Source organism: Corynebacterium sp. HMSC068H04, assembly GCF_001811255.1.
Classification (GTDB): Bacteria; Actinomycetota; Actinomycetes; order Mycobacteriales; family Mycobacteriaceae; genus Corynebacterium; species Corynebacterium hesseae.
In genome coordinates this window covers 1-57090 of the sequence record NZ_KV803985.1, presented here as the reverse complement: position 1 = coordinate 57090, position 57090 = coordinate 1, and the positions used below count along the sequence as shown (strand labels likewise).

At 60.0% G+C, this 57090-nt stretch carries 50 protein-coding genes and 7 tRNA genes (1 of these 57 only partly in view); 29 read left to right on the top strand and 28 right to left on the bottom strand.

Annotation, left to right across the window (positions count from 1 at the left end; genetic code table 11):
• Positions 1-1418, top strand: partial view of a GTPase HflX gene (hflX, locus tag HMPREF2792_RS04995; RefSeq protein WP_070524488.1) — the 3' portion only. Its footprint begins 61 nt before the window's first position; only the last 1418 of its 1479 coding nucleotides appear in the window; its start codon lies beyond the left edge, outside the window; its stop codon occupies positions 1416-1418.
• 34 nt (positions 1419-1452) lie between these two features.
• Positions 1453-2733, top strand: coding sequence for a uracil-xanthine permease family protein (locus HMPREF2792_RS04990; protein ID WP_070531384.1), 1281 nt, complete (start codon positions 1453-1455; stop codon positions 2731-2733).
• Positions 2734-3095: 362 nt separating this feature from the next.
• On the opposite strand, the gene HMPREF2792_RS04985 is transcribed toward HMPREF2792_RS04990, so the two are convergent.
• From HMPREF2792_RS04985 to HMPREF2792_RS04975, 3 genes are read right to left on the bottom strand one after another with little or no spacing between them, the layout of a single operon-like run.
• Positions 3096-3365, bottom strand: coding sequence for an HPr family phosphocarrier protein (locus HMPREF2792_RS04985; protein WP_010190265.1), 270 nt, complete (start codon positions 3363-3365; stop codon positions 3096-3098).
• A 58-nt stretch (positions 3366-3423) separates the two neighbouring features.
• A complete protein-coding gene (locus HMPREF2792_RS04980) occupies positions 3424-5520 on the bottom strand; it encodes a PTS fructose transporter subunit IIABC (protein ID WP_070531381.1) in 2097 nt (698 codons plus the stop codon).
• Positions 5521-5542: 22 nt separating this feature from the next.
• A complete protein-coding gene (locus HMPREF2792_RS04975; protein ID WP_070531378.1) occupies positions 5543-6514 on the bottom strand; it encodes a 1-phosphofructokinase family hexose kinase in 972 nt (323 codons plus the stop codon).
• Between the two features lie 237 nt (positions 6515-6751).
• On the opposite strand from HMPREF2792_RS04975, the gene ptsP reads away from it, so the two are divergent.
• Positions 6752-8446, top strand: coding sequence for a phosphoenolpyruvate--protein phosphotransferase (ptsP, locus tag HMPREF2792_RS04970; RefSeq protein ID WP_070524477.1), 1695 nt, complete (start codon positions 6752-6754; stop codon positions 8444-8446).
• A gap of 98 nt (positions 8447-8544) precedes the next feature.
• Here ptsP and HMPREF2792_RS04965 read toward each other — a convergent pair whose 3' ends face one another.
• Together HMPREF2792_RS04965 and lexA are read right to left on the bottom strand one after the other, a co-directional pair.
• Positions 8545-9327, bottom strand: coding sequence for a DeoR/GlpR family DNA-binding transcription regulator (locus HMPREF2792_RS04965; protein WP_070524475.1), 783 nt, complete (start codon positions 9325-9327; stop codon positions 8545-8547).
• Positions 9328-9693: 366 nt separating this feature from the next.
• A complete protein-coding gene (gene lexA / locus HMPREF2792_RS04960; protein ID WP_070531375.1) occupies positions 9694-10416 on the bottom strand; it encodes a transcriptional repressor LexA in 723 nt (240 codons plus the stop codon).
• Between the two features lie 756 nt (positions 10417-11172).
• Here lexA and nrdR point away from each other — a divergent pair.
• The gene (gene nrdR / locus HMPREF2792_RS04955) at positions 11173-11631 is read left to right on the top strand and encodes a transcriptional regulator NrdR (RefSeq protein ID WP_010190258.1); all 459 of its coding nucleotides are present in this window, start codon (positions 11173-11175) and stop codon (positions 11629-11631) included.
• On the opposite strand, the gene hrpA is transcribed toward nrdR, so the two are convergent.
• A complete protein-coding gene (gene hrpA, locus HMPREF2792_RS04950; RefSeq protein ID WP_070531371.1) occupies positions 11628-15503 on the bottom strand; it encodes an ATP-dependent RNA helicase HrpA in 3876 nt (1291 codons plus the stop codon). The genes nrdR and hrpA overlap by 4 nt on opposite strands.
• 108 nt (positions 15504-15611) lie before the next feature.
• Between hrpA and HMPREF2792_RS04945 the strand changes: the two genes are divergently transcribed.
• A complete protein-coding gene (locus tag HMPREF2792_RS04945) occupies positions 15612-16688 on the top strand; it encodes a hypothetical protein (RefSeq protein WP_070531368.1) in 1077 nt (358 codons plus the stop codon).
• A gap of 140 nt (positions 16689-16828) precedes the next feature.
• Here HMPREF2792_RS04945 and HMPREF2792_RS04940 read toward each other — a convergent pair whose 3' ends face one another.
• Positions 16829-17788: a hydrogen peroxide-inducible genes activator gene (locus tag HMPREF2792_RS04940; protein WP_070531365.1), complete on the bottom strand. Its 960-nt coding sequence runs from the start codon at positions 17786-17788 to the stop codon at positions 16829-16831.
• Between the two features lie 173 nt (positions 17789-17961).
• Between HMPREF2792_RS04940 and HMPREF2792_RS04935 the strand changes: the two genes are divergently transcribed.
• Positions 17962-18555: a peroxiredoxin gene (locus HMPREF2792_RS04935; RefSeq protein WP_070531362.1), complete on the top strand. Its 594-nt coding sequence runs from the start codon at positions 17962-17964 to the stop codon at positions 18553-18555.
• A 43-nt stretch (positions 18556-18598) separates the two neighbouring features.
• Positions 18599-19132, top strand: coding sequence for an alkylhydroperoxidase, AhpD family (locus tag HMPREF2792_RS04930; protein ID WP_070524463.1), 534 nt, complete (start codon positions 18599-18601; stop codon positions 19130-19132).
• Between the two features lie 109 nt (positions 19133-19241).
• Here the strand turns inward: HMPREF2792_RS04930 and HMPREF2792_RS04925 are convergent, their stop codons facing one another.
• From HMPREF2792_RS04925 to HMPREF2792_RS04905, 5 genes are all read right to left on the bottom strand, one after another.
• Positions 19242-19952: a VIT1/CCC1 transporter family protein gene (locus HMPREF2792_RS04925; RefSeq protein ID WP_070531358.1), complete on the bottom strand. Its 711-nt coding sequence runs from the start codon at positions 19950-19952 to the stop codon at positions 19242-19244.
• Positions 19953-20056: 104 nt separating this feature from the next.
• Positions 20057-20434 carry a hypothetical protein gene (locus HMPREF2792_RS04920; RefSeq protein WP_070531451.1) on the bottom strand — a complete coding sequence of 126 codons (378 nt, stop codon included), beginning with the start codon at positions 20432-20434 and terminating at the stop codon, positions 20057-20059.
• Positions 20435-20462: 28 nt separating this feature from the next.
• A complete protein-coding gene (locus tag HMPREF2792_RS04915; protein ID WP_232748462.1) occupies positions 20463-21488 on the bottom strand; it encodes a PTS sugar transporter subunit IIC in 1026 nt (341 codons plus the stop codon).
• A 167-nt stretch (positions 21489-21655) separates the two neighbouring features.
• A complete protein-coding gene (locus tag HMPREF2792_RS04910; RefSeq protein ID WP_070531351.1) occupies positions 21656-24229 on the bottom strand; it encodes a DEAD/DEAH box helicase in 2574 nt (857 codons plus the stop codon).
• Positions 24230-24330: 101 nt separating this feature from the next.
• Positions 24331-25350: a PAC2 family protein gene (locus HMPREF2792_RS04905; protein ID WP_070521987.1), complete on the bottom strand. Its 1020-nt coding sequence runs from the start codon at positions 25348-25350 to the stop codon at positions 24331-24333.
• 350 nt (positions 25351-25700) lie between these two features.
• Here HMPREF2792_RS04905 and HMPREF2792_RS04900 point away from each other — a divergent pair, with 350 nt between their 5' ends.
• Positions 25701-26855, top strand: a complete 1155-nt coding sequence (locus tag HMPREF2792_RS04900) for a DUF4192 domain-containing protein (protein WP_070531347.1) — start codon at positions 25701-25703, stop codon at positions 26853-26855.
• Here the strand turns inward: HMPREF2792_RS04900 and galE are convergent.
• The 6 genes from galE to HMPREF2792_RS04870 form a co-directional block, all read right to left on the bottom strand.
• A complete protein-coding gene (galE, locus tag HMPREF2792_RS04895; RefSeq protein WP_070531344.1) occupies positions 26812-27795 on the bottom strand; it encodes a UDP-glucose 4-epimerase GalE in 984 nt (327 codons plus the stop codon). The two genes, HMPREF2792_RS04900 and galE, sit on opposite strands and share 44 nt — an antisense overlap.
• A 4-nt stretch (positions 27796-27799) precedes the next feature.
• Positions 27800-28480, bottom strand: a complete 681-nt coding sequence (locus tag HMPREF2792_RS04890; protein WP_070521996.1) for a metal-dependent transcriptional regulator — start codon at positions 28478-28480, stop codon at positions 27800-27802.
• Between the two features lie 284 nt (positions 28481-28764).
• Complete coding sequence (locus HMPREF2792_RS04885) at positions 28765-29760, bottom strand: sigma-70 family RNA polymerase sigma factor (RefSeq protein ID WP_010190233.1); 996 nt, start codon at positions 29758-29760, stop codon at positions 28765-28767.
• 138 nt (positions 29761-29898) lie between these two features.
• Positions 29899-30375, bottom strand: a complete 477-nt coding sequence (gene dtd, locus HMPREF2792_RS04880; RefSeq protein ID WP_070531341.1) for a D-aminoacyl-tRNA deacylase — start codon at positions 30373-30375, stop codon at positions 29899-29901.
• A gap of 79 nt (positions 30376-30454) precedes the next feature.
• Positions 30455-31996 carry a DUF7782 domain-containing protein gene (locus HMPREF2792_RS04875; RefSeq protein ID WP_198530298.1) on the bottom strand — a complete coding sequence of 514 codons (1542 nt, stop codon included), beginning with the start codon at positions 31994-31996 and terminating at the stop codon, positions 30455-30457.
• Between the two features lie 78 nt (positions 31997-32074).
• A complete protein-coding gene (locus HMPREF2792_RS04870) occupies positions 32075-32557 on the bottom strand; it encodes a DUF3099 domain-containing protein (protein ID WP_070531334.1) in 483 nt (160 codons plus the stop codon).
• A gap of 48 nt (positions 32558-32605) precedes the next feature.
• Between HMPREF2792_RS04870 and HMPREF2792_RS04865 the strand changes: the two genes are divergently transcribed.
• From HMPREF2792_RS04865 to HMPREF2792_RS04830, 8 genes are all read left to right on the top strand, one after another.
• Entirely contained in the window at positions 32606-32857 is a 252-nt protein-coding gene (locus tag HMPREF2792_RS04865; protein ID WP_012715089.1) for a DUF3039 domain-containing protein, read from the top strand.
• Positions 32858-32951: 94 nt separating this feature from the next.
• Positions 32952-34742: a DEAD/DEAH box helicase gene (locus HMPREF2792_RS04860; RefSeq protein WP_070522009.1), complete on the top strand. Its 1791-nt coding sequence runs from the start codon at positions 32952-32954 to the stop codon at positions 34740-34742.
• Positions 34743-34944: 202 nt separating this feature from the next.
• Complete coding sequence (locus HMPREF2792_RS04855; RefSeq protein WP_070531330.1) at positions 34945-35391, top strand: DUF2871 domain-containing protein; 447 nt, start codon at positions 34945-34947, stop codon at positions 35389-35391.
• A 2-nt stretch (positions 35392-35393) separates the two neighbouring features.
• Positions 35394-37022 carry an MFS transporter gene (locus HMPREF2792_RS04850; protein ID WP_070531327.1) on the top strand — a complete coding sequence of 543 codons (1629 nt, stop codon included), beginning with the start codon at positions 35394-35396 and terminating at the stop codon, positions 37020-37022.
• A 119-nt stretch (positions 37023-37141) separates the two neighbouring features.
• On the top strand, positions 37142-38143 hold the full coding sequence (gene dhaK, locus HMPREF2792_RS04845; RefSeq protein ID WP_070531323.1) for a dihydroxyacetone kinase subunit DhaK: 1002 nt from the start codon (positions 37142-37144) through the stop codon (positions 38141-38143).
• 2 nt (positions 38144-38145) lie between these two features.
• On the top strand, positions 38146-38811 hold the full coding sequence (gene dhaL, locus HMPREF2792_RS04840) for a dihydroxyacetone kinase subunit DhaL (RefSeq protein ID WP_070531320.1): 666 nt from the start codon (positions 38146-38148) through the stop codon (positions 38809-38811).
• 3 nt (positions 38812-38814) lie between these two features.
• Positions 38815-39525: a dihydroxyacetone kinase phosphoryl donor subunit DhaM gene (dhaM, locus tag HMPREF2792_RS04835; RefSeq protein WP_070531316.1), complete on the top strand. Its 711-nt coding sequence runs from the start codon at positions 38815-38817 to the stop codon at positions 39523-39525.
• 145 nt (positions 39526-39670) lie between these two features.
• Positions 39671-40093 (top strand): hypothetical protein, encoded by a 423-nt coding sequence (locus tag HMPREF2792_RS04830; RefSeq protein ID WP_070531312.1) that lies wholly within the window; start codon positions 39671-39673, stop codon positions 40091-40093.
• Positions 40094-40181: 88 nt separating this feature from the next.
• Here HMPREF2792_RS04830 and HMPREF2792_RS04825 read toward each other — a convergent pair whose 3' ends face one another.
• The gene (locus tag HMPREF2792_RS04825; protein WP_070531308.1) at positions 40182-41642 is read right to left on the bottom strand and encodes an RNA polymerase sigma factor; all 1461 of its coding nucleotides are present in this window, start codon (positions 41640-41642) and stop codon (positions 40182-40184) included.
• Positions 41643-41843: 201 nt separating this feature from the next.
• On the bottom strand, positions 41844-42641 hold the full coding sequence (gene ppgK / locus HMPREF2792_RS04820; RefSeq protein WP_070531305.1) for a polyphosphate--glucose phosphotransferase: 798 nt from the start codon (positions 42639-42641) through the stop codon (positions 41844-41846).
• A 343-nt stretch (positions 42642-42984) separates the two neighbouring features.
• On the opposite strand from ppgK, the gene HMPREF2792_RS04815 reads away from it, so the two are divergent.
• Entirely contained in the window at positions 42985-43275 is a 291-nt protein-coding gene (locus HMPREF2792_RS04815) for a DUF4193 domain-containing protein (protein ID WP_070531301.1), read from the top strand.
• Between the two features lie 27 nt (positions 43276-43302).
• Here HMPREF2792_RS04815 and HMPREF2792_RS04810 read toward each other — a convergent pair whose 3' ends face one another.
• Entirely contained in the window at positions 43303-43830 is a 528-nt protein-coding gene (locus HMPREF2792_RS04810; RefSeq protein ID WP_070531297.1) for a DUF3093 domain-containing protein, read from the bottom strand.
• A gap of 121 nt (positions 43831-43951) precedes the next feature.
• Here HMPREF2792_RS04810 and dut point away from each other — a divergent pair, with 121 nt between their 5' ends.
• From dut to dxs, 5 genes are all read left to right on the top strand, one after another.
• A complete protein-coding gene (gene dut / locus HMPREF2792_RS04805) occupies positions 43952-44428 on the top strand; it encodes a dUTP diphosphatase (protein WP_070522035.1) in 477 nt (158 codons plus the stop codon).
• A 111-nt stretch (positions 44429-44539) separates the two neighbouring features.
• Entirely contained in the window at positions 44540-45496 is a 957-nt protein-coding gene (locus HMPREF2792_RS04800; protein ID WP_070531294.1) for a DUF3710 domain-containing protein, read from the top strand.
• A 205-nt stretch (positions 45497-45701) separates the two neighbouring features.
• Positions 45702-46328, top strand: coding sequence for a DUF3159 domain-containing protein (locus tag HMPREF2792_RS04795; protein ID WP_198530297.1), 627 nt, complete (start codon positions 45702-45704; stop codon positions 46326-46328).
• Complete coding sequence (locus HMPREF2792_RS04790) at positions 46321-47616, top strand: class I SAM-dependent RNA methyltransferase (RefSeq protein ID WP_070531289.1); 1296 nt, start codon at positions 46321-46323, stop codon at positions 47614-47616. The genes HMPREF2792_RS04795 and HMPREF2792_RS04790 overlap by 8 nt, the downstream gene beginning before the upstream one ends.
• A gap of 105 nt (positions 47617-47721) precedes the next feature.
• Positions 47722-49620 (top strand): 1-deoxy-D-xylulose-5-phosphate synthase, encoded by a 1899-nt coding sequence (dxs, locus tag HMPREF2792_RS04785; protein WP_070531286.1) that lies wholly within the window; start codon positions 47722-47724, stop codon positions 49618-49620.
• A gap of 19 nt (positions 49621-49639) precedes the next feature.
• On the opposite strand, the gene HMPREF2792_RS04780 is transcribed toward dxs, so the two are convergent.
• Complete coding sequence (locus tag HMPREF2792_RS04780) at positions 49640-50863, bottom strand: HRDC domain-containing protein (RefSeq protein ID WP_070531282.1); 1224 nt, start codon at positions 50861-50863, stop codon at positions 49640-49642.
• Position 50864: 1 nt separating this feature from the next.
• Positions 50865-51530, bottom strand: coding sequence for a DUF3000 domain-containing protein (locus HMPREF2792_RS04775; RefSeq protein WP_070531279.1), 666 nt, complete (start codon positions 51528-51530; stop codon positions 50865-50867).
• A 125-nt stretch (positions 51531-51655) separates the two neighbouring features.
• Between HMPREF2792_RS04775 and hemQ the strand changes: the two genes are divergently transcribed.
• The gene (gene hemQ / locus HMPREF2792_RS04770) at positions 51656-52357 is read left to right on the top strand and encodes a hydrogen peroxide-dependent heme synthase (protein WP_070531276.1); all 702 of its coding nucleotides are present in this window, start codon (positions 51656-51658) and stop codon (positions 52355-52357) included.
• A 56-nt stretch (positions 52358-52413) separates the two neighbouring features.
• Here hemQ and msrB read toward each other — a convergent pair whose 3' ends face one another.
• The 5 genes from msrB to HMPREF2792_RS04745 all read right to left on the bottom strand — a co-directional run bounded on the left by msrB (position 52414) and on the right by HMPREF2792_RS04745 (position 55980).
• On the bottom strand, positions 52414-52827 hold the full coding sequence (msrB, locus tag HMPREF2792_RS04765) for a peptide-methionine (R)-S-oxide reductase MsrB (protein WP_070522057.1): 414 nt from the start codon (positions 52825-52827) through the stop codon (positions 52414-52416).
• Positions 52824-54020 carry a glycosyltransferase family 87 protein gene (locus HMPREF2792_RS04760; RefSeq protein WP_070531274.1) on the bottom strand — a complete coding sequence of 399 codons (1197 nt, stop codon included), beginning with the start codon at positions 54018-54020 and terminating at the stop codon, positions 52824-52826. Before HMPREF2792_RS04760 ends, msrB begins: the two co-directional genes overlap by 4 nt.
• Positions 54021-54031: 11 nt before the next feature.
• Positions 54032-54682 carry a dihydrofolate reductase family protein gene (locus tag HMPREF2792_RS04755; protein WP_070531270.1) on the bottom strand — a complete coding sequence of 217 codons (651 nt, stop codon included), beginning with the start codon at positions 54680-54682 and terminating at the stop codon, positions 54032-54034.
• Between the two features lie 66 nt (positions 54683-54748).
• A complete protein-coding gene (locus tag HMPREF2792_RS04750; protein ID WP_083306386.1) occupies positions 54749-55636 on the bottom strand; it encodes a TDT family transporter in 888 nt (295 codons plus the stop codon).
• Positions 55637-55905: 269 nt separating this feature from the next.
• A tRNA-Val gene (locus tag HMPREF2792_RS04745) sits at positions 55906-55980 on the bottom strand.
• Between the two features lie 356 nt (positions 55981-56336).
• Here HMPREF2792_RS04745 and HMPREF2792_RS04740 point away from each other — a divergent pair.
• The 6 genes from HMPREF2792_RS04740 to HMPREF2792_RS04715 all read left to right on the top strand — a co-directional run bounded on the left by HMPREF2792_RS04740 (position 56337) and on the right by HMPREF2792_RS04715 (position 56979).
• Positions 56337-56412, top strand: a tRNA-Gly gene (locus HMPREF2792_RS04740).
• A 31-nt stretch (positions 56413-56443) separates the two neighbouring features.
• A tRNA-Cys gene (locus tag HMPREF2792_RS04735) sits at positions 56444-56514 on the top strand.
• 32 nt (positions 56515-56546) lie between these two features.
• Positions 56547-56618: transfer RNA gene (locus HMPREF2792_RS04730), tRNA-Val, on the top strand.
• 38 nt (positions 56619-56656) lie between these two features.
• Positions 56657-56732 (top strand) — tRNA-Gly (locus tag HMPREF2792_RS04725).
• A gap of 55 nt (positions 56733-56787) precedes the next feature.
• Positions 56788-56859 (top strand) — tRNA-Val (locus tag HMPREF2792_RS04720).
• A 44-nt stretch (positions 56860-56903) separates the two neighbouring features.
• Positions 56904-56979 (top strand) — tRNA-Gly (locus tag HMPREF2792_RS04715).
• Positions 56980-57090: the final 111 nt, after the last annotated feature.

Sequence of the window (57090 nt, the reverse complement as noted above, 5' to 3'; positions counted from 1 at the left end):
CACAGGAGCCAACTACCGGTGATCTCGACCTTGCGGAGCGCAACGCCTTCCGGCGAGTAAACCGTGAGACCACCATCCGCGCGGAAGACACCACCGATGGCTACGAGGTGGAGTATCGAAAGCTGCGCCTTGAGCAAGTGGTGCTCGTGGGAGTGTGGACCGAAGGTACCGTGGCCGAGGTTGAGGCCACGATGGCGGAGTTAGCCGCTCTGACGGAAACCGCGGGAGCCGAAGTCGTCGAAGCCTTGTACCAGAAGCGAGATAAACCGGATCCGGGCACCTATATCGGTTCGGGCAAAGTGAACGAGCTCAAGGACATCGTGGCTGCTACTGGCGCGGATACCGTGGTGTGCGATGGCGAGCTAACCCCAGGCCAGCTCTCTGCCTTGGAGCGTGCGCTCAACACCAAGGTCATTGACCGCACCATGCTCATCCTGGATATCTTTGCGCAGCACGCCAAGTCCAAGGAAGGCAAGGCCCAGGTCTCGCTCGCGCAGCTGGAATACCTCTATACCCATACCCGTGGTTGGGGTGGAAACCTCTCGCGCCAGGCGGGCGGCCGCGCCGGCTCCAACGGTGGCGTGGGCCTGCGTGGTCCGGGTGAGACCAAGATTGAGACGGACCGCCGCCGCATCCGCACGCAGATGGCCCTGCTTCGCAAGGAGCTTAAGGCGATGAAAACGGCACGTGAGATTAAGCGTTCGCGCCGTGCGTCATCGACGATCCCTCAGATCGCCATCGCCGGCTACACCAACGCTGGCAAGTCCTCCCTCATTAATGCAATGACGGGTGCCGGCGTGCTGGTGGAGGACGCGCTCTTCGCGACCTTGGATCCCACCACTCGCCGCGCCGAGCTTGCCGATGGCCGCCAGGTCGTCTTCACCGATACCGTTGGGTTCGTGCGCCATCTACCCACGCAGTTGGTGGAAGCCTTCAAGTCCACCTTGGAGGAGGTCCTCGCAGCAGACCTGATGCTGCACGTGGTGGACGGGTCGGATCCCTTCCCGCTGAAGCAGATTGAGGCCGTCAACCAGGTCATTTATGACATCGTGAAGGAGACCGGTGAGGAGGCACCGCCGGAGATCGTCGTGATCAATAAGATTGACCAGGCCGATCCGCTGGTGCTGGCGGAACTGCGTCACGTCCTCGACCGCGACAACGTTGTGTATGTCTCCGCCAAGACGGGGGAGGGCATTGATGAGCTCACCACGCGCGTGGAGCTGTTCCTCAACTCTCAGGATGAACACGTGCGGCTTCTCGTGCCGTTTACCCGCGGGGACGTGATCGATCGCATCCACACCCAAGGCACCGTGCGCGGCGAGGACTACACGGGGGAGGGCACGCTTGTCGACGTCCGCCTGCCAGCTTCCGTCGCCGCCGAGCTCAAAGAATTTCGAGTTTCTGACCAAGACGCTTAGGTTTCGGTGCTCGCGTGAGCCATAATTAAGGCTCGTGAGTAGTTTTGGCTGGGCCGTCCACGGGGACGGAAAGACGATTAAGCCGGGCGCGGTTGTCGCACCCGAAGAACGATTGAGCTGGGGCCGCACCATCGGCATCGGCATGCAGCACGTGGTGGCCATGTTTGGTGCGACGTTGCTCGTGCCCACCCTGACCGGATTCCCGGTCAACACGACGCTGCTGTTTTCGGGTTTGGGAACGATTCTGTTCCTCCTGATTACCCGCAACCGCTTGCCTTCCTACCTGGGCTCCTCATTCGCGTTCATTGCGCCGCTGAGCGCCTCCCAGCAGTACGGCATTGGCGCGCAGGCAGGTTCCGTCCTCGTGACTGGCCTGGTCTTGGTGGCCATTGGTCTCGCGGTGAAGGCGGCGGGCCGAAAGGTCCTCGACGCTGTCATGCCGCCGGCCGTCACCGGTGCCATTGTTGCGCTGATCGGCCTCAACTTGGCTCCCAATGCAGCCACCAACTATTCGAGCCAGCCGCTGGTTGCCACGGTGACGCTGGCGGTCATCATCCTCGCCACTGTCGCTGGGCGGGGCATGGTTTCGCGTCTGTCGATTCTGATTGGTGTCGTCGTCGGCTGGGCTTTCGCGGCCGCCACGGGCAACCTCGGTGAGGGCGCGGTGGAGTCTATCCGCGAGGCGGCTTGGATTGGCTTCCCGCAGTTCCATGCGCCGGAGTTCCACGTTTCAGCCATCGCGGCAGCACTTCCGGTGTTGGTCGTTCTGATTGCTGAAAATGTCGGCCACGTTAAGGCGGTCTCTGAGATGACCAAGCGCGACCTCGATGATCTCGCTGGCGATGCTCTCATCGCGGACGGCCTGGCTACCTCCCTGGCCGGTGGTTTCGGTGGTTCCGGCACCACAACCTACGCGGAGAACATTGGCGTTATGGCCGCCACCCGCGTCTACTCGACGGCCGCCTACTGGGTGGCTGCTGTTACCGCTATCGCGCTGGCCTTCATCCCGAAGTTTGGCGCGCTTATCTTCACCATCCCCACCGGCGTGCTGGGCGGTGCTTGCATCGTCCTCTACGGCCTCATCGGCATGCTTGGCGTGCGCATCTGGATGGACAACAAGGTCAACTTCAACAACCCGGTGAACCTTACTGCGGCGGCAGTGGCGCTCATCGCGGGCATTGGCAATCTCACGCTCGACGTCTTCGGTGTGACGCTCGAAGGTATTGCCTGGGGCTCGGTTGGCATCATCGTGCTCTACCCGGTGATGAAGAAGCTCTACGGCACCATTGGTGAGGGACGCGGCGCGAAGTACTAGAGGCGCTTCCGCCGATTAGCGAGGATAAGGGACCGGAGTAAAGGCACCTTCTGGACGCTTATTTACGCAAAACCCCAGGTGAATGTGTGCAGAAATCTGCATAAGGTGCTTGTACTTCGGTCCCTCTGCGGTATGAGGCAGCGCATCCACATGGTTCTACTCACATGGTTCGGGTCAGAAGGTTTTCTTGGGGTCAAGTGAACCTTCTAGGCACCTCTATATGGTTTCCTTGCCCCCAACAAAACCGTTTGAGTAGAGCCCGATGACTAGAACCATTTGCTAGACAACCAAGCAACGAAAAGCTCCCGCCACCCTCATCAAAGAGGGAAGCGGGAGCTGCCGTTCTATAAACGGAAAGTGCTTTAGGAAGCGTCGAGGTCCTGCTCGATAAGGCCAGCGATCTTCTCGACAGCTGCCTCGTTCTCGGAGGTCACGGTGACTTCGTCGCCCTGCTCGGCGCCGAGAGCCATGATCATGAGGGAGGAAGCAGCATCGGTCTCATCCTCATCCTCATCGCCAACAAGGGTGAGGAAGATGTCCTCATCGAACTCAGCGGCAGCGTCTGCGATGATGGAGGCCGGACGTGCGTGCAGTCCGACGGAGGAACCAACCTTGACGGTCTTAGAAGCCATGATGATAATCCTTTCGAATTACGGTATTTCGTGCTTACAAGTGTACGCGGGTTAAGGGTTAGGCGGCAGCCTTGGCCATGTCGGCCTTCGCTGCAGCCTCTTCAGCAGCCTTGTTGGGCCAGAATCGCTTCATCGCGATGACCGCGATGGTGGACACGATGACGCCGGCAAGGATGGCCACGAAGTACGCCCACGCAGGTTCGATGGCGAAGATAACGAAGATTCCGCCGTGCGGGGCGCGAGACATGACGTCAAGGGACATCGACAGCGCACCAGTGACCGCGCCACCGAGCATCATCGAAGGGATGACACGCAGCGGGTCGGCGGCAGCGAACGGAATGGCGCCCTCGGAGACGAAGGACAGGCCCAGCAGCCACGCGGACTTACCATTCTCCTGCTCCGCAGGCGTGAACAGGTTCTTGCGTACGAAGGTAGCGATCGACAGCGCAATCGGCGGAACCATGCCGGAGGCCATGACGGCGGCCATGATTTTCATGGAGGCCTCGTCGCCCGTGGACAGGCCAGCGGTGGCGAAGAGGTAGGCAGCCTTGTTGACCGGGCCACCCAGGTCGGAGCACATCATCAGGCCGAGGATGATGCCCAGAAGGACAGCGGAGGAACCAGACATCGAGGACAGCCAGTTCTGCAGGCCCTCCATGATGGCGGCCAGCGGGGCACCGAGAAGCAGGTACATGAGCAGGCCAGTGATCATCGTGGCGAGCAGCGGGATGATAACGACAGGCATGAGGGAGCCGATCCAACGCGGTACCTTCCACTTGCCAATCCACAGCGCAACAAAGCCAGCAATGAGACCTGTGACGAGACCGCCGATGAAGCCAGCGCCGAGAGTCACGGCAATGGCACCACCCGCGAAGCCCGGCGCGATGCCTGGGCGGCCTGCCAGCGCGAAGGCGATGTAGCCGGAGAGCGCCGCGACGATGAATCCCATCGATGCTTGACCGATGGCGAAGAGCACGGCGCCGATGTACAGGGCGAACCCTGCCTTCTTGAAGGTCATCATTTCGCCGTCGACCATGACGTCATGGCCCGGCAAGTTGGTCAGCGAGTAGTCGGTGGTGATGGCCTGCCACCCATTAGCCATGTCATATCCGCCGAAGAGGAATCCCAGTGCCAGGAGGAGGCCGCCCGCGGCAACAAACGGAACCATGTAAGAAACGCCGGTCATGATGGCTTGCTGAATACGCTTGCCCCAGCCCAGACCCTGGCCATCTTCCTCAGCGCTAGAGGAGGAAGCGCCGGCAGTTCCTGCCACCTTGTGCGCGTTGGGGTTCTTCGAGGCGGCGATGGCCTCATCGATCATCACGCCCGGTTCGTTGATGGCGCGCTTGACGCCAGATTCGATGACCGGCTTGCCGGCGAAGCGCTCACGGTCACGAACGCCCACGTCGGTAGCGAAAATCACGGCGTCGGCAGCCGCAATCGTGTCTGCCGAAACAGAGGTGTTGTTGGAGGACCCCTGGGTCTCCACGGTGAGCTCGACGTCGTCGCGTTCCTCGGCGGTTTGAGTGAGGGCGTCGGCAGCCATGTACGTGTGAGCAATGCCGGTCGGGCATGCGGTGACGGCCACAATGCGCGTCTTCTTCGACTCTGCAGCCTTGCTCGAAGCAGAAGCCGCTGCCGCTGCACTCGCACCTGCAGTGGATGCTGATTCGGTGGCCGCAGCCTTCTTCTTCGGCTTTTCTGCGTTGACAACGTCGAGGACGAGGGAGACGATCTCTTCTTTGGTCTTCGCAGTTCGAAGGGCTTCCAGGAAGTCCTTCTTCACCAGCGCGCGAGCGAGCTTCGAGAGAATCTTCAGATGGGCCTTGCCACCGCCTTCCGGAGCAGCGATGAGGAACACCAAGTGGGCGTCACCGTCGGGGCCGGAGAAGTCGACCCCGCGCGAGAGACGGGCGAAGGCTAGGGTGGGTTCAGACACGGCAGCAGAGCGGCAGTGCGGGATGGCAACGCCGCCGGGGACACCGGTGCCGGCTTTGGCTTCACGCGCGATGGCCGGGCCTGCCAGCTCGTCCACGGAGGTAGCGCGGCCGGTGTCGTGAACAAGCGAGGCCAGATTGGTAATGACTGATTCGATGCTGTCACCGAAGTCGGCGTCGAGCGCCACGAGGTCGGTGGTGATGAGTCGTGATGACATCGGTAGGTACTCCTCAGTACTACTAAAGGTCGGTGACGGCAGAAACCGTCGTGTGTTCGATATCTAGTTCTTCGGGGGTTGGAATCTGGGTTCCCGGGAGTGCTGCGGCTGCTGAACCGTAGGCCACAGCCTGGCGCAGGGCATCGGGGTACGAGGCGCCGGAGCGGCGGGCGAGGATATAGCCGGAGAGCGAAGAATCGCCGGCACCCACGGTGGAGCGCAGGGCAATCGGCGGGGGAGTAGCAGCCCATGCTTCATTGGCCGTGACCAGCACCGCGCCAGCGCCGCCCAGGGTGACAAGAACCTCGGGGATGCCGCGCTTGACGACGACCCTCGCGGCCTCAACCACTCCGCTGAAGTCGCCGTCTTCGGCGGCGGCCTCAAGGGCCTGACCATCGACACCTGCAAGCTGGCCTAGCTCGAGGCCGTTTGGCTTGATGAGGTCGGGGCTGGCTACTTCGAGGTTGTCACCGAGAGCCACCATGGGCGCATCAGAGGTATCGACGGCTATGCGGAGGTCAGGGTTGGCTTCGCGGGCTACCCGGATGAGCTGCGTGTACCAGTCGGTGGGAACGCCTTGGGGGAGAGAACCTGCCATGACTAACCACTCGGCGTCGGCGCAGTGTTCTGCGAGTGCCTGTGCAACGGCTTGCTGCACGTCCGTATCGAGCGTGGCGCCGGGGCCGTTGAGCTTGGTCGTGCGGCCATTCGGCTCGGTCAGAGTGGTGTTGGTGCGCACCGCGCTGTGAGTGGGCACGGCCTGCACGGGAATCGATGCCTCGGCCGCGAGGGCCAAGAAAGGATCGGAGGCAACGGCGGGGAGCAGCGCCAGGCTGTCGACGTTGGCGAGCGTTACCGCGTGCGTAACGTTGACGCCTTTACCACCGGCAACGCTGGAGACGGATCCGGCGCGGTGAACAGCACCAGGTTCGAGTTCCTCGTTCAAGCGCACGGTGGCGTCGATGCTCGGGTTGGGGGTCAAAGTAAGGATCATCGTGGAGAATGTCCCCTTTCGCGGAGTGCGTATATTTGGGGCAAACGCGCCTCAGCGGTGTGAACAAGAGCTTCGGTGCGGATTGCCCGTTGTCAGCGTGAAATTAATGTTGCTTAATGTTGATTATTGCCCGTATGTGTCCGAATGTCAATGGAATCACTGTGGGTTTCGTTGCATTTTTGGCCGACTTGTGATGATCTGGAAAGAGAAAACATCGTCTCCGTAAGGAAATGTGTCATGGAAAACGCATCCCCATCCATCATTAAAGGCACCGGCGTCGTCGCTGGCGTTGCATACGCTGAGGCGGTGTGGGTCCGCCCACGCCCAGAACTGCCCACGGCTGGAGAAACCGTGGCGGAAGAGCAACGTGATGCCGAATACGATCGCTTCCTCGAAGCGGTAGATATGGTTGCTAGCCGGTTGGAACAGCGTGCAGCTGGGGCCGAAGGCCAAGCGGCTGAAGTTCTTGGCGCAACCGCCGGAATGGTCAAGGACCGAGGCTGGCACAAGGCAGTGCGCAAGGGTATTCGCGGCGGTAAGAACGCCGAGTATGCAGTTGTGGGGGCCACGGACAGGTTTGTCACCATGTTTGAGGCCGCCGGCGGCGTCATGGCTGAGCGCACGACGGACCTCAAGGACGTGCGCGATCGAGTGATTGCTCAGCTGCGCGGTGAGCAAGAGCCGGGTCTGCCCATGGTCGAAGGGGAGGCTGTACTGCTGGCTGACGATCTAGCCCCGGCGGATACTGCTACCTTGGACACCACCCACATCAAGGCGCTCGTGACCGAGCTTGGCGGGCCAACCAGCCACACCGCGATTATTGCTCGCCAGCTTGATCTTCCCTGCATCGTGGCAGTGGGCGCTAAGCTGCGAACGATTGAGGCAGGCACCCAGCTCTTCGTTGATGGCTCCGTAGGATCGGTGTCCCTCGGTGCAGATCGTGCCTCCGCGCTGAAGGCCGTGGAGGAATACCGTGAGAAGGCGGCACGAGTTGCCCAGTGGCGGGGACCAGCCCAGACCAAGGATGGCCATCGCGTGCAGTTGCTGGCCAACGTTGCCGACGGAAACGCAGCCCGCATCGCCTCTGACTCGCAGGCAGAAGGCATTGGCCTATACCGCACGGAGTTGTCCTTCCTCTCTGCCAGCGAGGAACCGACCGTCGAGGAGCAAGCGCGCATCTACGGCAAGGTTTTCAACGCTTTCCCGGAGTCCAAGGTCGTCGTTCGCACGCTCGACGCCGGTTCGGATAAGCCGATTTCCTATGCCACCTTGGACTCGGAAGAAAACCCCGCATTGGGCGTTCGTGGTTTGCGCATCGCCCGCGACAACGAGGCGCTGTTGACTCGTCAGCTCGACGCTATCGCCCAGGCCGCGGAAAAGCGCGGAGATGGGGCTACGACGTGGGTTATGGCGCCGATGGTGGCTACAGCAGTGGAAGCGAAATGGTTCGCTGGTCTGTGCCGCGAGCGCGGTTTGACCGCCGGCGCGATGATTGAGGTTCCCGCCGCAGCCTTGATGGCGGATACCATCATGCCGCACCTCGATTTCGTGTCCATTGGTACCAATGATCTGACGCAGTACACCATGGCCGCGGACCGTCTGTCGCCGCAGCTGGCCTACTTGACCGATCCGTGGCAGCCTGCTGTCCTTCGCCTGATTCAGCACACCTGCGTGGTGGGGCGCGATAACAACGTTCCGGTTGGCGTCTGCGGCGAAGCCGCAGCTGATCCCATGCTTGCCTGCGTGTTGACTGGCCTCGGCGTGACTTCGCTGTCGGCGGCGTCGACTGCGGTGGCTGGCGTCGGTGCGCAGCTGGCTGAGCTCAGCCTTGAGCAGTGCCAGAAGATGGCAGAGGCGGCTGTCAACGCCGAAAGCCCAGCGGACGCTCGTGCCGCAGTGATTGCGCTGCTGGAGGAATACCAGTCCGCTTAGAGCGCTGAATTGCACAGGAGGTGTGCGCCCTCATCATGCGGGGTGCACACCTCCTGAATTGATCTATGGGTGCTGGATTGATCTATTGGTGAAACCGCCTACTTGTCCGCGGCGACAATCACTTCGATGCCGTGCTCGCGCAGAGCCTCAACGTAGGAATCGGGGGCGGCGGCGTCGGTAATGACGACATCAATCTCATCGAGTGATGCAAAGCTGACCAAGTAGTCATTGCCCAACTTCGATGAATCACACAGCACGACAACGCGGTGTGCATTGGTGACGAATGCTGACTTGATAGCCGCCTCTTGCGAATCGGCCGTAGAGAGCCCGTGGTCAATGGTTAGCGCATTGGTTCCGATGAAGGCGACGTCGGCACGCATCAGGGCCATGGTGCGAAGCGCAGTGTCACCGACGACGGCCTGGGTAATCGCGCGCACGGTGCCACCCAGCAGCTGGACGTCAGATACCCCGTTGCTGGCTAGTGAAAGAGCGATCGGGAGACTATTCGACACAATGCTGAATTGCCCGGCCGAGTAGCGCTGGCCTATGAGATCGGCAAGCGCATTCGTGGTGGTTCCGGCATCGAGAAAGATGCTGCCGCCGTCGGGAAGCTGCTCCAGTGCGGCGCGTGCGATTGCCATTTTGGCGCCCGTGGCCGAACGTTGGCGAGTATCAAGGGTGAATTCGGCGGTCTGGAAGGATTGGGAGGCGACTGCACCGCCATGAACTCGGTGCACAACTCCCTCTCGGTCCAAGACTGCGAGATCGCGGCGAATCGTCTCAGCGGTGACATCGAAGCGCTCGGAGAGCTCGGTGACATTGACTCGTCCTTCTACAGCGGTCAATGACGCAATTTGTCGGCGACGCTCTTCTGCGTACATGGTTCCTCCAAATGAAGTCTGCCTGTGGTGGTCACTGCGCCCGCCGGTGAAGGAAAACGGGGCTGGGGCATGTGAACGAAAAGAACAACGGATGTTGTGGCGATACTTCTATTGTCCCACTGAATGCGAACAAAACGGAACTAAACAAAGAAAAGCTCACATCGAACGCGTGCCTTAGTCACTAAAACCTACGGTTGTACTGCAAGTATCCGAATGTGTGATCTCGGACGCTAAAACGGTCGAAATCGGGCATGTACACACACAAGGGGGTAAAAAGAAACAATCCCCCAGTCCGGTTCGCCCGCACCGAGTGGGTGATTGGTGTGGAGCGGGGAAGGCCTGAGGGAGCGCTGAGGTGGATGGTTTCTAGAGTTTGCGGAACACGGATACTACTTTGCCCATGATTTCGGCTTCATCGCCCTTGATGGGTGAGTAAGCGTCATTGTGGGGGAGGAGCCATACACCGGAGGAATCTCGGTGAAATTCCTTCACGGTCGCTTCTTCGCCATCCAAAAGTGCGGCTACGAACTCGCCTTCTTCTGCAACAGACTGCGAGCGAATAATAACCCAATCCCCGTTGAGGATTCCTGCATCCTGCATTGAATCTCCCACGACTTGCAGCATATATAGTTCGCCGCTGCCTAGGATTTCACCCGGCATGGGGAAGTAGGCGTCGATGTTCTCCTCGGCGGTGATGGGGGAACCAGCAGCAATGCGGCCCACAACAGGAATGTAGTTTGGGGTGGCGGCGTCTTCGGGTGCGTCAGGGGTGGAGGTTCCCGATGGTGCGATTGCCTGCCCGGTCTTTCGTCCGGGCTTTTTGGGGTCGTCGGCGCCGGGGAAATGGCGCACATCAACAGCTCGTGGCTTGTTTGGATCGCGGCGAAGGAAGCCCTTCTCTTCCAGCTGCTTTAACTGATAGGCCACGGACGAGGTGGACTGGAGGCCTGTTGCGTCACCGATTTCGCGGATGCTTGGCGGATAGCCGCGCAACATTACGGCGTCATGGATTACTTCCAAGATGCGGCGTTGGCGAGGGGAAAGTGAATCGAGGGAAGGGTGGTCGCTTCGCTTCGGATTGCGGGCCATTCTTGCTCCTAGGAACTGTCGGGGTGTGCAGAGTTGATGTGCGCGGCTTTGGCGTGCCGGACATAAGTGGGAGTGGGCTGCTGGTGATACTTCCGCTTCCCTTTTTAGCACGGAAAGAAAAAATGTTCGACTAACGCCGCCCGAGTGTGGACAAATTTTCGAAGGCCTGCTATAAATCGAACATGCACACCAAATCGAACGGTTGATCGAAGGTGATGTTCGAAGATGTCGGGCTTGGTTCGTACACTTCGGGCATTGTCTCAATGAATAAGGAAGACCTAGAAAGGAACCGTCATGGCTATCGCATTAAACAATGCCTCTGTACTGCGCGGGGTGTCCCTCGAGAAGTCTAGCAATCGGGCTGTGCTAGTGCCGCCAGCGGCGGTCTGGGATCCCGCTCAGTCTCGGTCGCTCTCGTCTGATGTCCCGCGCAACCTTCCATATGGGCCGTCTCGTGTTCGAACTCTTGCCGTAAACGATAGAACACAGTGCCGTCCGGAAATTCCGGTGAATTCCCGGGTTTCGGCCGCCGAGGCAACAGCGGGCAGCCGTCGTAGTCGGTCGAACGTAGGTAATTATGTGCTCGGAGCGGTCTTTGGCGCCGCGGTATTCATCGGCACAGTATGGGGTGGCCTCAGTATCGATAGTGGGGTTGACAGTGCGAGCACCTCTTCGACCACGACGGTCGTGTCTTCGCGCTAGAATTCCTTGGGCCAGCAGCATGTGCGCATTGGTCGAAAGGAAGGATACGGCACTGTGTATTGCCCGTTCTGTCACAACGAACAATCACGCGTTATTGACTCGCGCGTAATCGACAGCGGAACCTCGATCCGGCGGCGTCGCGAATGCGCCGCGTGCAAAGGTCGCTTCACCACCATCGAGAAGGCAGTCTTGTCAGTAGTCAAGCGAAATGGCTTGGCTGAGCCTTTCAGTCGCGACAAGCTGATCCGAGGCGTCAAACGCGCATGCCAGGGGCGCGACGTTAGCGATGATGCTTTGAAGAAGCTCGCTCAAGAAGTTGAAGAGACCGTGCGCAGTCACGGCTCCTCGCAAGTCAACGCCAATGACATCGGCCTTGCCATCCTGGAACCTCTGCGAGATCTCGATGAAGTGGCCTACCTGCGCTTTGCGTCCGTGTATAAGTCTTTTGAAAGCGCCGACGACTTTGAATCAGAAATCCGCCTCATGCGTCGGCGCGACCGCGATAGCTTTTAACGCAATTTATCCACTGCCTTTTGGATTCTCCTCAAAGACACCGCGTGGGCAGTGCCCAGGCGTTGTGCGAAGAGCGATACGCGCAGTTCCTCAATCATCCAGTAGATGTCTTTAACCTCACGCGTCTTTTCACGGCCAGGAGGCAGGGAACGCAACCGATTGGCCACATAGGCTTTGGCCTCGTCGACGTCTGCCTGCCGGTCAGCATCGCGGTCCGGGTCCACGTTCATTTCCTCAAGCCTGATGCGCGAGGCCTGGATATAGCGCGGTAGATGGCGCAGATGTTGGATCCCGTGGACGGTGATGGCGTGCGCGGGCAACAGGAAATTGAGCTGGGCCCGAATATCATCGATGGCCAGCCCCTCCCAGTGCTTCAGCTCAGCATTCAGATTGGAATACTCTGCCAGGCCCGGCGCAATTGCAACGACTGCCTGGCGCACTCTGCCCGGGACCTCCGGTTTGACCGCGTTGAGCAATGCATTGAAGTCACCGGGGGTGCGCACCGGGCCGCCCTTTTCCATCATGATGTCGCGTACTGCGGCTACCCGGGCATCGCTGACAAGTCCTTCCGCCCCGCCGTGGGGGTAGGAGTCGACGGCTACCCGCTGCTGTAGAGGAAGCCCTTTGACCATCTGCTGCGTATTCACCGTAATTTCTCGGAGCAGCAAGGTTAGGGTGGTGGTGATCATGGAGGCGTCGGCAGCCGCCTTGGTGGGATGGACCTTGAGCGCCACGCCGTCCTTGGTCGCTACGAGCGCGGGGTAGGCGGTGACCTCATGCCCATCGACGACGGTTACCACTTCCTCATCGATGGCGCCGAGCGTATCCTCCGTCCATTCCTTGACCGCAGTGGATTCGGCGGCGCGGCCAACGCGCGAGACCGAGGAGGAAATGTGGCCGGCTTGGCGTTGGACTAGAGCCTGCAGGTTGCGGTCTGAGTCGATGACCTTGCCCCGCTTGTCCACTGCGGCATAGTTCATGCGCAGATGCGGAGGGAGCTGGTCGGGGCGGAAATCGCCGGCATTGATGCCTTGGCCGCCCATCTCTTGCAAAACCGCAGCGAGTTGCTCGGTGAGCGCGCCCTCATAGGGCAAGAGCTTGGGCAGCGCGCGTTCAGCGAACTCGGGTGCCGGAACCACGGTGCGTCGAAGAGCCTTCGGCAGCGAGCGAATGAGCTCAGTTACGAGCTCTAGACGTAGGCCCGGTACCAGCCAATCGAAGCCTTCTGTGTCCAACCCCGCGAGGAGCGGGACGGGAACCATGAGTGTGACACCGTCGAGCGGGTCTCCCGGCTCGAACTTGTAGGACAAGTCGTAGTCGATGCTTCCCTTCAACCAGCGGTCGGGGAAGGCATCCTCGGTGACATCGTGGTCCTCCTCAAGGAGTGCTTCTGGGTCGAAGTCCAAGGAATGCTTGTTCTTCTGCTTTTTCCACCAGGAATCGAAATGCCGAGCGGTAGTGACAGACGCAGGGATGCGCTGATCGTAGAAATCGAAGAGAGTGTCTTCGTCCACGACGAGTCCGCGCCGGCGGGCCTTGTCCTCATATTCGGAGGCCTCGGCGAGTTTGCGCTTGTTGTCGTGGAAGAAGTGGTGGTGGGTGGTCCAGTCGCCGTCGACTAGCGCGTTACGGATGAACATATCGCGCGCTGCCTCAGGATCCACGCGGTGATAGGGCACGGTCCGGTCGGCGACAACAGTGACGCCATAAAGCGTCGAGCGTTGGGTGACGACCGCAGAGCCGCGCTTTCGCGACCACGTCGGGTCAGAATAGTTGTGCTTCAGCAAATCCTTCGCCAGCTTTTCAACCCATGCTGGGTCGATGGCAGCAACGTCGCGCGCCCACAGGCGCGACGTTTCCACCAACTCAGCCGCCATGACGAACTCGGGCGGTTTCTTTGCCAGTGCCGATCCGGGGAAGACGAGGAAGCGGGTATTGCGTGCACCAATGAACTCCTTAGAGTTGCCATCACGCGCGCCGATATTAGACAACAGTCCAGAAAGCAAGGCCATATGGATGTCATCGGGGCGACGCTCTGTGCTTTCCTGGGCTTTCCACCCGAGCTGCTTGGCGACGTCCCGCAGCTGCCGCACCAGATCGAACCACTCGCGGATGCGCATATAGTGCAGGAAGTCGGCCTTCATCCGTTTGCGGAAAGCATTGCCGCTCATCTCATCGCGAGCTTCCTGGACAAAGTCCCACAGGTTGAGCATGGCCACAAAGTCGGAGGTTTTATCCTTGAAGCGGGCATGTGCCTGGTCGGCTTGAGCTTGCTTGTCGCTCGGCCGCTCGCGCACATCTTGGATCGTCATGGCAGCAACGATGACCATGACGTCGTGGAGACACCCGGAAGTCTTGGCCTCGACCAGCATGCGGGCCATGCGTGGATCTACGGGGATGCGGGCAAGATCGCGGCCTATTCGGGTCAGGACAGGTAGTCCGTCTTTTTCTTTGCCCTCGAGGGCGCCCAGTTCGTGCAGAAGAAGTAGGCCGTCTCGTACGGCCTTCGGCTCAGGGGGTTGGACGAAGGGGAAGTCAGCAATGTCACCAAGGCGCAGCGAAATCATCTGTAGGATGACGCTGGCCAGGTTGGTGCGCAGAATCTCGGGATCCGTAAACTCCGGGCGGGATAGGAAGTCCTGCTCGCTGTACAGCCGGATGGCGATGCCATCCGCAACGCGGCCACAGCGGCCCGAGCGCTGGTTGGCGCTTGCCTGGGAGATCGGCTCGATGGGGAGGCGCTGCACCTTGGTGCGCGTGGAATAGCGCGATATACGCGCCGTTCCCGTATCCACGACGTAGCGAATGCCTGGCACCGTCAATGAGGTCTCAGCAATGTTGGTGGAGAGCACGATGCGCCGTCCGCGGTGCGAGCGGAAGACGCGATGTTGTTCCTGGTTGGACAGGCGTCCGAAGAGCGGAGTGACCTCCACGTTGCGCCAGTGGCGCCCCTCGATGGCCTCCATGGCGTCGCGGATATCGCGCTCTCCGGGGAAGAAGCACAGAATATCTCCTTCGCCTTCGGCCATGAGCTCCTCGATGGCTTCACAGAGGGCGTCGAGAGGATCGAGGTCGATGGTCTTGCCGCCCGATTCGACCTCGAGCGGGCGGTAGCGGATCTCCACGGGGTAGGTTCGCCCGGAGACCTCGATGATGGGTGCAGGTTTGCCCTCAGCGTCCGCGAAGTGTTCGGCGAAGCGCTCGGGATCAATCGTTGCTGAGGTGATGATGACCTTCAGATCCGGACGCTTGGGAAGCAGCCGCTTGAGGTAGCCCAAGAGGAAGTCGATGTTGAGCGAGCGCTCGTGTGCCTCATCGATGATGATCGTGTCGTAGGCATTGAGGAAACGGTCGCGCTGCATTTCTGCCAGCAGGATGCCGTCGGTCATGAGCTTCACGGCGGTGGTGGAGGAGACTTTGTCATCGAAGCGAATGGCATAGCCGACTGTCTCCCCGATGGACTGATCAAGTTCTTCTGCAATGCGCTCGGCGACGGTACGCGCTGCTAGTCGCCGCGGCTGGGTATGGCCAATGAGCCCCCGCCGGCCGCGGCCGAGTTCCAGGCAGATTTTTGGAATCTGTGTGGTCTTTCCCGAACCGGTTTCACCAGCGATGATGACCACCTGATTCTTTTCGATCGCCGCGGCGATATCGTCGCGGCGTCCGGTGACGGGAAGCTGCTCGGGGTAGGTAATCGGCGGCACGTTGGCATCGATGGTGCTCACCTTGTCTTGGGCGGCTGTGATATCGGCCTGGATCGCAGCAAGGGCCTTAGGAGAGCGAGCCTTGCGCAGGCGGCGACGGAATGCGCGCTCATCACTCAAAGAAACTGTTGTGAGAGCGCCGTAAAGATCTTCGCGAGTAGCAGTCATAGTTGACCTAAAAGTCTACTCGGAAGGCTATTCGCTCACAGGTCCAGGTAGAGAAATTGGTACCCTCGTGGTGACTGTGTGAACAATGATTAAAGAAGGGCACAATCAATGACTAATCCTTTTGGTTCGAATCCGGAGGACAACGGCTCCAACGGAGGGTTCGGAAGCAACCCGCAGAACGGCCCCGGTAATTCCTCCGGGAACACAGGTGGACTTCCAAAGTATGAACCCACCAGCCACCCAGAAGACCAGGCTGGTTTCGGTCAATCCGGAAACTATGGCAACTATGGCAACTATGGCGGTGGAGCTTACGGCTCTCAGTCCTATGGTGGGTACGATGCTGGCCAGCCGGGTTATGCCGGTGCGAGCTATGGGAATAGCTCCGGTCAAGAGGGCCTCGGCCCAGGTGCCGGTCCGGCCTATACGGGCCCAGTCAGCGCTATCGAAGCGATCAAATGGGGATTCAAGGCCGCGCTCGGCAACGCACTTTTGTGGGTGCTGGGCGCCGTCGTCGTGCTTGCTATTCAGTTTGTCCCACAAATTGGAATCAGCGTTGGTGCGCAGAACGCCGATGGGGCGGAGACCTCCGTCATGTTGGACCTCTTCTCCTTCGCGGTGTCCATCCTGTCCTTTGTCATTTCTCTGGTCGTCTATCGTTTGGCCTACCGTGAAATCGATAAGCCGAGCCCCACATGGGGAACCCTGTTCCAGGGGGTCCGGTGGGTACCGCCGCTCGTGGTGAACATCGTCTTGGGCATTCTCGCAGCGATTGCCCTGGTGATCGTCATCGTCGTCCTGTTTATGGTGGTCCTCGGCGGTGTGGAAGGTACGGACCTCCAGAACCCAGAGCAGCTCAGCCAGAGCGATGTTTTCGCGCTCGTTGGCTCCATCTTTGGCGGACTCCTAGTAGTGATGCTGATTGCGCTGTTTATTCAGCCCTTCTTTACCCTCATGCCTTGGTTGGCAGCCGATACTTCCTCGATCGGCGAGGCTTTCTCCCAGGGACTCAAGCTGGGCAAGGAAAACTACAGCCACCTTTTGCTGTTTATTGTCCTGTCTGGCCTCTTGGGTTTCGCGTCCCTTATTACCTTGGGCTTGGCTCTGATTATTATCGCGCCGGCCCTTCAGCTGGCGACAGCGCACCTGTGCCGCCAGTGCCAGGGGCGTTATGCTCCGGCAGCTTAAGGCTTAAGCCAAACCTATAACGCAACGCCGCCTAAGCTTTCCTCTTGTTTAGCCACCGCCTATCGAGGCGGGTCGCACTAAAAGGGGTAAGCCAAGGGCGGCGTTGTAGTTTTTAACGCCATTAGAGTCGGGGGCTTGAATTATGAGGCCGGGAAGAGGGCTCGGGAGCGTTCCGCAGCGTCCTGGAAGGCGGCGGTGACCAAAGAGCCAAAGGCGCGGAATTCATCAGCGCGGGCTGCAGACGATCGGAAAACGAGTCCAACCTGGCGCTCCGCCGTTACCGTGGGGGCGAAACGGGCGACCGCAAGCTGCGGGTTTTGGCATTCCGTTGCGAGTGCTGATTCAGGGGCAAGGGTAGTGCCTAGATTCCCCATGACGAGCTGCAGGATAGTGGTCAGCGATGATGCTCGGGTGACGGCATTGGTGGCTTCGGAGGGGTTCACCTTGGCGCGACGGCATAGGTCGAGGACTTGGTCGCGGAGGCAGTGGCCGTCGTCAAGCAGCAAAAGGTCAAGGTCTGCAAGCTCTTCGAGCGTGAGATCCTCACGCCCCGCGAGCGGGTGCCCTGCCGGTGTTACGACGGTAAAGGATTCGCTATAGAGAGGAGTCTCGACCATCCCGGTGGCCTCGGTGGGCAGTGCGGCCACAGCGAGGTCTAAGCTGCCCTCGCGCAGCTTGTCTAACAGGTGTTGAGTCTGCTCCTCGACGAAGCGTGGTTCTAGATCGGGGTAGGTTTCGCTGATGGATTTCAGCAGCCCCGGCAAAATATAGGGCGCGATGGTGGGGATGATTCCGATGGTGAGGGGGCCAGTTAACGTACCGCTTGCACCGTGGGCTTGGCTGAGGAAGGCATCGGAAGCTTCGAGCGTTGCCTTGGCGTAGGGGAGGAGCGCCTCGCCGGTGGACGTCACGATGACTTTGCGGGTAGAGCGCTCGATGAGCTGGACGCCCAAGCCTTGTTCGAGGGCGACGAGTGCTTGGGAGAGCGAAGGCTGGGAGATATCGAGTTTGGCGGCCGCGGAGCCAAAGTGTTTGTTCTCCGCAATCGTGACGAAGGTGCGCAACTGGGCGAGGGTTGGGCGATACTCCTTATTGTTCATGCCTATAACTCTAACATCTCTAATTCGTCAGGCCTATTGACGTGTGAGAGGGTTCGTGGCATACTTAACAAGCGAGCGGCTGCGTACCAGCTAAAAGGCAAAATGGTGTGTGGTCGTAGAGATTTACATCACTTTTGTGCATTGTTGTGACTATTGAAGGAGTTGAATCTTCTATGTCTATCTTGACCGTTGGTGAGAAGTTCCCAGAGTTCGAACTGACTGCGCTGAAGGGCGGCGACCTCCACGACGTCAACGCTAACCAGCCGGAGGATTACTTCGAGCAGGTGTCTTTGGACAAGTACCAGGGGATGTGGAAGGTTGTATTCTTCTACCCGAAGGACTTCACCTTTGTGTGCCCGACTGAGATCGCAGCCTTCGGCAAGCTGGATGAGGAATTCCAGGACCGCGATACCCAGATCCTCGGCGGCTCCACCGACAATGAGTTTGCGCACTTCAACTGGCGTGCAACCCACCCGGAGCTGAAGGAAGTCCCGTTCCCGATGTTCTCTGATATTCGCCACGACCTCATCCGAGCCCTCGGTGTGGAGAACGCCGACGGCGTTGCTGACCGCGCAACTTTCATCATTGACCCGGACGGTGTTATCCAGTTCGTGTCTGTGACCCCGGACGCTGTGGGCCGCAACGTTGATGAGGTTCTGCGCGTGCTCGATGCGCTGCAGTCCGAAGAGGTTTGTGCCTGCAACTGGGAGGCTAATGACCCGACGAAGAACATCGACAAGCTCGAGGTCGTTCAGTCCGCACTGTAAGACATCGCTAAGCACAACCGTCCAACCATAAAGGAGTTACTCAGTGTCCATCGACAACCTGAAGTCCGCACTTCCGGCGTATGCCAAGGATCAGAAGCTCAACATCGGTACGCTGACGCGTACGACCGAGCTGAATGAGGAGCAGCTGTGGGGCAGCTTGGTCGCTGCTGCGGCCGCCACCCGTAATGATCTGGTCCTGAAGGAGATTCTTGAGGAAGCCCGCGAGCACCTCAGCGAAGAGGCAGTTGACGCAGCTCTCGGCTCCGCCACGGTGATGGCTATGAATAACGTGGCCTACCGCGCAAAGAGCTGGTTGGGCGATGATTTCGCGCAGGTCAAGTTCGGTCTGCGCATGAACATCATTGCTAAGCCTGGCGTAGACAAGGCAACGTTTGAGCTGTGGAGCACCGTTGTCTCTGCTATCAATGGCTGCGAGCACTGCCTGACTGCACACGCCAATACTCTGTTGGAGGAGGGCGTGACCAAGGAGCAGATTTGGGAAGGCGTCAAGGTCGCAGGCGTTGTTCAGGCTGTGGCGCAGGCGCTGCAGGCTGAGGCTGTGCGCTCCGCTGAGTAGATAAACAGCATGCCTTCTTAGGCGCACGATAGAAAGTCCCACTCCCGTGATTATGTACAGGGGAGTGGGACTTTTTGTGCCTCAAAGGGCTGGGGAGGTTTGCGGCCTTCTAGCCGATGACCCCGCCGAAGGCAACGCCGATGCCATAGGTAATGGCTAGCCCGAGCGCTCCACCAATGACGAGGCGGAAGACGGAACGTGCGGCATTTGTACCGGCGAGGTGAGCAGACACGTAGCCCGTAATCGCCAGGGCAATGAGAGTGATCACGGCGACGACTGCTGCGGTCATGCTCATCGGGGCTATAAAGATTGACAGGAGGGGTAGCGCTGCACCGGCAAGGAAAGATGCTGCCGACCAGAAAGCGGCGTGCCAAGGGTTCGTCAGGTCCTCACCATCGATGCCCATCTCCAGCCTCAGGTGTGCCTCCAAGAGCCTATCTTTGGCGGCGATCTCATGTGCGGCGGTGTCTGCGGTAGCGGTGTTCATGCCGTAGTCAGCCAACATGGATACGAGTTCGGCGTGTTCTTGTTTAGGAAGCTCCGCCAGTTCGCGAGTCTCCTTATCTATCATCATCCGTTCGGAGTCACGCTGCGCTGACACCGAGACGTATTCTCCCAGCGCCATCGACGCGGCTCCCGATACGGTTGCGGCCAAGCCGGCGGTGAGGATGGCGCTTGCCGACGCCCCCGACCCCACGACGCCGAGCAGAAGTGCAGCGACGGAGACGATGCCGTCATTGGCGCCGAGAACTCCCGCCCGAAGGGAATTTAACCGCGCGTTGTGTGAATCGCCATGGGGCTCGTTGACATGGTGTGCCATTTCCAGCTCCTTGAATCCTAGAGAACTGCTCTTACTCCAGTATCGTCGCTGGTCAGAGTCCTGTGAAGCGTGTATAGGCTTCGCTGTGTGTAGGGAGTGAAGGCTTAGGTAATCGTTCCCGTCCACTCACCGCAGGGGATGCCGTCCACTGACAGGCCCATCGTGAAGACTTCCTCTTTGAGATCAAAGTGGGCGGTGGGCAGCGTGATTGCGAGTGCCTCGGGGGAGTAGTTGTATTGATAATCAACTGGACGGTGGGCGTCCCTCGTGTCTTCTCCGTATGAAGCGATCTCCATCGAGCTGAGGTTGGCTTGCTCGAAGTGGGCGATGAGCTGAAGGTCGAGGGTGTGCAGCTTAAAGACGACGTCACGGTGGTGGGGCATGCCTCCGAGGAGCCAATGCACAGTGACTGAGTCCTCATGCGTCTCAAAACTAACGCCGGCAAGGTGGATGCTGGTGGCTGGGGATTTTGGGTTAGTCATAGTGGCGCCCACTGTACTCCCCATGTCGCTACTTGAAATCGAGGGAAAAGTATTCAGATTTGGTTAAGTGCAGAACCTTTTCAAAGAGCCAGCAAAAGAGCAGCGCAAGGGCGAGGGGAAGTACGACATAAACGAAGGTAATGATCATCACGTTGCCGGCGCTCCATCCCCACCCTTCGTAATTGAGAGCCGCCAGCGGGCCCATGAGTCCGGAAATTCCGAAACCGGCGGAGATTGGTGTGCCCGAGATCCCTAGAGCGCCACCAACTGCGCCCAGGATTGCGGCGGAGCAAATGACGGGAAGGAAGGTGACCGGCTTGGACAACATATTGGCCATCTGCACTTTGGGAGAGCCCAGAACATGCAGGATGGAGGTGGCGAAGCCGTTTACGCGCCAGCCGGCAACGAGGAGCGTGAAACCTGCGGCAACGGCCCCGAGGTTGGCGGTGCCAGAGGCGATGCCGTCGATAAAGATGGCGGTAGCAATGCCGACGGTGGAGACTGGGGAGACGATCATGACTGCAAAAAGAACGGCGAGGACTATGCCCATGAGGACCGGCTGCAAAGTTGTCGCACCGTTCACGAGGTCACCAAGCCACAGCGTAAAGACCTTGACGATGGGGAAGGTGACGACCCATCCGATGCTGCCCGCAACGAGCGTCACGATGGTGGAAAGCAACAAGATGGAGTAATTCTTGAGCCTATCGCCGATGAAGAGGAGCAAACCAACTGCCATGGCTGCGGTTAATCCAGAGTTGATGACGAGCCCGGTGCCTTTGAGGAAGAAGCCGCCTTCGGGATTGACGGTGGCCACCCCGGAGCCGCAGAAGGAAGCAATGCCCACGGCTGCGGTCTGAATCGGTGTCATCTTGAATTCGATGCCTACGAGGACACCAATCATCACAGGTAAAAGGCTGGCGGCTAGACCCGTCAGCGCTATTACGGTGGACGCGCCGGACCAGAAGGGGAGCAGCGCCTTGGCCAACTCGCCGAGCAAGGCCTGCGGGACGAGCGACACGACGACGGCGATCGAGATGCCGTTGAGAACCTTCATGGTGAAGGATCCGAGAGCGAGATGCTCGGCCGCGGGCGCGGCGCTGGCGTGGGGGATGGGGGAAAGCTGGCGTTCGTCGATCTGCTGTGGCGTGCTCATTCCCCAATCATACGCATAATATGCGGTTGACGGAGAATAATAACAAAGGAAGGGTGTATTTAAATTCCCTAGTATTCCACGCGTAGTTCGGACAGCCGGACTTCACCAGCCTCATCGGAGGCATCCAAATCGACAGTGCCAACGATGTGGTAGGAGTTGTCCCCCTCTGGGTCCTTGAGGATCTGCCGGACGGTCCACGATCGTGAACCCCCGACGCCACGAGCCCCTGAGCCCTTGTCGCCCTTGTCCAGGACAAAGTACTCCGGCCCCCGTGCTGCTGGCCCAGTATCGATGTCATCGTAGTCATCGAAGTAGTCATCGAGAGCTTGGCCAAAGTCGGGGATCTCCTCCAAATAATCCAACAAATCTGCCAAGCGATCTTCCTTCTCCAAGGCAAAGAGCTGCGCGAGCCGGAAGAAGTAGTTGCGCACCATGATGCCAAAGGCGCGCTGATTGGCTGTCAAGGCGGTGGGATCCTCAACGCCGAAGGCCAATTCGCGGTCCAAATCCGCCTGGGAAATGGGGGAGTTCTCGCCGGCCATTTCAGCCCACTCGTCGACGAGCGAAGAATCAACCTGGCGGATAAGTTCTCCGAGCCAGACGATGATGTCTTCGAGCTCCTCGGTAAGGAACTCGGCAGGGATCGACTGCTTGAGCGTGCGCCAAGCATCAGTGAGGTAGCGCAGGATGACGCCTTCAGAGCGGGCGAGTCCGTAGGTGGCGACAAGGTCGGAGAAGGTCATGGCGCTCTCTAGCATGTCGCGAACCACAGACTTAGGACGCAGCTCAAATTCCTTGGCCCAAGGATTGGTTTCGCAAAAAGTGTCGTAGGCCTGCTCCAAGAGCTCTTCGAGTGGCTTCGGCCAGGTGATGTCTTCCACGATGGCCATGCGTTCGGTGTAGTCTACCCCGTCTGCTTTGAGCGCCGCGATCTCCTCGCCACGGCGTTGCTTTTGCTGAGCAATTAGGACTTGGCGAGGATCATCGAGCACCGCCTCGAAGACCGAGATGACGTCGAGGGCATAGGTGTCCGATTCCGGATCCAGCAAGGTGAGTGCCGCCAACGCGAAGGGCCCCAAAGGTTGGTTCAAGGCGAAATCGCGCGGCATTTCCCGCACCACGTGGTACGGGCGTCCATAGATGTCGAGACCCTTGGTGGATTTTTGGACCACGCCTGAATTGAGAAGCCCTCGAAACAGGCTCAGCGCCGTTAAGATGTCTTCGTTCTGGCGCGCACGCGTGTTGTGACTCGTACGCAGCAGGTGTTTTAGGTGTTCGTAACCGTTGCCGTGGCGGGCGAGCACATTGAGCAGCATGGAATTGGAGACCCGGAATTGGGAAGTGAGCTGCTCCGGTTCGGCGTCGATAAGCCGGGCATAGGTCTGCTCCGACCAAGAGACCTCACCGTCGCGCGCGGACTTCTTCTTCAGTTTCTTTAGGCGCGCCGGGTCATCGCCCACGCGCCGCCGCGCTTTGGCGTTTTCGATCTCGTGCTCCGGCGCCTCTACGACGACAGTGCCTTCCGTGTCATAGCCTGCGCGGCCGGCGCGACCGGCAATCTGGTGAAACTCGCGGGACTTGAGGATCCGCTGACGGGTTCCGTCATACTTGGCCAGGCCCGTCATCAACACCGTGCGGATCGGAACATTGATGCCAACACCTAAGGTATCCGTTCCGCAAATGATCTTGAGTAGACCCTTTTGGGCCAGCCGCTCCACCAAGCGCCGATACTTCGGCAGCATGCCGGCATGGTGCACACCAATTCCCTTGCGAAGCAGCTTAGACAGGTCCCTGCCGAACGTCGTGGTGAATCGGAATCCCGCGAGCTCAGCGGCAATGGACTCCTTCTCCTCTGGGGTGATGATCTTTGACAGCGACGTCAATGCTTGCGCGCGCTCTGAGGCCTCGCGCTGGGAGAAGTGGACAACGTAGACAGGAGCCTTGCCACCAGCGAGCAAATCCTCGATGGTTTCATGGACAGCGGAAAAGACGTAAGAGAAGTCCAACGGGACTGGGCGGGTTGTCCCAGCCACGAGCGTCGTCGTGCGTCCGGTGCGCTCAGTTAAGTCCTTCTCCAGCCACGTCGTATCGCCCAAGGTCGCGGACATGAGCAAGAACTGTGCCTTCGGCAATTCCAACAGCGGAACCTGCCAGGCCCAACCGCGATCCGGCTCAGAATAGTAGTGGAACTCATCCATGACCACCTGATCGATGGCAGCTTCTGAGCCATCGCGTAGCGCAATATTCGCCACAATCTCAGCGGTCGCAGCAATGATGGGAGCGGAACCGTTCACGGTGGCATCGCCGGTCATCATGCCAACGTTTTCTGGGCCAAAAATCTCACAGAGAGCGAAGAATTTCTCGCTCACCAAGGCCTTGATAGGTGCGGTATAAAAACTGCGCTGCCCTCGCGCTAAAGCTATGAAGTGGGCGGCATTGGCCACCATGGACTTACCGGACCCGGTAGGCGTGGCCAAGATGACGTTATCCTGCGCGAGGATAGCTAAAGAGGCCTCTTCCTGCGCCGGGTACAGCGAGATTCCACGGCCGGAGGTCCACGATAAAAACGTGTCCCAGATGGCCTCATCAACCATCGGCTCGGGGACTTCGGCGAGATCGGGCAACATCTGAGAAAGGTTCACCCGTCCCACCTTAGGCGAAAGCCTTAGAGTATAAGTCTCCGCCCTGCGGCTGTGAACGACCGAGACCCTCGACAGCCGCGGCGTGTTGAGCTTATCTGAGGTTAGACGTCATCGTCCATGTCTGAGCCGGGGCCCTCGTCTCGCCCGTAGTTATCCTCGCGGTCGTCGATGTCTTCAGAGAGGATATCCGGGTTGTCATCGAGCCCGGCAAGGAAAGCCTCGAAGTCAGCCCCGATCTCCTCGCCCGTAGGCATGTGCTCTTCACCCGGCATAATGGCCTGCGGATGGCGGGAACGGTAGCGCTCCATATAAGCGTCGTACTGCTCTTCCAACTGGCGGACCACGCCCGCGATCTCTTCAGAATCCGTCACCTGCTCCTCGAGCTGCTGGTTGACGCGAGCCACGTCTGCCTCCAAGCTACCCAAGGGAATGTTGAGGTCGACGGCTGAGGCAACCGAATCCAGAAGACGGAGCGTGGCCGCTGGATAAGGCGAGGCCGCCAGATAATGCGGCACATGCGCGGTATAGCCGGCCACGCGGCGGCCCTTCTTATCCAAGGCACGCTCAATATACAGGGCGGCTGCGCCGGGGACCATCATGGTGGATTCCATGCGCACCATAGAGTTAAGGAGTTCCGGGGCATTGCCGTGCGCAGTGACCACCGTGGGGCGGGTGTGTGGCACCGGCATGGGCGCGGAGTAGAGCATGATGGTGTTCTTGATATCGAACTTTTCAACCAAGTTCACTACCGCATCCGTAAAGGCCTCCCACCGCAAGTCCGGTTCCGGTCCGGACAGTAGCAAGAAAGGCGTGCCGGAATTATCCCGCAATACCTTGATGCCCAAATCCGTGTTCTCAATCTCCACGGTGCGGTCATGGTCGATAGTGACGGCAGGGCGGCGTGAACGGTAGTCAATGAGTTCGTCGTTATTAAACGAGGCCAGCTGGCGGTTTTCCAACGCGGCTTTGAGGTGATCAGCGCTGGCTTCAACGGCCTGGCCTGCATCGGCGTAGCCATTCATGGCAACGATCATTGTGGGGCCTGCGCCTGGAGTGGAATCATCCTTGACCACTGGAGCGGGGTACTCCAGCTCGTACATGCGGCGCTGTTCTTCCTGCATGGTTGTGACTCCTCCTTCTAGCCGTGTGCTTGTTCTCGAGCGTACGACCTCAATCAGTGTTCTGTGACATGCAACGCTTAAGGCTTACCGCCTATTCCCAGAGGCGACTGGGCGTCCGGGGCGAACGCGAAGCTGGTCTGTACGCGCGGGGGCTCCCGCAGGGAACCAGTGATGATCGTTCAAGCATGCCATATGGAGGCTGGTTGTGCCAGGTTTCCACTTGCTGGGTGTGGAAAACCGGGCTACTTCCAGTGGACTGCGCACTAGCCCGGACTCGTTATCCACAGATGTGCCGTGGACGGTCTTAGTGCTCTAGCGAATCGAGGTAAGTGTGGTTCAGGCTACAAGGTATGAACACACACTCAACGCATACAGACCGCACTCCACCAATAACGACCCCAGGTCACCTCCTCGCAAACATCCCTGGCCTCCTAGGCTTCTATCCCACTGAATCGGTGGTTTTCATGGCTATCGATACCACCCCGCGGGGCCCAGCAATGGGCCCGCTTGCACGCGTCGACATCGCAGATGCCCAAGGGGCAGTAGTGGACATCTCGCCGTTACTGGCCGAGCACGCCCGCGAAGGTGTGTTTGCATTCCTTATTTCGAAGCGTCCCCTCACCGAGCTCAGGGAGGTGGCTCACTGGCTATATGGCCTAGACCGCGCCGAGGACGGGCTGGAGGTCGACGCTGCGTGGCATACCCGGGAAATCACCAAACATGAGGCTTATGTCTTGCTTCATGGAACCGTCAACGCGGATGGAAGCGGGCCAATGAAGAAGTGGGTTGAGGGGACAATACCGGCGCTGACCGACGCCCCCTCGATGCGCTCTTGCGTCGACCACAATGTTGTACCGGAGCTCAATAGGGAGGAGTTCTTTGCTGTCTTTGCCGCAGGGAACCAGTATCTGGATGCTGCCGAAGCCGATGCCTTGGCGCGGCAAGCGCAAGATGCGGCGACGCAGTATCGTGCGCAGGTAGCAGCTGCGCGGGGAAAGAAACGAAAGGACCTCTTGGATCACTTCCTCGACGATGCTCGGTGGGCGCTTCGCCAGGTGGCGTCGGTGGAGGAGGCTGAGCAGGACAGTGAGCTGCTGGCAACCTGTGCTGTGTGGCTGTCAACGACGTGGACGCGTGACCTCGTCGTGAACGTGTGCGCGACGTCGGGCGAAACGGGAGCGCATCTCCTTCTGGCGGCGGCGCGGACATTCGGCGGCGAGTTGCGGGCAAACGCGCTGACTCTCTTTGCGCTGGCGCAGCTGGAACAGGAGTGGGATATCCTCGCCGGCCCTGCATTGCAGCTCGTCGTGGAAGAATTTCCCAGCCACCGCCTAGGCTCACTCCTGTGCCAGGCATACCGTCATGGCCTGCACGAAAAGATTCGGGACTCAATTCATACAGGCGCCCTCAAAGCCTATGAAAACGCTATAGGGGAAGGGGAGGAGCATTCAGAGGATGCGGCTAGCGATGCGCAGAATGTGCCCGCTCGCCGAGCTGCTGGGTGAAGTTCCACGCGTCTGTCACGATGGTGGTTAGATCGGTGCGGCTGGGGTTCCACCCGAGCTCGGATTTGATCTTTTCCGAGGAGGCCACGAGTGTTGCGGGATCCCCAGCGCGGCGAGGTGCAAGCTCAGCCGGGATGGGGTGACCGGTTACTTCGCGGCAGGCCTCAATGACCTGTTTGACGGAGTAGCCATCCCCGGAGCCAAGATTGTAGATGCGGTGCGTTCCTGCGGCGTTGCTCTCCAGCGCTAGGACGTGGGCCTCTGCCAGGTCTCGGATGTGGATGTAATCCCGGACCGCGGTGCCGTCGGCGGTGTTGTAGTCATCGCCGAAGATGAAAATCTTGTCGCGGTGCCCCAGCGCTACCTGCAGGACGAGGGGAATGAGGTGGGTTTCTACTTCGCGGTTTTCTCCAATGGTGCCGTAGGCTCCGGCGACATTGAAGTAGCGCAAGGAGGTCGCCCCAAGGCCGTAGGCAGTGGCATAGGACGTGATCATGTAGTCAATTGCGAGCTTGGAGGCGCCGTAGGGATTCGTTGGCTGCGTAGGCATCGACTCCGTAATTGGCACTTGCGCTGGCTCGCCGTAGGTCGCCGCGGTCGAGGAAAAGACGAGGTTTGTGACTTCGAATTCCCGCATGGCGTTCAGGAGTGTCAGCGTGGTTACGACATTATGTTGCCAATAGTCAGCGGGGGCTTTAACGGATTCACCGACGAGGGAACGCGCCGCAAAGTGCAGCACGCCGTCGAATCCACCTTCAGACAACACCTCACGGGCGACATCAGCGACGTCGCCTTCAACGAGACGCGCCTGCTCCGGGATGGCCTCGCGGTTGCCAGTGGAGAAGTTATCGATGATGGTGACGTCGTGGCCTTTTTCAACCAAGACTGCCGCGCACACACTGCCGACATATCCGGCACCACCGGTAACTAACAGCTTCATCGTATTACTTCTCCTTAACTCGGATGGCGTGGGCGAGATCGTCGACAAGCTCGACGGTATGCCCAGATTTCGTCGTCAGCGTAATGGTTCCGCTCTCATTGACCACCGTCACCTGCGAACCGATTTGGATTCCGCAGGAATAAAGATCATCGAAGGTCGAGCTGTCGGCCTGCAACACCTCATTGATTTGCACGATGGTGGCTTCAGTTTCTTGTCCCGTGGGAAGGTCGATGGCGCGCGTCCCCAAGTCGAGCTCTACCGGGGTCGTGCCCAACTGTGCCAAGCCTGGGATGGGGTTGCCGAATGGTGAGCGCGAGGAATCCTCCAATACCGCGACGACGCGCTTTTCTACCTCTTCACTCATGACGTGTTCCCACCGGCAAGCCTCGTCGTGGACCTTGTCGATATCCAGTCCAAGGACGTCTGTGAGCAAGCGTTCAGCTAGGCGGTGCTTGCGCATGACGTTGGTTGCCAGTTCGCGGCCCTGTTGGGTGAGGTCGAGGCTGCGATCAGTGCGCACGTGGAGCAGGCCATCGCGCTCCATACGAGCCACGGTCTGGGATACGGTCGGCCCAGACTGCTCTAAACGCTCTGCGATCCGCGCGCGGAGGGGAGTGATGCCTTCCTCTTCGAGCTCGTAGATGGTGCGCAGATACATTTCCGTGGTGTCAACTAGGTCCCTCACGTGGGCTTACCTTTCTGCGTTGTGGGCGGTGCGTAGCCACATAGGTTTAGACGCGGTAATAAGGATGTATTAAGAGAATATCTTAAACAATAGCGCATTCATCGGAAGTATAGAGCGCGCAGCGCTGTTCTTCCGGTGGGGTTCGACGGGGGCACAGCAACCTCGCGGGACCTTGTGGAACGACGAAAGCCACCGAGCACTGACCGCTATAACCCACAATGCTGTTTCAGCTGGGCTAGCAGGTAGCTGGCTCGATGGCTCATGCCAGGATTCGAATAAGAGATTTAGAGTGCGTATTCGCGGAGGCGATCGGCGCGGTTTCCTTCGCGCAGCTTGGCCATGACCTCACGTTCAATTTGGCGAACGCGTTCGCGGGAGAGACCGAACTTGCGGCCAATCTGGTCGAGGGTGCGCGGAACCCCATCGTCCAAGCCATAGCGCAAACGGATGACGTCCTGCTCGCGCTCCTCCAAAGAACCAATGACGGAGCGGATATCGGAGTGGCGCATCGAAGCAACCACGGCGGTTTCGGCGTCCGTTGCCTCGGCATCCTCGATGAAGTCTCCCAGTGGAGCCTCTTCATCGGTGCCCACCGGCATATCCAAGGAGACAGGATCGCGGGACTGACGCAGCAGCATTTCGATCTTGGACTCTTCGATTCCCGATTCCTCTGCGAGCTCCTCGTTCGTAGCCTCGCGGCCTAGGGATTGGTACATCTCGCGCTTGATGCGCGAAAGCTTATTAACCTGCTCAACTAGGTGTACAGGGAGGCGAATTGTCCGGGACTGGTCAGCCATGCCGCGGGTAATGGCCTGGCGGATCCACCAGGTTGCGTATGTGGAGAACTTGAAGCCCTTGGCGTAGTCAAACTTCTCCATCGCGCGAATCAGGCCCAAGTTACCCTCCTGGATGAGATCCAGCAGCGGCATGCCGCGGCCGGTATAGCGCTTAGCCAGGGAGACCACGAGGCGCAAGTTTGCTTCCAAGAGGTGGGAGCGTGCCTTCTTACCTTCGCGGGCCAAAATCTTCAGGTCACGCTTCTCCGCGCGAGTCAACTTCTCAGCATTGGCAAGCTTGTACTCGGCGTAGAGACCAACCTCAATGGTCTGCGCCAATTCAACCTCGTCCTCGGCGCTCAGCAGCGCAGTCTTGCCGATTCCATTGAGGTAAACGCGGACCAAGTCCGCGGAGGGATTGTCATTGGTCTGGTTACGGCGTGAGCCGCGGTCAACTTCCTGTCCGTCCTCGTCCTGGACGCTAGCAGCGGATGATGTGGCCATCTCATGCCTCCTAAGTTGCGGCTTGGTTCATCCCCTACAACGGGCCTTCGCGTCAGATAGTTCCCACGGGCCCAAAAATGTTTAATCACCCGGGATGTGCGAGAGGTTTTAGGCCATTTTGGGGGAGGCGCGCCGAAGCTAGACCTCAACGAGCACGGTAAACGGTCCTTCATTGATGGAGGACACGCGCATCATCGCTCCAAAGCGGCCTTCTTCCACAGTGATTCCGCGCTCGCGAAGGCGAGCGACAACTCCCTGGATAACCGGCTGCGCGGCTTCACCCGGTGCGGCATCTGACCACGATGGGCGCCTGCCTTTGGCCGTTCGTCCGTAGAGGGTGAACTGACTTACCACCAGAACAGGCGCACCGCTGTCGGCCACGCTCGTCTCGCCTTCTAGGACGCGCAGCTCAGCGATTTTGCGCGCCATCGTGTCCATCCGCTCTTCCAAGGTTGGTCCTTCGGCAGTGCCGGAGTCAGAACCTGCCGCGACGTCCTCGCGGGAAATACCGACGAGCGCTAAGACGCCGCCGGTATCCGGGCAGGAAATAGAGCCGACAACGTCGTTGTCTACGGTGACGGTAGCTTCGGAAACGCGGGTTAAGACAGCACGCATGGAAGGGAGTACACGACCTTTCTGGTGAGGAGTTCTTTCTCAGATGACAAACGCGAGGGGCTTGAGGGAAAGGAGGGGACTACTCAGTGTTGCTAAATGCCAACAATTCCGTAGGGATGAGAAGCCCATGGCGGATGAGATCCACAATGGCTGGAAGCGCGGCGCTAACCAACTCGGATTCCTCAAAGCCCTGCGCGGCGGCATAGAGCTCGATGGTCTCCCCAATGCTCAGCCCGTGGGGATTGAGCCCGGCGACGATCGCCGCGAGGTGCTCGTCGACGTCATGCTGCCAGCGCGGACCGTCCGTGCGGCTGAGCCGTAATGCTGCGCGCTCAAAGCCCATGCCAAGCTCCGTGTCGGGCAGTGAAACGTCTTCGCGGGCGACACCTGGGCGCAGCTGCACATGCTTTGTTTCCAGCTCACCCGGCACCAGGTTGCGTAGCCATTCAATGCGAGCAAAGTATTCCTCCACTTCGGGCCCGAGCGGATCGATGACTGGCTGCGCCATGGTCTCCGCCAAAATATCGGAGGGCTCGTCGTCTGCGATGCGCTGGATAGCCACGAAACCAAACCCGATGCCGGTGACATCATGATCGCGGAAATGCTCCAGCCAACGGCGCGAACGCTCCTGGCCTTCGGCGGTGCGAACATCCACGGATTCATCGCTCAACCACGTGGAGACGTAGAGCGCGGGGTCCGCGACGTCGCGCTGAATGATCCACGCGGCCACGCCGGTATCCGGCAGCCACGAGGCAACCCGCTGCTGCCAAGACTTGTCGCCTTGGTGTACCCACGCAGCGAGAATGTGTGCGGTGCCCCCTGGGTTGAGGTGCTCCACAGCTTGCGATATGACAAGCTCACTTGCTCCATCTAGATTGAGGCCGGAATCCCGGTACACGTGGCCCACCTCGGGCAAGCCCACCACGAACGGAGGGTTAGCAACGATTCGGTCGAAGCTCTCGTGCTGCACGGGCTCGAACCACGAACCCTGGCGAAGCTCAACACGGTTTTCTGCGCCCGCAGCAGCGACGGTAGCGCGGGCAAGGTGGAGGGCTCGCTCGTGAACGTCGGTCGCAACAATTCTTTCAGCAGACTCCAGTTGCCCAAGGATTTGTACGCCAGAACCCGTGCCCAGGTCTAGTACTGAGGACACGGGAGTGGTCGGGGTCGAGTGCAAGAGGGAAAGACTGGCAGAGCCTACCCCCAACACGTGCTCGGGGCCGGGCACGTGATCCACTAAGGAAGCATCAACATCGGAAAACACGATGCGGTTCTTACCCACAATGACGTGTGGCCGAATGTCATAAGCCACGTAGGCGGTGCCGTGCTCGTCGGTAAGCACTGCGCCGCAGTCGAGCAGTCGGGTGGCTAGGCGTGCGCCGAGGACGTCGGAAAGCAGCGTGGCCGGTACGTGTTCGTGCAGCAGGAAGATCCGGATGAGGTGGTCCAGGCGGGAATCACCGTTTGCTCCCAGTGCCACGGCGGCTGGCTCGCCGCGATGTAGCGCTTCGGTGTACTCCGGCCCCAGGTGTCCCGCGATACCGTCCGCACTGAACCCCGCCTCAGCAAAGACGTGGGCTAGTTCCTCCGCAACGTCTGCGATGGGGTTGTCCGGGTTCATCGCCGGGCCGAAAGGGGAGGGCTGTTGGGTGCTCACAAAAATATCCTTTGATAGTTGGGGGAAGGAAACGGTGACTTCTTAATCTTCGTGCTCAATTGTGTTGGTCGTTGAACTCTCCGCGTCCGTGCCCGAGGGGGAATCCTCCGATGAGGGCGCGCCGGGAAGTTCGCCGTGAGCACCGCTGGTGATTTGTTCGCGCCGTGTCTGCGCCATCTGTCGGGCGAGCGCGGGCTTGTAGACCGCTTTGTCGCGTTTGTCCTTCTTCTGCCCCCGCCCGTTGCCGATGACCACGGCTATCCAGGGAAGCGGGAAGGTGACGCCCACGACGATGGTGGCGGCAATCCACCAATGCCAGGCATACACCATGACACCAGCTAGAAGCAGCGAAGGGATGCGCAGAAACTGCAAAATTGAGTAGATAACTTCGCGGCGATGCCGGTCCTGGCCGGGAGCGAGTTTGGCGGTTGTAATGAGGTAAGCTTCACGCCCGAATCGACGCCCACGCCGCCGCCCCGATCGTGGGGTATGGCGGGCGTTATCGCGCGAGTTCGAAGGGGTCATGCCCACCAGCGTAGCGGTAGGACTCGCCAACTTCGATACCGATGCGGCATGATAGTGGGCGTGAGTACGACGACTAAGACTATTGAACGCCCTGATGTCCGCGAGGATACGTCGACCAACGACGACACCCCGAAGTTTTTCCACTATGTAAAGAAGAACCAGATCCTCGATTCCGCGGTCAACGGTAAGTACGTCGTTGCCCTCTGTGGTGAGACCTTCCCTGTCACCAAGCAAGCCAAGCCCGGTTCGCCCGTGTGCCCGGACTGCGAGCGCGTATATAAGAGCCTGCGCCGCCGCTAAGCGTGCCGTCTACGCTTAGTATTGCGTCGACGTAAAACGAAGACTTTCACAAGAGCGGGATGTTGGGATAACTAGAGGGGGATAGTCGCTGACCGTGTCTACACAGACTCCAGCACAAAGATTTGCCAATAATGGTTCGCTGCGTGTGTGGCAACGCGCGGCCTTGGATAAATTCCTGGCCACCAAGCCGAAGGATTTCATGGCGGTGGCAACGCCAGGCGCAGGTAAGACTACCTTCGCCCTGCGCGTGGCCACAGAGCTCATGGCGGACCGTACCGTAGAGCGCGTGATCGTGGTGGTGCCCACCGAGCACCTCAAAGTGCAGTGGTCTGAATCTGCCTCCCGCGTGGGGCTCGCGCTGGATCCGAAGTTCACGAACTCTTCTGGAGTCAACCCCGCCATGGATGGCGTGGTGGTGACCTACGCCCAAGTAGGCATGCACCCCTTTAAGCACCGCGCGGTGGCCTCAGCCCGGCGCACCTTGGTGATTCTCGATGAGATCCACCACGCCGGCGACGCCAAGAGCTGGGGTGACGGCGTGCGCGAGGCCTACGACGACGTGGAACACCGCCTGGCGCTGACCGGTACGCCCTTCCGCTCGGATGATTCCCAGATTCCTTTCGTGCGCTACGAGGAGGACGGTGAGGGGCACTTGGTCTCCCGCTCCGATCACACGTACGGCTATGGCGATGCGCTTGCCGACGGCGTCGTGCGCCCCGTGGTCTTCCTCAGCTACTCCGGCGAGTCTCGCTGGCGCGATAGTGCCGGCGAGGAGCATGCGGCCCGCTTGGGCGATATCCTCAATCCGGAGCAGACCGCCCGCGCGTGGCGCACTGCTCTGGACCCCAAGGGCGAGTGGATCCCCACCGTCCTTCAAGCTGCCCACACGCGTCTGATGCAGATGCGCCGCAACATGCCGGATGCCGGTGGCCTCGTACTCGCTACCGATACGACGACGGCGCGCGCCTACGCGAAGATCCTAAAGCAGATTTCGAACACTCCGGTATCCGTCATCCTTTCCGATGACCCGGGTTCCTCCGCGCGTATCGCAGAGTTCTCCGAATCCACCGACGAGTGGATGGTGGCCGTACGCATGGTGTCCGAGGGTGTCGACGTTCCGCGCCTCGCAGTGGGTGTCTATGCCACGTCTGCCTCGACCCCGCTCTTTTTTGCTCAGGCCATCGGCCGCTTCGTGCGTTCCCGCATGCCGGGAGAGACCGCCTCGGTATTCTTGCCGTCTGTCCCGGTCCTGCTGGGACTGGCGGAGAACATGGAGAAGCAGCGCGACCACGTCCTCGGAGGGGAGAAGAACCCCGACAAGGAGGGCTGGGATGATGAGCTGCTCGAGGACGCCAATAAGAAGAAGTCCGAGCCGGACATGCTCGAGCCTTCCTATGAGTCCCTCGGCGCGGAAGCAGAATTCTCCGGCCTGCTCTACAACGGCTCGCAGTTCACCACGGGCAATATCACCGACGAAGAAGAAGACTTCCTCGGAATTCCCGGGCTTCTCGACGCAGACCAGGTCAAGGACCTCCTTCGCAAGAAACAGTCCGATGAGATGGATCGCCGTGAGGCAGAGGAGAAGGCGCGCCGGGCTGCGGAAGCAGCGGAGGAACAACGTCGCAAGCTCTACGGCACCCCGCATGCGCCCAAGCGTGGGGCGGAGGCGTCGGCAAGCAGCACCGGATCCCAGTCAGGCGTGGTGGATGAGATTTCCGCGCTGCGCAAGGAGCTCAACACGGTGGTCTCCATCACCGCTCAGCGCACCGGCCGCCCGCACGGAGCCATCCACACCGAAGCGCGCAAGGCCTGCGGCGGACCTCCTACCGCGCTGTGTAACGCTGAGCAGCTCCAAGAACGCATCGACTACTTACGCAAGTGGTAGCGAGCGCTGCGGCGTGGAATTGCGAGGCAGAAAACCGGGGGCTGAAGCCTAGCCGCCCCATCAACTAGTTGGTTGATTGCAAAGTCAACCAACTACGCGATGGAACTGTTGTGTGCGCGGAGCAGGATCGTAATTAGAAAAATTCACCTGGAAATCATCCTCACAACAGGCACCACAACAGTGGGCTAGGAAGGAAATGACAATGAAATCTCTGTACAGATCAGCGATCTTTTACCTCGTAATGGGGTTGGGCGCAGGACTGTTTTACCGCGAGTTCACACGCGCGAACGAGTTCCCGGAGGGGCAGTTCACGCAGCTCGGAGTTGCCCATACCCACCTGTTGGCGCTGGGCTTCATGATGTTCCTGATCTTCCTCGTCGTGGAAAAGGTATTCGCTGTCTCACGTAACAAGAAGCTGTTCAACTCCTTCTTCTGGTTCTACAACATTGGCGTTGTGCTTACCGTTGGAATGCTCATCTGGCACGGTAGCTTGACTGTGCTGGGGGAGGAATCGACGGCGATGATCGCCGGAATCGCTGGCATTGGCCACATCCTCATCACGGTTGGCCTCGTGCTCTTCGTCGTGGCACTTGGCCGCGCATTGAACGAGCCCGCTAACCCCGCCGCCACAACGCCTGTGAGCGCCTAGCCATGTCCGCGGCTACAACAGAATCCAGCACGGTGGTACCGACCCGCCGTGACTGGATTAGCCTTGCGGTTTTATCGGTAGGACTGGGCGTCATTGTTCTTGATGGCACCATTGTGGGCGTCGCGCTGCCAGCCATCATTACCGACCTTAACCTTGACATCACCCAGGCACAATGGGTCAACAGCCTCTACGCGGTAGTACTTGCTGCGCTGTTGCTGTCCACCGGAAAGATCGCGGATAGTTGGGGCCGTAAACGAGCTTTCCTTCTTGGCCTCGTCGTATTCGTGGCGGGCAGCGTGTGGGCTGGCCTCTCCGAAATAGCGGGCACTCTCATTTCGGCGCGAGCCGTGCAGGCAGTGGGCGCGGCCTTCATCATGCCTTCCACCCTGTCTACCGTCAATGCCGTATTCCGCGGGAAGTATCGTGCAGCCGCATTCGGCGTGTGGGGTGCAGTCATCTCAGGCGCTGCTGCTGTAGGCCCTCTAGCCGGCGGCGCGCTTACTCAGTGGGTGTCGTGGCACTGGATCTTTCTGGTCAACGTCCCCATCGGTCTTATCGTCGCCGGTGGAGCGGTTCTTACGGTCCGGGAGACCCGCAGTCCAGAGACTCGCCCTGGAGTCGACGTCGACGGCGCGCAGTTGAGCGCGATTGCCTTCGGGGCCCTCGTTTTCGCGGTGATCGAGGGACCCAGCCTTGGCTGGTGGACACCGCAATCCGAGTTAACGGTGTTTGGCTTGACGTGGCCTGCGACGGCTTCGGTTTCAGCCGTACCAGTTGCGTTGCTCATCGCCGCGGTTGGTTTTGCTCTGTTCATCCGTTGGGAGAAGCACCGTGAAAAGGTTCAGCGCTCCGCGCTTTTGGACTTGGGGCTATTTACCTATTCGACATTCTCTTGGGGAAATATCACCGCTGGTGCGGTAGCCATCGGAGAGTTCGCCATCATCTTCGTTTTGCCGCTCTACCTCATCAATGCATTGGGCTTAAGCGTAATGTCGGCTGGTCTTGTGCTTGCGGCAATGGCCGTCGGGGCCTTTATCTCGGGTGCGGCCGCACGCCATGTTGCCGGTCGCTTCGGCGCCCCCGGCACCGTGCTCATCGGCCTGAGCCTCGAGGTTGTCGGCGCACTCATCCTTGCGTTAATTCTGGGGCCCGACACCAGCGGATGGCTCATTGCGCTGCCGCTTGTGATCTATGGAGTAGGCCTAGGATTCGCTTCCGCGCAGTTGACCGGTACGGTCTTGCGCGATATTCCGGTAGAGAATTCGGGTCAAGCTTCCGCGACACAGAGCACAGTTCGTCAAATTGGATCTTCCCTGGGAACTGCGATTTCCGGTTCGGTCTTTTCCGTCTCGCTAGCGCTGTCTCTGCCGAAGGCGCTTAATAGCATTGGCTTCAATGGTCCGGCTGCGGAAGGAATAGCGCAAGCAGCGCGTCAATCGGCTGGGTCGAGTATCGCTGGGCTGCGTGCGCAGGGCGCCGCCAGTCCCTTTGGAGAGGAGACTGCCGTGTTGGTCCGAGCACTCAGCGACGGTATGAGTGATGCAGCGCGTTGGTCATTGCTGGCCGCCGTTGCGTTCTTAGGGCTCGGTTTTATTGGAGCGTTGCAGGTCCGGAAAGCAGCGCAGGGCTAAGCAAGGGACATAGACCACGGCGTCGACGCAACGGTTCCAACGAAACATCCGCTAGCGAGGGTAGGCTCGGCAGCATTGTGAGAAGAGTGCTCTAGGCCAAAAACCTAAGGAGATGGATGATGAAAAAGCTCATCAACTCGCCGGACAACGTAGTAGCCGAATCGGTAGAGGGCTTCGCTTTAGCCCACAGTGACATTGTCAAACGCTCCACGGACCCGCTGTTTATTGCCCGCGCACAGAAGAAAGAACAGGGCAAGGTGGCTATTGTTTCCGGTGGTGGTTCTGGGCACGAACCTTTGCATTCCGGTTTCGTCGGCCATGGCATGTTGGACGCGGCCGTGCCCGGCGCTATGTTCACCTCGCCGACGCCAGATGCTATCCAAGCAGCCACCGAGGCAGCTAATGCTGGGGCGGGAGTGCTCTACATTGTGAAGAACTACACCGGCGATGTCCTCAACTTTGATACTGCAGCAGAGCTGGCTGAATTCGATGACATTGAGGTCAGCCAGGTCATCGTCGACGACGATGTCGCGGTGGAGGATTCTACGTTTACCGCCGGCCGTCGCGGCGTGGCGGGAACCCTCTTGGTCGAAAAGCTAGCCGGTGCCGCGGCCGAGCGCGGCGATGATCTCGCTGCGGTGACCGCTGTGGCGAAAAAGGTGGTAGAGAATACCGCCACCATGGGTGCGGCGCTTTCTGCCTGTACCGTGCCCCATGTGGGCAAGCCTTCCTTTGGCCTCAGGGAAGATGAGGTTGAGCTGGGAGTGGGCATCCACGGCGAGCCGGGGCGCAAGGAGATTCCGCTGGTTTCGGCCGACGATGTTACGGACCACTTGCTTGACCCCGTCGTGGCAGACCTTAAGCTGCGTGAAGGCGAGCGCACCATCGTCGTTGTCAACGGCATGGGAGCGACCCCGGCCTCTGAGCTGTATGTGGTTTACCGCCGCGTGGCCCAGCGCCTAAAGGAGGCGGGCGTTATCATTGAGCGCTCCCTTGTGGGCAACTTCGTTACGAGTCTGGATATGGCCGGGTGCTCCGTTAGCGTCATGCGCGCCGACGACGAAGACCTTGCGCTTTTCGACGCCCCCTGCCACGCCGCCGCACTACGCCAAGGAGTGTAACTATGACGAATGATGTAACTCTTTCAACCGACTGGGCACTAGCGTGGATGAATAACTGTGCTGCAGCTGCGCATGAACACCGCGAGGAGCTCATCGAGCTTGACCGCGCCATTGGAGACAGCGACCACGGTGAAAACGTCGATCGAGGCTTCCACGCCGTCGTGGAGAAGATGGGCGCGGAAATCTCTCCAGAGGATTCTACCGTCGCTGATGTTCTGAAACTGACGGCAAAGACCCTCATGTCCACCGTTGGCGGCGCCTCCGGGCCGTTGCTGGGAACCGCCTTCTTGCGTGCGTCTAAGGCTGCCGGTTCCGGGGCGATTGATGCGCCCACGGTGGCCGGTCTTATCGAGGCTGCGCTGGAGGGGATTACTGCGCGCGGCAAGGCCACGGAAGGGGAGAAGACGATGGTTGATGCCTGGGCACCGGCCGCACGAGCTGCCCGTGAAGCGGCGGATGCCGCGCTGAGTCCCGCTGAGGTTGTGCGCGCGGCTGCTGACGCCGCAGCAACCGGCGCGGAGGATACCATTCCGATGGTGGCAACGAAGGGCCGCGCTTCCTATCTGGGGGAGCGCTCTGCTGGACACAAGGATCCGGGGGCTACGTCCTCGGCTCTGTTCCTCGCCGCGGCTGCCGACGCTGCCGAGACTTCAACGAAGGAGGCATAGAACATGGCACAACCGCGCGTTGGACTTGTCCTTGTATCGCACTCGGCCAAGCTCGCTGAAGGCCTAGCAGAGCTTGCCGGACAAATGGCCGCTGATGTGACCATCCTTCCCGCCGGTGGCTTGGAAGACGGCGGTATCGGAACTTCCTACGACTACATCGAAGGCGCCATCAGCCATGCCCTCGGCCAAGGTCTCGGCGTTGTCGTCCTCACGGACTTGGGCTCGGCTACGATGACCGTTGAGTCTGTTCTTGAGTTCCTTGATGAAGAACAAGTCCGGTTTGTGGACGCCCCACTAGTCGAGGCTGCCGTTGCCGCCGCCACCGCCGCCCAACAAGGTGATGACCTTGCAGCCGTCGCCAAAGCTGCTGAACGGGCCATCGAGGTCTTCGTGCCGAAGCAGTCTGACGCCACTGTTCCAGTGGATAAAGACGAGCCCGAAACACATCCAGATACGTACTCGCTGACCGTGACCGTGGCTGATGAGGCGGGACTTCACGCCCGTCCAGCCTCCAAGGTCGCGGAGATGGCCGCAGAGGCAGACGGCGAAATAGTCCTCTCCTGTGACGGCGAAGAGGTGGAAGCAGACTCTGCAATGATGCTGATGTCTCTTGGTGCTTGCCAGGGTGCTTCAGTGACTATCAGCGGTGACGCTGCTGATAAAGAGGTCATTGACCGGATTGCTACGGGCATAGAGCTGGGGCTCGACGGCTAAGGCACCTGGGAAACCACGGCAGCCCACACGCCAGGCAAATCGATGGGCAGCGGGCAATGACCCCCGTACGGGAGTACTGTGCCCGCTGCCTTCGCATAAGCTATCGGGCAGTGACCTAGCCGAGTCTTCGCGAAAGTGGGAAGTCATGACCCAGCCCGACTATGTGGAACCGAACTACTACGCAGCGGATCCGTACCAGGCTCCGTACCCGCAGGCTTATCCGAATTCCTACGCGGGTTCCTATGCACCGGTGCCTTATGAAAGGCCATCCACTCCGAACCCACTAGCCCCATGGGTACTGGGTTTGGCGATCGTTCCGCCACTTATCAACATTGCGCTGACACTCATCAGTGGCCCCGTAGGCTTCATGGCGTCGATGCTGACCATGACAACTGGAGGGTGTGCAGCAGGGCTTGGCATTGTTGCGCTAATTCTCGGATCGGGGCGACGCCCAGAGCACAGGGGGACCGGCATGTCGGTGATGGGAATGCTCATTGGCGTGGGCTGGAGCTTCATTGCTCCCTTCGTTTCCATGGCCCTGATTCTTGTCACGGGGCTAAATTATTAGCGCATTCAAGGCGCGGATAGCGCGCAGAGCACAGAAGAAGCGGCGAGGAAGGCCAAACCTCCTCGCCGCTGAATTCTTCTTGCTTTCCCTAGTCCAGGTAGTCGCGCAACACCTGAGAGCGTGATGGGTGGCGCAGCTTGGACATGGTCTTGGACTCGATCTGGCGAATACGCTCGCGGGTAACGCCGTAGACTTGGCCGATTTCGTCTAAAGTGCGCGGCATGCCATCGGTCAGGCCGAAACGCAGACGAACCACGCCGGCCTCTCGCTCGGAGAGCGTCGTGAGCACGTCCTGGAGTTGATCCTGCAGCAAGGTGAAGGACACAGCGTCAACAGCAATGACCGCCTCGGAATCCTCAATGAAGTCACCGAGCTGGGAGTCGCCCTCATCACCGATGGTCTGGTCCAGGGAAATGGGCTCACGGGCATACTGCTGGATCTCCAGCACCTTCTCTTCGGTGATGTCCATTTCCTTCGCCAGCTCCAGCGGGGTGGGCTCGCGGCCCAGGTCCTGCAGCAGCTCGCGCTGAATGCGGCCCAACTTGTTGATGACTTCCACCATGTGCACAGGGATGCGGATGGTACGAGCCTGATCTGCCATGGCACGGGTAATGGCCTGGCGGATCCACCAGGTGGCATAAGTGGAGAACTTATAGCCCTTGGTGTAGTCGAACTTCTCAACGGCGCGGATTAGACCCAGGTTGCCTTCTTGGATGAGATCCAGGAAGGCCATGCCGCGGCCCGTGTAGCGCTTAGCCAAGGACACCACGAGACGCAGGTTTGCCTCGAGGAGGTGGTTCTTCGCCTTGCGGCCGTCACGAGCGATGGCGCGCATGTCGCGCTTCTCCATGGGGGAGAGCTTGGCGGCCTTGTCGCCTTCAGCGCGAGCCTTCTCCATCTCGTCCATGCGGTACTGAGCGTAGAGGCCTGCCTCGATGCGCTTGGCCAGGGAGACCTCCTGCTCGGCGTTGAGCAGGGCGACTTTACCGATCTGCTTGAGGTAGGCGCGGACAGAGTCGGCCGAAGCAGTCAGCTCCGCGTCTTTACGGGCCTGACGCAGGGCAGCGGATTCATCCTCATCCCAGACGGAGGAGCCATCCTCCTCTTCGTCCTCGGAGTCCTCATCCTCCAAATCGTCATCGTCGTCACCGAACTCGTCGTCCTCGTCCATCTCCGCGTTGTCCGGATCGAAGTCGATGTCGGCGTCATCGGGCGTCTCGGCGTCCAACTCATCGGTCTGATCCTCTGCGAGGTCCTCCGAAGACTCGGCGCTTTCCGGCGAGGTTGCCTTCTTTGCCGCCGACTTGCGCACCGTCTTCTTGGCCGTCTTTTTCGCGGCCTTCTGGGCGGACTTGCGAGTAGTTTTCTTCGTTGCTTTCTTGGCCGTCTTCTTAGCGGTCTTCTTCGCAGTCTTTTTCGCGGTCTTCTTGGCCGTCTTCTTAGCGGTCTTTTTTGCCGTCTTCTTGGCGGTCTTCTGTGCAGGTGCAGATGTCTCGGGGGTGCTCTTGTCCTCACCGAGTACCTGGTCTGAAGAATCAGTGGCTGCCACGTACGCCCTTTCGACTTGCTCTCTGAGTGGAAAATATGGGGACGCGCAAGTTTGTCGCGACTAGTCCCCGATGCTAGCCCGCCTCCGAGATGAGCGAGGGAGGCGCGCCGCTGGATATTCGATAATCGACAGCCCAGTATAGATCATTTTTGTCAACAGGCGGTGACTGGGGTCAACTAGGGAACGCCGGGACAATATAGATTAGGGGCGAATTCCTTCCTTCGCCGCCATTGCCGCGCCCACGATGCCCGCGCGATTGCGGAGCTGAGCAGCAACGACCGGTGTTTCAATTTTGAGGTGCTCGCCCCACTTGTCGAACTTGCGGGAGATTCCGCCACCGATCACAAAGGCTGAAGGGTTAAACAGCGCCTCATACTCGTGGAGTACGCGGTTGACGCGCTTTGCCCACTGCTTGGACTTGAGACCTTCGCGTTCCTTGACTGCCGACGACGCCTGGTGCTCTGCTTCCTTCTCACCAACGATAAGGTGGCCAATCTCCGTATTGGGGAAGAGCTGGCCGTCCAGAAGGAATGCGGAGCCGATGCCCGTGCCCAGGGTGAGGAAGATGACGGGGCCCGAACGTGCAATGTCATCACCGTAGGCCACTTCGGCGAGGCCGGCCGCGTCGGCGTCGTTAAGCACGGTGAAGGGCGCGTCGAGGTATTGGCTCAACAAATCCTGCGCATCCACGCCAATCCAAGACTTATCAATATTCGCCGCGCTGCGAATCACTTGGCCTTTCACCACAGCAGGCATCGTGATTCCGACGGGGCCGTCCCAGCCTTTTTCGGCGACGATTTGGGCAATTACTTTTGCTACGGCTTCCGGCGTAGCGGGCTGGGGAGTAGCGATCTTCAGACGGTCACCGACGAACTCGCCTGTTGCGAGGTCTACCTCGGCGCCCTTGATGCCGGAGCCCCCAACATCAATGCCAAAGGAATGGCCCTGGTGCTCAAGGCTCAATGTCGTGTCCTGGTGCTGTGCTTCTTGCGCGGTCATACTGACAGTCTATGTTGAGCGCGGCGTTGATGTGGCAACAGTGTGAGTTTCGTATCGCTGGCGGAGTCGGCACTGTGCCGTTCCCGTATTAGTGACTGCAGCCGCTCCCGTATTAGTGACCGCATTGTGGGTGGGTGTGAGGAGTGATACTCAGAAAAATATCCAGCACTCCAAGAACGGTGAATGCCCAGCTCATCCTATTAAAATTCGCAGGGTAGGGGGTAGAGGGGTGGGGCGGTTGGTGCCCCCATCGCGGGGCGAGTGTGACACGGGGGCTTGCGTGGTTTAGGATGCCGTCGATAAATAGACGTACCAATCAATCTGACTCACAGGGGCAAGCATTATGGCCACCGATTACGACGCACCGCGTCGCCGCGCAGAAGACGACCTCGAGACCGATTCCCTCGAGGGCCTGAAGGCGGCTGAAAACGATAACAACGGCATGGATGACGATGGTGAAATCGTCGAGGCTTTTGAGCCGCCGTCAGTGGACCTGACCGGTGAGGAGCTCAATGTCACCGTTGTGCCGCGTAAAGAAAACGAATTCACCTGTTCTGTGTGCTACCTGGTGCAGTCCAATAAGCGCCTCGACCACGAAGAGGATGGGCAGCCAGTCTGCATGGACTGCGCCTAGCGCAGCAGTTCATCCTGCGCGTGACTCTTAGCCTTGGGCGGCTGCCGCCTGTTCTGGAAGGAAGGCCGCGAGGAGCTTTTCGGGGTTGGTGGAGCCGATGAGCCAATAGGGGGTGGGATCCTCTGGGTCGTCGAGGACGAGCATGACGTGCTCAGGAACCCAGCCATGCGTGACAAGGAAGGCAGCCGGATCGAGCTGTGGTCCCAGCGCATTACGCCGCGCGGTGGCCGGCACCGCGGTACTGCGGGAGACAACATCGCTAGGCAGCTGTGCGTCCTTCACGGTGAGCCACCGAGTGCCATCGGCATCCTGTTCCACTTGAACTACTGTGTTGGACCACGTCACCAGCACCCACACGGCGATGGCACTAAGCAGAATGGCGGGAATAATGACCCACATGATGCCGCGGTTGAGGCTGACCGTGGCCGTGGAAATCGCCACGACGAACGCAGCCATAAACCACCAGTACCACGGCACCCATTGGCGCTCGCGATAGAGGATGACGGGGGATTCAGCAGACGCTGTGGGGGAAACAGGCGATGAATTCGAAGTCATGGCCTCTGAGTCTAGTCGTCGGGGAAGGGCAGAACCCAACGCAGCCTAAGGCACCGTGCAAGCGGCACTAAGCTCCATCCCTCGGGGTAGGGGATGGTGAGGACAAGGTAGGCTGGGCCGCGTGAATGAGCAACACCCCCTTGTAGATCCGGTAAGTCCATTCGGAGACATTCAGATCAAGCGCCTTGACAAGGAGCTTCCGCTGCCGCAGCGAGCCCATCGTGGCGATGCTGGTGCAGATCTCTACGCCGCGCATGACGCTACTCTGCGCCCCGGAGAGCGCGCGCTCGTCGGCACTGGCATTGCTCTTGCCTTGCCAATCGGCACGGTAGGTTTGGTCCACCCGCGTTCGGGCTTGGCGGCCAAGCACGGGATTTCCGTGGTCAACACGCCGGGCACCATCGATGCGGAGTATCGCGGTGAGATTAAGGTGTGCCTTATTAATCACGATCCCGATAAGACCTTTGAGGTCGAGCGCGGGATGCGAATTGCCCAGCTTGTTGTCCAACGAGTGGAGCTCGTGGGCTTCCGCGAAGTCGAGGAACTCGATGACACCGCTCGCGGCGACGGCGGGTACGGATCCACCGGCGTCAACTGAATCAGTTGCACGTGGCAAAGCCTGCGCGTGCGCGGGCCATACCGAGCAACCCCACATCCGACAAGCACAAGTTATCCGGCACAAGACACAAAACGAGGAAGGCGCAAAACCATGGCGATGTGGCCCTTTGGCAAAAAGAAGAAAGATGCTGGCAAGGACGAAAGCCAGGACAAGAACACCACCGTCCGCACTGATGCCGCAGACAAAGAAGTAAAAGAAGCAACGGCCGAACCAGCGTCGGCGGAGAGCTTGGCAACGAAGGCCGGAGAAAGTTCGACCGCTGAGGGCCCTGCACAAGCCAGTGCAGGGCTGGTCCGCGAGGATCAGGATGACGTCGAAGGTGTTGCCGGGGTAAAAGCCGTGGCGCACGACGCCATCAACGGTGAGATGGGCCCCTACGACGGCGACAACGTGGATGTCGCCGAGTTCAACTTCGAGGACTTCTCCGTCGGCCTTTTGGACCTGGGCTCGATGCGCATCCCGCTGCCGAAGGGCTCGCAGGTGCAGGTAGAAATGGGCCAAGACGGCCCTCGTATGCTCCACATTCTTACGCCGCACGGACGCATGACGCCCGTGGCCTTCGCCGCGCCGCGCACGCCGGGGCAGTGGGCGGAATCTGCCAAGGACATCGTCAAGGGTTTGGAAGCAGATGGGTTTACAGCGCATCCGGAGGATGGTCCTTGGGGTTCTGAAATCGTCGGCACCAGTGATAAGGGCGGAATCCGAATCATTGGTGTGGAAGGGCCGCGGTGGATGTACCGTTTGACCTTGGCAGCTCCTGCGGGCAAGGAAGAGGAGCTAGCGCAGCTGGGACGCGAAGTCGTCGCGCGCACCTTTATCTATCGCGGCGAGCAGCCAATTCTTGCCGGAAGTTCACTTCCCGTGATGCTGCCGCAGCAGCTCGCTGAGCAAGTCCAGCAGGCGCTTAAGGAGCGCCAGCAACAGGCAGCGCAACCATCCAGCGCTCAAAACTCCGCGCCAGCGGATAATGCTGCCGGCGCCGAAAGCGGCGCGGAGGCCGAGGCTCGCAAACAATTGCGCAATCTCGACGACCACGAGAACAAGTAGCGCGCCCTATGCCATTGGCCGTGACCCTCCCGGCTATTACCGAAAAGGATTGTTGAAACTCGTGACCACCCCTACGCCCGAAGGGCGCGATACCACCGAACACGGCGCTACGCCCGCCTCTGAGGCCTCCACGAATACTGAGACACCACAACAGACTGCAGCAGCGACCCCAGCGCCTGAGGCAGAACCGTCGCTGCTCGAACAAATGGGAGGCCTGACCGGTCTGGTGTCTGCGACCCTGCCCGTGCTGGTTCTCATTCCGGTTAACAACATGTGGGGCCTGGGGCCTGCATTGGCCGCAGCGCTCGGTGTGGCGCTGGCCATCAGCCTGTGGCGTTTGGCGCGCAAAGAAACTCTGCAGCCAGCATTTTCCGGGTTGCTGGGTGTCGCCATCTGCGCTGGCATCGCGTGGTTTACAGGAGACGCCAAGGGCTACTTCCTTTATGGAATTTGGATGTCGCTCGTGCTGTTTATCGCGGCGGTTGTCTCCATCATCGTGCGCTGGCCGCTTGTCGGCGTGGTGTGGAAAGGCCTAAACGGCGATGGCATGGGGTGGCGAATCGTGCCGAAGGCGCGGCGAGCCTATGCCTTGGCAACGGCGGGTTGGGCCGCGGTCTTCATTGCCCGTTTCGTGGTGCAGCGCGCGCTTTACGACGCCGATGCCACCACTACCCTCGGCATCGTTCGCATCCTCATGGGGTGGCCGCTAACCGGCATCGTCACCGTCTTGACCGTCTGGATGGTTCGCCGTGCCAACGCCGCGGTGGAGGAATCACAGGGCGTAGAAGGAACACAGAGCTCCGAAGACACCAAGGAGAGGATCCATGACTGAGAGTGCTTACAACGCTGCTGATTCAAGCGTTGTCAAAGGGGCGTCCTTCGACACCACCATCGAACGCATGGGGCACGGCGGTGTCGGAATCGGTCAGGCGCCCGACGGGCGCGTGTGTTTCGTCCCCAGTGCTTTCCCGGGCGACCAGGTGAGGGCGACAGTTACCAAGGCGAAGAAGTCCTTCGTGGAAGCGGAGATAATATCCGTCCTCCAGCCAGGTGAGTACCGCGTCGAGTCTTCGTGTCCCGCGGCACAGCGCGGTGCAGGTTGCTGCGATTTCGCCGAGCTAAATCCTGCGGCGGAACCAGGAATCAAGGCCGCCGTCTTGCGCGATCAACTACATAGGGTGGCCCGGCTTGAGGATGTGCCCGAGATTGAGGCTATCGATGTCGCACCGCAGCGCGGGTGGCGCACGAGGGTACGGCTGGGCGTCGACAAGCAAGGCCGTGCCGGTGTGCGCAAGCGCGGCTCCACTGAGCTGATTACAGACGTGGCGTGCAGCCAGCTGGTGCCGGGCCTCGTCGCAGGTCTGGTGGGGCCTGGTGCTCGCACCTTTAGCCCTGGCGCGGAGGTTATTGCGGTCATGGACAGCGATGGCAACCGCCACGTCGTCGAGACACGGAAAGCACCGCGCGGCCGGCGCATAGAGACTATCCGGGAAGTAATCGAGGCCCCGACCGAGGACGTCGTGCAGCGTGCCGACGGTCACGAGTTCCGTTTCCCGGCCACCGCCTTTTGGCAGGCGCACGTGGGCGCGCCTGACGTGTACACCAGTCTCGCACGCGAGTGGCTTGCTGTGGAGGCGGGAGAAAGCAGTGCCGCAGATGAATCCGCGGTCGACGCAGTGGCTTGGGATCTCTATGGAGGGGTAGGGCTTTTCGTTCCTGCTCTGGCTGAGGCCACGGCGCCCCAGGGCGGACACACCACCGTGTTTTCTGTCGATTACTCGCCGGCGGCTGCGGCGGCACAGCCGGGTCTTGCAGCGTATGACGTGCACTTTCGCACCGACAAGGTGGAGCAGGTAGCGAGCCAATTGCCAAAGCCAACGACGGTGGTTTTGGATCCGCCGCGCACCGGTGCTGGCCGGGATGTGGTGGGCGCAATTGCTGAGGCAGCGCCGCAACGCGTTCTGCACATCGGATGCGATCCCGCTACCTTTGCCCGCGATATCGCCGCGTGGTCTGAGAGCGGCTACCGCATACTGCACTTAGCAATGGTGAATGCTTTTCCCGGAACGCACCACTTTGAAACCCTGGCGCTGTTGGTCCCCGCGGCACAGGTGGCATAGCTTTCGCTTCGAGTGCTGCCGGGGCAATGATTGACGTGTCACGTGTGTTAGCGGGTACGGTGGTAGAGAAGAAAACGATCGATGAAGGGGTTTAAGGCAAGCTCTATGGGCATTCTGGATTCCATTCAATCACCAGGCGATCTCAAAGCCCTGAGCAAGACGCAACTGGGTGAGCTCGCGGCGGAGATTCGCCAGCGCTTGATTGAGAAGGTGTCCGCTACCGGCGGTCACCTTGGCCCTAATTTGGGTGTTGTGGAGCTCACTGTGGCGATCCACCGCGTCTTCGATTCCCCGCGAGATCCCATCGTCTTTGACACCTCCCACCAGGCATATGTGCATAAGATGCTCACGGGCCGTGCCGATCAATTCGATACGCTGCGCCAGAAGGGCGGGTTGTCCGGCTACACGGACCGCGGGGAGTCTGAGCACGACTGGACGGAATCCTCCCACGCCTCGGCGTCACTGTCTACGGTGGACGGCCTGTCCAAGGCCTTCAAGATTCGCGGTGAATCGCACCGCAATGCCGTGGCGGTTGTCGGTGACGGCGCCCTGACGGGTGGCATGTGTTGGGAAGCGCTCAACAACATTTCTGCGGATAAAGACCGCAACGTTGTTATCATCGTGAATGACAATGGCCGCTCCTATTCACCGACCATCGGCGGACTCTCAGAGAACCTTGGGCGCATCCGCGCGCAGCATGGCTATGACGAGTTCATGGCGCTGGGCAAGAAGCGCCTGAAGTCCATGGGCTGGGTAGGTGAGCGCACCTTTGACGCTTTGCATGCGGTCAAGGAAGGCGTGAAGTCCACCGTCCTGCCCACCGAGATGTTCCCAGAACTGGGCATCAAATACATTGGTCCGATTAACGGACACGATATCGACGCCGTGGTCCGGGCACTGAGCTACGCCCGCGACTATGACGGCCCCATCATCGTGCATACGGTCACGGAGAAGGGCCACGGCTTCGCACCAGCGGTCAATGAGCCGAAGGACCAGATGCACTCCACAGGGGCTATCGATCCAGTCACCGGTGTGTCCAAAGGACAGAAGCAACCGGGATGGACTGCGGCCTTCTCCGAGGAACTCATCAAGGCCGGTCATGCCCGCGAGGATATTGTGGCGATAACCGCCGCTATGGCAGGCCCAACGGGATTAGCTCCATTCCAGGAGGAATTCCCAGAGCGCTTCTTCGATGTCGGAATTGCAGAACAACATGCCATGGCCTCTGCGTCAGGCCTGGCGCTGGCAGGTATGCACCCGGTGGTGGCGGTGTATTCAACCTTCCTCAACCGCGCAGTGGACCAAGTGGTCATGGACATCGCGTTGCTGAAGCTGCCCGTCACCATCGTTCTCGATCGCGCCGGTGTCACAGGATCCGATGGTCCCTCGCACAATGGTGTCTGGGACATGGCGCTGATGAGCATCGTCCCGGGTATGCGCATCGCCGCACCGCGCGATGGTGCCCGCTTAAGGGAGCTCTTCAACGAAGCAATCGCCATCGAGGATGGCCCGACGGTAGTGCGTTTCCCTAAGGGCAACCTGCTGGATGATTGTGAGGAGCTCGAGCGCCTCGATGATGGCGTCGATATCCTGCGTTATTCCGATGCTGCTGAATCAGCGGCCGAAGCAACGGATGTTCTGATCGTCTCCATCGGCGCCATGAGTGCTCGGTCCTTGGGGGCCGCCGAGCGGTTGGAAGCCGAAGGCTTCAACGTGACCGTCGTTGATCCGCGTTGGCCGGTTCCGGTCCCACAATCCATTATCGCGCTGGCTGCGGATCATGACCTCGTGGTCACGGTGGAGGACGGGATCCTGCGTGGCGGCGTGGGTTCCATGGTGGCCGAAGCACTCGATGCTGCCGATGTGGATACCCCTGTGCACCGACTCGGCGTGCCGGGCTGTTTCCCCAAGCACGCCAGCCGCGGTGAGGTTCTTGAGGAATTCGGGCTGACTCCGGAGGGAATCGCGGAGTCCGTCAGCGAGTGGGTAGCTGCTCGCAGCTAAGAACGCGGGCGAGTGAGCGCTACTGCTCCAGCCCGTGGCGCAAAAGCGGGGAGGCAAGCTCGATTTGCCACTCGCGCGCGCCCTGGGAACGTAGGAAATCGGGGATATCCGAAGCATCTGTGATTTCCCCGGCGACGCCACCCTCTGGGCCGCACGCCGCCCACACGGCCATGCGCAGCAGGCTGGGTTTGAGAATGAGCTCGTAGCTCATGCCGAGCTCATCGCCGAGGTCCTCGAAGTCACTACGGATTTCGGTGTAGAGCTGCCACAGTTCGGGGAACTCCCGGCTAAAAACTGATTTGGAAGGAACCGGGCGCGGGCTGCGCAGCACCTTCGGCCATTGCTGGCGCGGGCTGGCCAGTGCGGTTTCAACCGCGTCGAACCACCGCAAGGTCGCACCCCCGCGGCGTCGGGGAAAACCTTTGATTTGGTTGATTTCGCGTGGCGAGCGGGGCACGCGGCGAGCAATGTCCACCAACACGCGGTGCGGTAGTACTCGGTTGGGGGCCACGTCCTGGGTGCGCGCGATAGATTCGCGGCGCTGCCACAGCTCGCGAGCCACGGCGAGCTGCTCGCCGGAGCGAAGCGAGGACACGCCCTTGAGATCCCGCCACGAGCGGGGCTCGGGGCCTTTAATGCGCGCGTGGTCGTCGACTATCTTCTCAAACTCCTCATAGGCCCAGTCGAGTTTTTCCTCCTCCGCGAGGATATCGCGCAAGGTCACAGCGAGCTCATTGAGTAACTCCACGTCAAGCGCCGCATAGTTGCGCCACGACCGGGGAATGGGGGTTTCGGACCAGTCGGAATCGCCGTAGCCCTTTTCCAATTGGACGTCGAAAAGCTCCAGCACCATTGCTGCCAAGTTGGGGTGGGCAAAGCCGGCGAAGCGAGCGGCCAGCTCGGTATCGAAGAGCCTGCCTGGGTACAAGCCCAGCCAGGCTAGGCAAGGAAGATCGGAGGGGGCCGCATGGACGACCCAATCTTGGCCGTTGAGCACCGGTGCTAAGGCCGCGCGGAGCTCAGCCCTGTGGTGTTCCGGGGCGAGCAAAAAAGTGCCCGCACCTTCTCGGCGAATTTGTACAAGGAACGCGCGGTCGTCATAGCGGTAAGCTGACGCGCGTTCGGTGTCGATGGCGAAGGGGCCAGTTCCAGCTGCCAGGCGGTCGGCGGCGGCGTGAAATTCACGGGGAGAAAGCAGGACCTTTGGCGTTCCGTCAACCGGTACCTGGCGCAGCTCAGCCATGTTAGCGCCCGAGCTCCGCTACGCCTTCTGGTGGCAGCCCCGCAACGAGGGAAAGAACCTGCGCAAAAGCTTCCACGTGTGGGGCGAGATCTAGGCCGGCGGCGGTCCAGGAGGCGCGCATTTCTAGTTGGTAGGCGCGCGGCGGGCCGCCGATCTCGCCGAAACGGACCGAGGCGGTCGACGTGACGGTGCCGCCTAGGTTGGTGTGGGTAGCCTCGCGCACGTCGAGGGATTCGGTAAGCCACTCCCAGGCGACGTCGGGAAGCAGCGGATCCCCAGCGACGGCATCGTCCAAGTCTGCTTGGATGTAGGCCACGAGGCGCATTGCGCCTTCCCAGGCCTCCTCAGCGCCGGGATCGTGGAGCAGGATGAGGCGGCCGAAGGCATCGCCGTCAGAGTCAGTGGGGATGTTGTCCCCGTGCTCGTTGCGCTCAACTTCCAAGCCGATGGCGTGGCTGAACGGCGCTAGCCGCTGCGGTGGGCGGATGGTGCCCAACGTGATTTCTGGGCGCAGCTGTGCGGCATGGAGGGACTCAACGGCCTCCGTGAAGGCGGCCGGGGTGCTCGGCTCCGCAGGGCGCGAATCGGCGGGGGAGGCGGCGGTGCGATCGTGCAGGTTGGTCGGTGCCCCTGCGAGGTTGCGCGAAGAAACGTCGGAATTGCTCACGGGGAACAACGTATAAGCTCCGCCCTCGTGGCGGTGGAAGGCGCGCCGAAAGGCTAGTGGCGCGAGGGGTCGTCTCCAACTTATGATGGATGCGAAACTCTGTCGGTTGAAAGAAGGAGAAAGGCATGTCGAAAGTCAACTTCGCCGAGCTCAATAAGGTCCAGCGCTATTCGCAGCACGCGGTTTTTCAAGTAATCCCCGGTGCGCTGGGCACCGAGCGCGAGGAGATCGTGGCGCAGGCACAGAAGTTCTTCGCGGATTTGGAGGAAGCAGGCGTGGTTACCGTTCGCGGTATCTATGATCTCTCCGGGATGCGGGAGAGCGCTGACTTCATGATCTGGTGGCACGCTGAGGAATTCGCCGACATCCAGAAGGCCTTTGCGGACTTCCGCCGCGAGACCACCCTGGGGCAGGTTTCCGAGGTGACCTGGGTGGGCAATGCACTGCACCGCCCAGCGGAGTTCAACAAGTCCCACCTGCCGTCCTTCATTATGGGCGAAGAGCCCGGCGAGTGGATTTCCGTCTACCCCTTCGTGCGCTCTTATGACTGGTACACCATGGATGAGGAAAAGCGCCGCCGCATCCTCATGGAGCACGGCATGCAGGCACGTGATTATCCGGACGTACGCGCCAACACCGTGCCAGCCTTCGCGCTGGGTGACTACGAGTGGATTCTGGCCTTTGAGGCCCCGGAGCTGCACCGCATCGTGGACTTGATGTACCTCATGCGCTACACCGAGGCTCGTCACCACGTGCGCGAGGAGATTCCTTTCCACACCGGCCGCCGCGTGAAGGACGTGGCTGAGCTCATCGCGATCCTGCCTTAAGAACCGCGATAATTCGCGGTAGCTGCCGCGAAAAGCGCCGGAAGCCGGTTGAGGGTTTAGTCCTCGACCGGCTTTTCTTCTAGATCGAGGCAGATGGAATTGATGCAGTAGCGCAGGTCCGTCGGCGTATCGTAGCCCTCACCCTCGAAGACGTGGCCGAGGTGGGATTCACAGTTAGCGCACAGTACCTCGATGCGGCGCATGCCCAGTGAATTGTCTTCGCGCTCGATGATGGCGTCACCGGCCAAAGGGGAGAAGAAGGAGGGCCAGCCGCAGTGCGACTCAAACTTTTCCGTGGAGCGGAAGAGCTCGGCACCACAGGCGCGGCAGGAGTACACGCCTTCGGTAGTCGTGTTGGTGTACTCGCCGACGTGCGGTGCTTCCGTTCCGGCCTCACGCAGAACGTGGTACTCCTCGGGGCTTAACCGCTTGCGCCATTCGGTATCTGCAATGAGCTTGAAATCAGTCATGCTGGGAGTTTATCGCTCGCTTGTGGCTTTGGGCTAGCCCCTCGCTCCGCGGACCACCAGCCGGCCACGGTGGTGGCGGTCACCACGATGAGAAGTCCCCACCCGATGGTGGCGATGAAGACGCTCATCCAGTGTGCGGCGGTGGGCATGCTTGTCGACGTCCACTCGAGCGGCGCCAAGAATAAAAATGCGGCCAACCATGCTCCCCACGTGTGGAAGACCGAGCGCCCGAGCATCACCGTAAACAGCATGGGGATAAGCCACATGGAGTAGTACTGCTGACCCAGGGAGGAAAGGAAGAAGATGCCGACCATGATGGCACCACTTGTGCTCAGTGCCCAGAAGGTGGGCTCGCTGTCGCGCCAGCGTAAAAGCCCGAGAATGGCCACTGCTGCTAGTGCCGCGAACAGGATCCAGATGGGGTAGTAGATAATGCCGGGCAGATCGAAGTAGGCGCGCACGCCCGGCCACGAGGCATTGGCATAATCGCGCGTTGTCGCAAGGTAGGGAAGAAGATTGGCGCGGAAGCCTTCCACGCCCGGGACGATCGGCCAAGCAGCAAGGTTGCTCACCAGCGGTATAGCCACGCCCAAACCTACAGTGAGCCAGCGTTTGCGCACTAAGGCGAGGAAGAGCAGCGGGGCAAATTGCGGCTTAACCAGAATCGCCAGACCGATGCACAGCCCGGCGGCCCATCCGTGCTTGTCCAACAAGACCAGAAATGCCACCATGGCGAGTAGAAGCACGCCGTTTATATTGGTGAAGACCAACGTGTTGATGACCGATTCGGTAGCGAAGGCAGTAGCGATGCTGACTGGCCACAAGGGTCCGCGCAAGCTGTGGCCAACGAAGCGGGTCAGCAGGGCCAAGGCGGCGACGATGGCCGCGGCGTTGGCCAGGATGAAGGCGATGCGCGCGTGTTCCTCGGACACAAGGCCCAAGGGGGAAAGGAGGAGCGTTGCGCCCGGGTTGTATAGGTAGAGCGGCTCGACGAAGGAATAGTTCTGTTCGTAGACCGGGTTGCCCTCCCACAGGTTCCGGATTGCGCGGTAGACGGTGCCGAAATCATCGGTCACCGTGCCGTTGAAGGCGAGCACGAACACGCGATGGAAAACCAAGACTATGGCGGCGGGCCACGCGGCGGCCGTCCACAGTCGCGCGGAATCTGAGGTTGAGGGAGCCGGAGAAGTCACGGCAGCACAGTTTACGGTGTTTGGGTTCGTCGATAGCGCAGAAACACCGTGCTGTCGACAGCAGCAACGTTCTCCAACTCGAGCTTGAGCGCAGGGGAGGTGGCTTTGCCATCGACGACGGGCTTTTCGACGGAGGGCGATAGGTGCGGGTCGAGCGTCAAATAGAGCTTGTCCACAAGCCCTTCGGCGATTAAGGCGGAATACACGGAAGGGCCGCCCTCACAACTGATGCGGCGCGCGCCCCGGGCGCGAAGGGCTGAGATTGCCTCGCTCATGGTGCCGGTACCTGTGCTGATGACTTCGGCGCCGGCGTCGGCTAAGCGCCGTGCCTCGGGTGACGATGCGCGTTCCTCCGGGGTAAGAACAATGGGGCCGGAGGCTATAAACTCTTCGAACCCGGCAAAGTCAAGGGAGTGACTGAGTACGGCGAGCCGCGTGCTTGTCGACGGTCCGTACTCTTCCGACTTCACCGTGGCTGAGCCGACGACGGCAATGTCGGCCCACTCGCGCAGTGCAGCGAAGAGTTGAGCGTCGGTGCCGTTGCCCATTGGCCCTGAGGTTCCATCGATGGTGGCGGAGCCATGGAGAGTACTCACCGCAATCAAGCGGATTTCTTCTCGGTCGGGCCCCATGAGGTGTTTTATCAGAGCAGTGTCACTCATGGCGCCCCACGGTACCTGAAATGTCGACGACGGCTTAGGGCGTGGGATTGGCCGGAGCGTATGTGATCAGGCGCGTTGGAACCGCCATGTGCCGAAGCGCAGCGCAGAGGCTCCCCAATGCAATAGCAGGAGCACCAATAAAGCAAGGGACAACCGGTGCCAGCCTTCATCCCAGGAGCCAAGGCACAAAGTGCCGACAGGGAATGTGGAGCCCCACCAGCCTGGGCCATAAGGGGCCCACGCGACTACCGCTTGGTAAAAGCAATACATTGCGAATACTACGCAGGGCGCACCAATGATGAACATGATGATGCCGTAGATGTGGGCGTTAAAAAGCAGTGTCGAGGCCGCCGTTGACTGTCCAACCACGCCGAGCGGGATCCATGCCGTACCCGCAGCCGCCTCGCGCGGCCTATCTTGACGGCGTGCTAAAGACCAATAGCAATAAGCGAACAGCGGAATTGCGGTGATGAATGTGAGGAAGAAGCACAGCTCACCGGCATAGTGGTAGAACTGCCCGTGATTGATAGCCAGTTGACCCGCGGAGGTCGCCGCCACCATGGGGGAGACCAGCGCCAGCCCCCAAGGAAACGCGGGCTTGTCGTAGTGGTGCTGCTGTTTGAACAACCCCCACAGCTGCCACAGACAGACCACGACCGAAAGCGGTGCGCCAATCCACCAACTTGCCAACTGGAAGGCATCGGTTCCGGTCAGCGCGGTCCATGCCGAGCCGCACGCCAGCAGGCCCATCGTGTACATGCCCCACCCAGCCATATTCTGGTGCCGAGGCGGTTCATTTTTCGTTCCCACGGTAAAAATCACCAGCAGAACAGCTGCGATAAGAGCAAAAACAATTTGGCCTACGCGTAGACCATGCAAACCCGACAAAGTTGACGCAATTGAGGTTCCCATCAGGGAGCCTGCCCAGGCTGGGCCGTACTTTGGCAACTGCACATCTATCACCCTATGCCTGCACGTGTTGCTATTGAACCATTATGGAGTTATCGGGTAACTACGCGCGGGGGCAGGTCCAATATCGTGCAGGCTTTATCAACCATGCCGTGCCCCAACGGGTTGAGCTATCGTGTCTGGCTTTCTTGGCCAGTTTCAGGAACAATGAGAAAATACCCCCGCGTGAACAGATAAATGCGGATTCGTTTTCCACATAGTATCCACGCGGAGGCTTGTGTTATACGCTGCACGTCTTTTACCTGCAGCTTTAATGGTGGTCCTAGCTGGGATTGAACCAGCGACCTTTCCGGTGTGAACGGAACGCTCTCCCACTGAGCTATAGAACCTCGGTGCAGCACTTAAGGTACACCGCGCGTATGGAAACCCCTAATCGTCCAGCTCAACCGTGCTTTCAATTACTCTGCGTGCATTTACTCTGGTTGGTTGCTCGCGACTGTAAGGGTGTAGTGGCTACTCAGGGCTGTGCGAGAACGGGTGGATCTTGGAGTTCTCCCGACAGTACTAGTGTGTTCCTAGTGCAATCATGCGCAATCACTGTAACCGCAGTCTCAATCACATTAATGTAATCCATGCGCTGTTGGATGGTTGGGGATTAGTGCTGTGGGCTGCGGATTTGGAAACTGGGTCGGTGCACGATAAAGTTTCTTCTCGCACCACGGCATACCAGCCGGGTACGTGCAATGCGGATGTAGCGCAGTTGGTAGCGCATCACCTTGCCAAGGTGAGGGTCGCGAGTTCGAGTCTCGTCATCCGCTCCAGCACATGTAGTGTGTGAGGCGGTATCGCCACGGTGGAATGGCCGAGTGGTGAGGCAACGGTCTGCAAAACCGTGCACACGGGTTCGATTCCCGTTTCCACCTCAAAAGCTGGCGCCCAACTTTGGGTGCTGTGAGCGCGTTTAGCTCAGCGGGAGAGCGCTTCCCTGACACGGAAGAGGTCACTGGTTCAATCCCAGTATCGCGCACAAGGACTTAGTCCTAGAAACCGGGCCTGGTTTCGAATGCGGATGTAGCGCAGTTGGTAGCGCATCACCTTGCCAAGGTGAGGGTCGCGAGTTCGAGTCTCGTCATCCGCTCCAAGGCTTTCTTGATGCTAGAGGGATTCTCGAGCAAAAAGCCTTGATAAATGGATAAGCGCGATTAGCTCAGTGGGAGAGCGCTTCCCTGACACGGAAGAGGTCACTGGTTCAATCCCAGTATCGCGCACAGGGAGTTCCTTATGGACTCCGTGACAAACTCCGGTTTGTCGCGCGGATGTAGCGCAGTTGGTAGCGCATCACCTTGCCAAGGTGAGGGTCGCGAGTTCGAGTCTCGTCATCCGCTCCACGTCGAGTGCCCCTCCACTATGGAGGGGCACTTTTCGTTTTTCTTGTTTGCCGGGGTGTATGGCTAGGGGCGGTCCAGGGGCCTAAACGACAGGATGTGTTGGTGAGGTTG

Coding starts and splice junctions, on each gene's coding strand:
- HMPREF2792_RS04915 (WP_232748462.1), bottom strand. CDS start 21,488: ATGAAGGTTCTCAACGGCATCTCGATCGCCGTCGTCGTGTCGCTCGTC.
- dxs (WP_070531286.1), top strand. CDS start 47,722: ATGGGCATTCTGGATTCCATTCAATCACCAGGCGATCTCAAAGCCCTG.
- HMPREF2792_RS04940 (WP_070531365.1), bottom strand. CDS start 17,788: ATGAACAATAAGGAGTATCGCCCAACCCTCGCCCAGTTGCGCACCTTC.
- hrpA (WP_070531371.1), bottom strand. CDS start 15,503: ATGACTGCTACTCGCGAAGATCTTTACGGCGCTCTCACAACAGTTTCT.
- HMPREF2792_RS04965 (WP_070524475.1), bottom strand. CDS start 9,327: ATGTACGCAGAAGAGCGTCGCCGACAAATTGCGTCATTGACCGCTGTA.
- HMPREF2792_RS04900 (WP_070531347.1), top strand. CDS start 25,701: ATGAACACACACTCAACGCATACAGACCGCACTCCACCAATAACGACC.
- galE (WP_070531344.1), bottom strand. CDS start 27,795: ATGAAGCTGTTAGTTACCGGTGGTGCCGGATATGTCGGCAGTGTGTGC.
- ptsP (WP_070524477.1), top strand. CDS start 6,752: ATGGAAAACGCATCCCCATCCATCATTAAAGGCACCGGCGTCGTCGCT.
- HMPREF2792_RS04865 (WP_012715089.1), top strand. CDS start 32,606: ATGATAGTGGGCGTGAGTACGACGACTAAGACTATTGAACGCCCTGAT.
- HMPREF2792_RS04985 (WP_010190265.1), bottom strand. CDS start 3,365: ATGGCTTCTAAGACCGTCAAGGTTGGTTCCTCCGTCGGACTGCACGCA.
- dhaK (WP_070531323.1), top strand. CDS start 37,142: ATGAAAAAGCTCATCAACTCGCCGGACAACGTAGTAGCCGAATCGGTA.
- lexA (WP_070531375.1), bottom strand. CDS start 10,416: ATGGCCCGCAATCCGAAGCGAAGCGACCACCCTTCCCTCGATTCACTT.
- HMPREF2792_RS04815 (WP_070531301.1), top strand. CDS start 42,985: ATGGCCACCGATTACGACGCACCGCGTCGCCGCGCAGAAGACGACCTC.
- HMPREF2792_RS04790 (WP_070531289.1), top strand. CDS start 46,321: ATGACTGAGAGTGCTTACAACGCTGCTGATTCAAGCGTTGTCAAAGGG.
- HMPREF2792_RS04975 (WP_070531378.1), bottom strand. CDS start 6,514: ATGATCCTTACTTTGACCCCCAACCCGAGCATCGACGCCACCGTGCGC.
- HMPREF2792_RS04885 (WP_010190233.1), bottom strand. CDS start 29,760: ATGGCCACATCATCCGCTGCTAGCGTCCAGGACGAGGACGGACAGGAA.
- HMPREF2792_RS04925 (WP_070531358.1), bottom strand. CDS start 19,952: ATGGCACACCATGTCAACGAGCCCCATGGCGATTCACACAACGCGCGG.
- ppgK (WP_070531305.1), bottom strand. CDS start 42,641: ATGACCGCGCAAGAAGCACAGCACCAGGACACGACATTGAGCCTTGAG.
- HMPREF2792_RS04755 (WP_070531270.1), bottom strand. CDS start 54,682: ATGAGTGACACTGCTCTGATAAAACACCTCATGGGGCCCGACCGAGAA.
- dtd (WP_070531341.1), bottom strand. CDS start 30,375: ATGCGTGCTGTCTTAACCCGCGTTTCCGAAGCTACCGTCACCGTAGAC.
- HMPREF2792_RS04870 (WP_070531334.1), bottom strand. CDS start 32,557: ATGACCCCTTCGAACTCGCGCGATAACGCCCGCCATACCCCACGATCG.
- HMPREF2792_RS04850 (WP_070531327.1), top strand. CDS start 35,394: ATGTCCGCGGCTACAACAGAATCCAGCACGGTGGTACCGACCCGCCGT.
- HMPREF2792_RS04780 (WP_070531282.1), bottom strand. CDS start 50,863: ATGGCTGAGCTGCGCCAGGTACCGGTTGACGGAACGCCAAAGGTCCTG.
- msrB (WP_070522057.1), bottom strand. CDS start 52,827: ATGACTGATTTCAAGCTCATTGCAGATACCGAATGGCGCAAGCGGTTA.
- HMPREF2792_RS04935 (WP_070531362.1), top strand. CDS start 17,962: ATGTCTATCTTGACCGTTGGTGAGAAGTTCCCAGAGTTCGAACTGACT.
- HMPREF2792_RS04920 (WP_070531451.1), bottom strand. CDS start 20,434: ATGACTAACCCAAAATCCCCAGCCACCAGCATCCACCTTGCCGGCGTT.
- dhaM (WP_070531316.1), top strand. CDS start 38,815: ATGGCACAACCGCGCGTTGGACTTGTCCTTGTATCGCACTCGGCCAAG.
- HMPREF2792_RS04855 (WP_070531330.1), top strand. CDS start 34,945: ATGAAATCTCTGTACAGATCAGCGATCTTTTACCTCGTAATGGGGTTG.
- dhaL (WP_070531320.1), top strand. CDS start 38,146: ATGACGAATGATGTAACTCTTTCAACCGACTGGGCACTAGCGTGGATG.
- hemQ (WP_070531276.1), top strand. CDS start 51,656: ATGTCGAAAGTCAACTTCGCCGAGCTCAATAAGGTCCAGCGCTATTCG.
- HMPREF2792_RS04795 (WP_198530297.1), top strand. CDS start 45,702: ATGGGAGGCCTGACCGGTCTGGTGTCTGCGACCCTGCCCGTGCTGGTT.
- HMPREF2792_RS04830 (WP_070531312.1), top strand. CDS start 39,671: ATGACCCAGCCCGACTATGTGGAACCGAACTACTACGCAGCGGATCCG.
- HMPREF2792_RS04810 (WP_070531297.1), bottom strand. CDS start 43,830: ATGACTTCGAATTCATCGCCTGTTTCCCCCACAGCGTCTGCTGAATCC.
- HMPREF2792_RS04980 (WP_070531381.1), bottom strand. CDS start 5,520: ATGTCATCACGACTCATCACCACCGACCTCGTGGCGCTCGACGCCGAC.
- HMPREF2792_RS04800 (WP_070531294.1), top strand. CDS start 44,540: ATGGCGATGTGGCCCTTTGGCAAAAAGAAGAAAGATGCTGGCAAGGAC.
- HMPREF2792_RS04945 (WP_070531368.1), top strand. CDS start 15,612: ATGACTAATCCTTTTGGTTCGAATCCGGAGGACAACGGCTCCAACGGA.
- HMPREF2792_RS04905 (WP_070521987.1), bottom strand. CDS start 25,350: ATGCAGGAAGAACAGCGCCGCATGTACGAGCTGGAGTACCCCGCTCCA.
- HMPREF2792_RS04875 (WP_198530298.1), bottom strand. CDS start 31,996: ATGAACCCGGACAACCCCATCGCAGACGTTGCGGAGGAACTAGCCCAC.